This is a genomic window from Limnothrix sp. PR1529 (assembly GCF_002742025.1).
GTDB lineage: Bacteria > Cyanobacteriota > Cyanobacteriia > CACIAM-69d > CACIAM-69d > CACIAM-69d.
This window is the reverse complement of sequence record NZ_LIRO01000009.1, coordinates 173,407-223,001: the sequence shown is the minus strand read 5'-3', so window position 1 is coordinate 223,001 and position 49,595 is coordinate 173,407. Positions and strand designations below refer to the sequence as shown.

Here is a 49,595-nt window from a genome sequence, read left to right as displayed (position 1 = left end):
CGTTTTCACCCCCGTTGTGAGAGCCCCGGTGATCTCCGTGGACACATTAATCGCCACAAACTCAAAACTCAGCTTCTCCAGCGTCAGGCTATCGCTCGTGTTCAGCCGAATCTTGTCTGTTCCCAGCACAAAATCCGCCACAATATCGGCGCTGTTGGCACTGGTCGCCGTGTTGGACAAGCCCGCCGTGGTGTCGCGATCGGCCCGCAGCACAAAGGAATCAGCCCCCGCGCCCCCGGTCAAAATATCCTGGCCAAAATCGCCCGACAGTTGATCGTCCCCATTGTCCCCAAACAGCAAATCGGAGTTGCGGCCACCATTCACCGTGTCATTGCCTTCGCCGCCCCGCACCAAATCGTTGCCATCGTTGCCATTGAGAATAATTTCGTTGCCGATTCCGCCATCAATGCTGTCGGAGTCTTTGCCGCCCCGAATTTGATCAATGCCATCCCCACCCAGCAACACATCATTACCCCGGTTGCCGTTGAAGAAATCATTCTCCGAGGAGCCAGTGATGGTGTCGTTGCCATTCAGACCCACCACGAAAAAGCCCTTAGTTTCGACCCGCACACCCAAGTTGGTGTTGTCCGCATCGTCAGACAGGTAAAACAGGGGCAACCCCGACAGGTCATCGCGTCCTGTGGAAGGGCCGCTAGGAACGCCATTGGGCGAGGCCAGTTCCGCCGTTGTAGGGAAGGTGGGGAACGTTAAGGATTGACTCGTGATGTCACCCACCGACAGATCGGCCGTCCCGGCGGCCGTGGGCCCCGCAATCACGGCACTGGCATCATTGGTCACTTGTAGGTTGAACCCTCCAGCATCGGCGCTGCTGCGGGCAATGCGCACCACGTACTGAGTTCCCGCTTCGGCGGCAAATTGCACCAAGGAATTTTTGTTGGTGGGCGAAGAGTCGTAGTTATCGGCCACCAGGGTCAAGGTTGTGCCGCTCTTCTTAAAAACTTGCAGGTAGGGATCGAGGGTGCTGGCATTGGCTGAGGCGACAATTTGGGTGCTGCCTGCCGTCAATCCCGTGATCGTGTATTCCCCAAAGGGCACAGTGCGTAACGGATAGAGACCGCTGTTATTGGCATCAACGGCATTGATCGTCCCGGCAACAGTGACGGTAGGCATGATTCAACTCCTGGTGATAGGGAAAACTAAACGAAGGACGGCAACAGGCGGGGGCAAACACCCGATCGGGAATTCGATCGAGGACTGATCGCACCTGACATCTACAGATCGTCACCCAAAGATCGTCACCCGCTGGCTGTCGTCCAAGGGCCAAGCGACCCCAGGACAGCCTGCGGAAGCGCGGAAGCAAGGCATCAAAGCAAGTGATGAGCGAGTGATGAAAGCTAATGATGATTGTCGCGAGTTGAGTTGGGCATGATGCGGACAATTAGCCGCTTCCATGAACGCCACAGCCTGACCCAACGTTTAGCGGGCAAAAACCGGCTTTTTGAGCGGTTTTGCTCGGTAACTGCTGAAGCCAATGACGCAACTGTCCTAGGGTTTGTTTCAGTCGTCGATCTGGGGCTGCTTTTGAGCCTGCGGTCTGGGGCGGAGAACCTGTTCTCGGATCCTCCAAACTCTGGTTTTACCGTTGCAAAATCTTGCGGGCAAGGGGGGGCAGCCTCTTGTTTGGGGTGCTCCTGCGTCTAGGAATAAGTGTTGTGACGATTTTTGAGGTGATGAACGGGAATTTTTTGCCGATCGCCCGGATCGATCGCCCCCTTGCCCCTTCGGCAGAGTCGATCGCCCTCCGCCCAGCAATCCCCCCAAAGACTGATGGCATAAGTTTCTTTCTTTTGGAATGTCTTAAAAAGAGCTGAGAATTTTGGCTCCGAAATGGGTCTCAAATCTTAAAGAATTATGAATTTATTAATTAACAATTGGAGTCAATCGGCATCAAGCATTAGCGGAATTTATACACAAAACAGCTTTTTTGAATCGCCAAAGCCTTCTGTTTTGATCAGAAATTTAGCGACAATGAAATGCGGGTTGAAGCGCTCAACTTGACCCCGCTTGACCCGACTTTTGGGCATCGGTTCCCTGACAACAGAACCGAACATAGCCAATTCGTTTTCAATACAAATCTCAATACAAAGCCAGGAGGGGTTGCTATGGATAGCGGAGTGACGATTGCTACGCTGTGCGGCATTGGTAGCGGCGCGCTGTGCTTGGTTTTGCCGGGGTTGATTGCCTGGAGCGCTCGCCAGCAGCGGGCTGAGGTGGAAGAGATGCCCTCGGGATCCCTGCGGTTAGAAGCGGAGTTAGTGGAAGTGGTGGCCCCGATCGACCTGTAATCCCGATCGACCTGTAATATTGCGCAACCCTTTTGCAGGGTGCTGGTCGTTGGTTTTGCCTGTCCCTTTTTTTCAAGTTTCCAGCCTATTGCTTCCCCGCCCGATCGGTCGATCGGGCGGGGAATTGTTTTCAGCAGCAAACCCCATCAAACTCACAGGAAAAATGGCACAAACACGATTTAGAACCGGTAGGTGACGCTGAAATAGACTCCGGAATCTTGAGCATTGGAGCCGCGATCGTCCAAATCCACCAACGGCAGACCGTAATCTAAACGCACCAGAAAATCCGTGAAGGGTTCCCACAACAGTCCCGCTCCCGCACCGATCAGAAACCGCTGATCTGGGATGGAGTTGGGGTTGTTGTCATGGTTCCAAACATATCCCGCATCAATGAAGGGAGCCAGGGTGAGGGTGGGTGCGCCAGAGGAGTCGCGCAGCAGGGTAATGCGATCTTCCACGGACAGTCGAAAGCCGCTATCGCCCGATCGCACGTTTTGGCGGAACCCGCGCACGGACTGCCCCCCACCGATCACAAACTGCTGCGAGGCTAATAGTTCATCAAAGGCCAATTGCACATCCGCTTGCAGAATCAAGAGATGGGTGGGATTCAGACGCTGAATTCGCTGAACCGTGCCATTCCAGCTAAAAAACTGCCCGTCGGGGTCGTCGCCGTCGTTGGTGGTGGCATCAAACAGGCCGGTTCCTAGGTTGAACTGCGATCGCAACAACCAGGCCCCATTGGGGTCGCGGCGCAGGTAATCTTGCCCAAACCGCAACACGCTGGTGATGCTGCGGCCGTCTTCGTCGGGGCCAATGCCAAAGGGAAAGCCCACGTCATCAAACAGGAAGGTTTGACCGCGCTGGTGACTGAATCCTAGGGAAAGGGCAAATTCTTCGCGGGGCGATCGCATGAGGGGCTGGCGGTAAGTCACTTCATAAAGCTGGGATTTGCCGCGAATTCCCAATTCCGCAAACTGGGGCTGCACAATTTCGTTCCAGTTGGGCGAGAACCGAAACTGGATCGTGCCTTCCATGGGGTTCACGGGCAGACGATAGCCAAAATCCAACACATCGGCTCCGTCTTGCCAGGTGTGGCTGTAGCTGAAGCTGGCTTCATCGCCAATGCCCGTCAAGTTGCGATATTGCAGGGCAAGGATGCCGCGTTCGGAGCCAATGCTGGGGGGTGAGTAGTTGTCGGTGCTGATGCTGCCGCGCAAGGCTTTGGCTTCGGTGACTCGGACGGTGAGGACGCTTTCGCCAGGATCGTTGCCGGCTCGCAAGCTGGCCTCGATCGTCTCTAGCAGTGGATTCGCTTTCAGCAGCCGCAGTTGGTCTTCCAGGTGGGCGGCGTTGAGGGGGCGGCCGGCTCCCAGTTGAATGCGCGATCGCAGGTAGTTTTGGCTCAGGCGCTGGGTTCCTTCGATCCGAATATCCGAGAGGTAGCCCTCAATGACGGCGATTTTGGCAATCCCATCGGGGCCGATCGTCTGTTCGGGCACGTAGGCACGGGAGGTGAGATAGCCTGCATCCAAATAGCGCTGGGTGATGCGGTCGGCCAGGGATTGCAGTTCACTGAGGGTGAGTTCGCGGCCCTCGCTGGGTTGGGTCAGGGCGGCCAGTTCGGCGGCCGAGAGCCAGGTGCTGCCTTCCACCACAATTTGCTTCACCAAAAAGCGGGGCGCATTGGGATCCAAGGGCTGGGGTGGCGTAATCGGGTTGGGCGAGTCGATCGCGGGGCGATCGCCTGGCAGGGGTTGCAGCGGGTCTGGGCCCGTTTGGGGAAACCGATCGCGGTTGAGGTCGGGAACCGGGCGGGTGTCGGGGGGGAGTTGGGCCAGCCGTTGGGGCGTTTGGGCGGCTTCCGGCTCGATCGCCCAACCCGACGAGATCGGCCCCCACAGCCCCCCCGACCAGAGCAGAGATCCCAGTCCCTGGGCGATCGCAATTCGCCCTAACGCCGTCTTCACGTTCGTCCGTTTTGTTGCCATAGCCCGTGTCACCGTCTGCGCTAAGTACTGTGCCGCCGTCAACCATCATCGCGATTTTGACATGCGGCTTAGTAATTGCCTAGCGATGGATCCTCACGGATCCTGCGTGATTCTAACGATTGACGGTGATGGGCATTTTTGTCGATTTTTGGGCGTTTTTCGACAATAGGAGGGGTGATTTTCTCCAAATTTCTGGATCGGCTCTAAAAATTCACCTGATCCATCAAATTGGCGAATTTAATTCAAAAACCCAATCATCTTGCCCTGGCTTTTGATATTCCTTGGGGACTGGTTTATGGCGCTGGGAATGGTTCGACTTCGGCTCCAACTTCGGCTTCTTCCAGCACTTGCAAGCGCACGACCCGATCGCCCCCACCGGCCAAGGGAACACTGACTTGCTCGCTGGAAAGAGTTCCCAGACAACTAATCAGGTTGCGGAGGTGGGGGGTGCTGGCTCCGCTATCCACCCAGAGCCGATCGGCCAGGTCGCGCACCCGTTTCCAACTGCTGTAGGTTTTGGCGATCGCCTGTTCCAGTTGGGCCGCTTGGTTCACCAAGTCCGCCGCCAAATTCAAGCTGCCGAGCCGCAGGGCTTCTTCCAGAGCCTGTTCTAGATCCAGTTCCGGGCGATCGAGTGCCGCAACTCGCGTGGCCGCATCCAAATATCGCGCCAAAAATTTCGCTTGGGCCGTGGCCTGTTTCACCGTTTCCTTATCCGGTTGGTCTTCAATTTCCTCGCGCAGGGCCACCTGATGCACCTCGGGTAGCTTTTCCATTTCCCGCACCAGGGGCGCAAGGTAGCGGGCCGGCAGGGAATGCTCGGCGGCTTTGATGCGAATGTTTTCGGGCAGCAGCTCGGAGGTGGCGGCCTGCCACTCATCGGTGAGGCGACGAACGGTGTTGGTGGCGATTCGATCGCCCTGATGAGCTGCGGCCACCACCATGTGTTGCACTTCGGCGGGGGCTTTGGCCGTGGCCACAAAGGCACGCTTGCTGAAGTGGCGAAGGGTTTCCGGTTCCAGCGCGTCTTGATCCATCAGTCGATCGGCGCTGTCGGCCAGCTCAATCAGGCTATAGGCTTGACTTTTGCTGATTTCACGATCCTTCAGCCAGTTCAGGAAGCCCGTGCCCCGGCCATCACCGCTGCGTTTTTCCCGATCGCGCACAATCCGCAAAATCCGTCCCCGCCAAATATCCGTTTGCAGGTCGAAGCGATCGCAAACGCGCCAGGCATTGTCAATTTGGATTTGGAAATCACTGAAGCTGATTTTGTCGTCTTCCGGATCTGGCAACTGCAAACTCAGATCCGTGGGTGGCTCCAAATCCTCGGTGGTTAGGGGCGGGCGGGCCACCGGCTCGATCGCGTCGGGGGCCAAGTCGGCGGGCATTGCATCGGGATAGTCCATGGGGGTGCGGGCGATCGCAACAGCCGGATCATTATGCGGCCGATCGGGAAGGATCGATCACCCTGTCGATGGCTGGATCAGTTACCCCATTGATTGGGCCGTCGATCGCCTCATAAAGGGTGTCCCGTTGGCGAGCCGGTCGGCCCAAGGCAGCGATCGCCCCACGCAAATCCTCCGGGCTTTGGCAAGTCCCGCCCGTGGCTCCGGCCATGGTGGTGATGTGCTCTTCCATCAGGGTTCCGCCCAAATCATTGCAACCCCAACGCAAGGCTTCGGTGGCCCCCGCCAGCCCCAACTTCACCCAACTGGGCTGGTGGTTGGCAATCACCGGGCCGAGGTACAACCGGGCAACGGCCATCAAAATTAGCGCATCAATCAGAATTGGCTGATCGCGGCCCACCCGTCGCCGCAAGGTCGGTGGCGCATCCTGGCCCACAAAGGGCAGCAGAATAAACTCCGTGATGCCCCGATCGCCCCGATCACGCGATCGTTGCTGGAGCAATCGCAGGTGTTCCAAATGGGCGATTTGTTCAGCGGGGGTTTCAATGTGACCCGAGAGCAGGGTGCTGGTGGTGGGCAATCCCAGGCGATGGGCCGTTTCCACAATCTCCAACCAAGTGGCACTGTTGATTTTTTCTGGGCACAAAATCCGCCGCACCGAATCCACCAACACCTCCGCCGCCGTGCCGGGCATTGACCCCACTCCCGCATCGCGCAGGGCCCCAATCACAGCCGCAAAGGTCAGGCCATCTTCTCGGGCAATGAACTGTACTTCTTGGGGCGAAAAGGCGTGCAGATGCAGTTGGGGAAAGGTGTCTTTAATCGATCGCACCAGTTGCAAGTAGTAATCCAGCGATCGCCCCTGATATTTCGCCTCGGGGTTCAGTCCCCCTTGCATACAAATTTCTGTGGCTCCCCGGGCCACTGCGTCGGCGGCTTTTTCCAAAATTTGCGCCCGATCGAGCCAATAGGCCCCCGCCTGATCCGCATCCCGCCGAAACGCACAGAAATTGCAATGCTGCTCGCAGATATTGGTGAAATTAATATTTCGGTTAATCACGTAGGTGACCGTTTCGCCCGCTTGCCGTTGCCGAAGCTGATCCGCCACCGATCGCAGTCGATCGCGCGGGGCCGAATCCTTGGATTGATAGGCCGTTTCCAGCAACACCAACCCTTCAGAGGGCGACAGCAACGCACCGGACAAAGCCCGTTCCAAGGCCTGGTCAAATGCTGCCAACTGGGCGGGGGATGGGGCGATCGAAGCCATCATAGGGGAAGCCAAACGCAATGATCGCCAGTTTAAGGGCTAATCAACGGATGGCTAAGGGCTAATCAACGGATGGCTAAAGATGGCTAATTTCAAGGCGATCGCCCAGGGCCAGAGCAGCGCAACCGCTCCACCATGTCGAACTCGCCCAAGATTGCACCCAAAATTTCGCCCCATCAAGCAGCCTTGAACCTAGCGCGTGTTGTCAAATCGCCCGAAACCTTGATTCCGCCGTTAGCTGATCGTGGGGGACAAGGGGCTTAAGCCCCTTGTTACAACAATTGGGACATGGAAAATCAATCGTTTCCGCCTGATCCGAGGAAATGACGACAGGCCCTAGCGCGTAGCTTCCGGCGGAGCAATGAAAGAATCCAGGGTTTCGGCCTCGGTGGCGGGAGCCGATTGGGGCTGGTCGGCCTTGGTGGGCGGAGACACCACCGCTTCACGATCGAGAATCACCGGCTTGAGCGGTTGCGAGCTGGCACCAGGAGCCGCATGGGAAACCCAAGCCAACCCACTAGCCACCATCACCCCATAGCCCGCGTAGAGATGCCAAGGCTTCAGTTCCAAAGCAGGGTTGGTGCTGCGATCGCGCTGCGACCAATCGGGAACCACCGCCACTGACTCTGTGCGGGGCAACGCGGCCGCCAATGCCTTGCCATCCAGGCCCAACGCTTCCGCCATCCGCTGCACAAAACCACGCACATAAATCTGCTCCGGTAAGCGGCTCAGGTCGCCGGACTCGATCGCCTGTAAATGGCGCAAAGGAATGTGGGTGCGCACATGGATTTGTTCCAAGTTGAAGCCCAACTGTTGCCGAACCTCGGCCAAGGTGCGACCCATGGCCCGCAAACTCTCATCCCAATCCATTGGATCCATCTCCGGTAGGGTAATGGCGACAACCGATCGGGGATTGCTCAGGGGACTGCTCAAGGGTTTGGGCGCTGCATCGTTGAGCGGTGAATGATTCAGCCCCGAATGATTCGGCCCTGAATGATTCGGCCCTGAATCGCTCAAATCTGCATCATTTAGCCTTGACCCGTTTAACCCTGCCTTCCGGGGCGCTTTGCCCTGGGGTGTGGCATCAATGATCGGCTGCTGGGTAGCGGTGTTCTGGTAATCCGGCGTGGCCCAAGTTCCTTCAAACACGTTCATCAACAACTCAGGCAAATCAAAAGGGTTGTCAGTGGGAGCCGGAACCATAGCGGGATCCGGCCAAAGACCAATCGCCCCGGCCTGTTGGCGGGCGATCGCTAAACCGGCGGCCGGGGCCATTGGTTCTTGCAGGGCGATCGGCACAGCCATCGACTGGCCACGGCGCAATGCAAGCCGCGCCGCCTCTCGACCCACCGTCACCAACGCTCGCCGCGCCGCCTCCGCCGATTCACCCAACAAATCCTGCAAGGAGGCGATCGCCTGCTGATAAACCAAACTGCGCGTTAGTTCCGCTTCAATTTGCCCCAACAAAACATCCGTTGGTTGGGTATCTGGTAACCCTGGCGGTGTGGCTTGAGCAAGCATGAAATCCCCTCCTGGCTGGCTGATCTACTGCTTCCAGTCAGTGGGGCCAGTTTCAGGAGAATTTCCAGGTGAGCAGGTTAAATAACGGCAATTGCGAACGGAATTCGTCAAGGTTGATGTAGCAACCGCTACTGTTTTTCCGCATCCCTGCGCCGCTGTGATGCTTCAAACCGCCGAAACGGCCGTCAGCGGGTGGGGGGTTGATCAACCGGATCGGGGTTATTCAACGGTTGCCGATATATCGCAAGCTGGCCGATCAATTCGCAATAGTGGCCCGTGGATCTTGTGTTTCAAGTTTGTTGTTTCGAGTTTGTTGATTTCTCAGGCTGCCACTTTTAAGTTGTGCCCCGAAACAGACCTTGCGGCCGCACCAGCAGCACCAAAACCATCATCACCAAGGCCACAGCCATCTTGTATTCCGTGGGCAGCCAATAGGTGCTGACTTCCTGGGCAATCCCGATCGCCAGGCCGCCCACGATCGCCCCGTAGGGATTGCCAATGCCGCCCAAAATTACCGAGGCAAACATCGGCACAATCAAAAACCAGCCCATGTTGGGGCGCACGGCCGTTAGCAGTCCATACATGCCGCCGCCCAAAGCCGTCAGACCAGCGGCAATGATCCAAGTCCACAGCACCACCCAATCCACGTTGATGCCGGTCACCCGTGCCAAGTCCACGTCATCGGCCACAGCCCGCATGGCTTTGCCGACCTTGGTGTTTTGCAGGAGGTAATGCAAACCGGCGATCGCCAGGGCCGCCAAACCTACCACCACAATGTTGTAAAACTTGACCTTCAGCCCCCACAGGTCAAAGGCAGCAACCACGGGCAGGTCATAGTTTTGGTTGTTGCCGCCCCAAATCAGGACGATCGCGTTGCGAAGGAACAAGGCCACCCCGATCGAGATGATGATCAAGGTGGTGGAGTTGGCCCGGCGTTGGCGCATGGGTTGCCAAATTGCCACTTCGCTCAGCAGGGACACGCCAATGGTTCCCACGGCTCCGAGGGCGATCGCCAGCCAAATATTTACCCCCGCGCTGTTGGCGACCCAAGCCAGATAGGCTCCGAGGGTCATCAAGTCCCCATGGGCGAAGTTTGACAAGCGCAAAATGCCGTAGGTGAGGGTTAAACCCACGGAGGCAAGGGCAATGATGCAGCCGACGGCGACCCCGTTAATTAGAAACTGAACCAGTTGCAGATCCATGAGCGATCGAGGGCGATAATGCTAGGCTGGGCGACGGTTGCCAGTGTACCGCTTGGCCAAGCGTCTGGAAATTAGCTTGCGCCCCGGCCGCGCTCTTGGAGCGTGATTATTCAATGTGGTTTCAAGGCCATTTCAACGTCATTTTCAAGATTTTCAAGAGTCTATGACACTGCAATTTACGGTTCCTAGCATGGCCTGTGCTTCCTGTGCGGCGGCCATTACCCGCGCGGTGCAAGAAGTGGATCCCCAAGCGACGGTGCAGGGCGATCCGGCCACCAAGCAGGTGATTGTGGAAACCCAGTCGGCGGAAGGCACGATCCGCGAGGCGATCGAGGCGGCGGGCTTTCCAGTGGGCTAATCAATGGCTTATTGCTGACGGATGCGGCGATCAGTGCGGGGCGATCAGGCGATCGGGATCGATCGATTAGCAATCATTGGCAATCAGTGGACTGGCGATCGGTAATTTGCAGTCATGGCAAGAATTGGGGTGACAACGGTGCAGAGCAAGCAAGCACACAGTCGATCGAGCCGACGTGGCTATGGGCGATCGGGTCAGCAATTCGACTCAACAGGCTCGGGCCGCTGGTGGCTGGGCGTGGGTGGGGCGATCGTCCTGGGGTGGGGGGCAATGCCTGGCCTGGCCCAAACGGCTCCCCAACCCCGAATGCAAGCCGCTAGCCTGAAGTCCGTTGCACCGATCGCGTTACCCAGTGCAGCATCCGGGCCCATGGGTTCTGAGTCCGCCAATTCTGACAATTCTGAATTAGCCGCTGAATTAGCAAAAGCATCTGAAAAACCCGCAAATTTTGGATCGATGGGTTCTGTGTCAAACGGTTCTGTGTCAAACGGTTCTGAATTCACCGGTTCCGAGTCCTTGAGCGAAGCCGATTCCCTGTTGCCGCTGTCGGTGATTGCCCAAGTGGCGGCCGGGGCGGAAACCAGCACCCAAATCACGGTAAATGGCCGATCGATTCCCAACAGTTGGGCCAGTTGGGCCCGCTGGAGCGAGAACGGCCAAACCCGCATTGGCCTATCCGACGGGGCGATCGCCCAGTTGGTGGGGGCTGATTTGCTGGATACCAATGCGCCTGATCGCCAGCCAATTCAGTGGTTTTCGCCCATGCCCGTGACCTTGGCAGCTCGGCAAATTGGTGCTTTTCGCTATTTGGACATTACCGATTGGGCCCGCGATCGGGGGTGGCAGTTGCGGCCCAACGGCAGCACCCTGGACATCACCGCCGCCGTTTCCACCCTCAGGGCCTTGCGCCAAGGCAATCAGGCTTGGGGCCCGCGCTATGTGCTGGACTTCGATCGGCCCACGGCAGTGCAACTGGAAGAAGACGGCAGCACCCTGATCGTGGCCCTCGATGCCCGATCGGCCCTGCCACCCAACAGCAGCACCCTCGACATCACCGCCGCCGGAAACCGCACCATCATCCGGATTCCCATTCCCAGCGGATCGCGGCCCAGGGCGTTCACCCTGGTGCAGCCCGATCGACTGGTGATTGATCTGCGGCCCGATTGGCTTCCCAGCCGCTCGATCGCCTGGGCCAACGGTCTCACCTGGCGGCAACAATACCTCAGCCTTGGGTCTGCCCGGTTTCCGGTGCAATGGCTGGAGCTGAACCCGCGCCAACCGGGTCTGCGGCTGCGGCCCCTGCCGCCCAATGCGGCCGGCCAAACGGGCATTGCCCCCCTTGTGCAAACCATCCGCCAGTGGGAAGCGCCCGCTGGTATCAATGGCGGTTACTTCAACCGCAACACCCAACTGCCCTTGGGGGCCCTGCGGCGCGATGGCCGGTGGCTGTCGGGGCCGATCCTGGGTCGTGGGGCCGTGGGTTGGAATGATGCGGGGCAATTTTTGTTCGATCGCCTGCAACTGCGGGAGCAAATCAGCGCTGGCAGCCAAAATTGGACACTCACCACCCTCAATAGTGGCTACATCCAAGGGGGCATCGCTCGCTACACCAGCGATTGGGGCAGCAGCTACAAAACCCTCAGCGATGGGGAATTAGGCATTTTGGTGCAGGGCGATCGGGTGGCGCAACAGCTCACGGGGGGCACAGCCGGCAGCAGCAATTTTCCGATTCCGGCCAATGGCTATCTGCTCGTGGCGCGATCGCTCTCCAGCGTGGCGGCGGCCTTGCCTGTGGGAACCACTGTGCGGTTGCAAAGCAGCAGCAACCCTAGCGGCTTTGACGGCTTACCCCAGATTGTTGCCGCTGGCCCGCTGATGCTGCAAAACGGGCAAATTGTCTTGGATGCCAAACGCGAAGGCTTCAGCGATGCCTTCATTGTGGAGTTGGCGGCACGCAGTGGCTTTGGACAAATGGCCGATGGTCGGTTGTTGGTGGTGGCTGTGCAAAATCGCGTGGGCGGTCGCGGCCCGTCGCTCTCGGAAATGGCGCAATTAATGCGGCAAATGGGGATTGTGAACGGGGTGAACCTCGATGGCGGCAGTTCCACCACGTTGGTTGTGGGTGGGCGGATTGTCGATCGCCCGTCCCGCAGCGCGGCCCGAGTGCATGGTGCGCTGGGCATTTTCCTCAACAGCCCCTAGGCGATCGGCGTTTTTCCCCTAGGGATCGGTTTCCCCGATCGCCTCCAAAACCGCCTTGGGAGCCAACCGATCCTTGAACCAAATCACCTTGGCGGGTAGTTGGCGTGCATCGAGGCCCGCCTTTTCTAGGTTTAAGCGCTCGGAAATGGCCAAAACCCAATCGGGGCGATCGGCCTTGATCACCTGGGCGAACTTTTTGCGCAGATAGTCCGGTCGCCAATAGCCCACAATTTCTAAGATCCACGATCGCCCATCGGGATGCACCAACCGAAAATCCGGAATGGCCACGCTGCCAGGAATGGGAATCAGGTTCACTTCGCGTTCCAGCTTCCAATCGGTTTTGGTGCTTTCCCAGCGCTTGGCAAAAGATTCTTCAATTAAGCTGTCAAAGGGTTTACCGGCTGGATAGTGACTGACTAAGCCGCAATCTGCCGTCAGTTCATAGAACCGTTCTTGGGGCGATCGGGTGAGGGGATCGGGATCCTGCAAGGTGGCCGTTGCCCGCCATTTCGTCACATGCAACAGGGCTGGGATCGCCTTTGCCAGCGATAAACCATAGCGCGTGCTGGCTTTGAACAAACTAGCGGGCCCATCCACACTAATCGTAAATCCTGTGTCTTCATCACCTTCAATATAGGTCATTAATTGAAAGAGTTTTAAATAGCGAAAGAGCAATTTATACTCACCGGGATCATTGCGATAGGCATCAATTTTTAGGTGACTTGCGCGATAGAAAATTCCCTGAACTTGGGACAGATTGTAGCGATGAATCAGGGCTTCGGGGGTGGGAGGATCAAACTGCGTCAAAATTCGGTTTTGGGGCAAATCAGCATATAAAGATTGCTGCAATTCCGAGGGCAAAACTTCCCGATCGCCCTCCATAGACAACTCCCGGGCCAACTGTTCCCAAACGGCCCCAGCGCGATCGCGGCTGGGAGGCTGAGCATTGGCCAAGGCAAAGACCCGCTGACGGAGGGCCAACGGCTCGATCGGGCTGACCACTTCAAAGGTCGAAAATCCCGATTCCAACAAATGCGCAAATCCTCGCTGCACTTTGAAATCTGGGCTAGTGCCTTCTAGTTCAGCCAAGGTGCGATCGAGTTGCAATTTAGGCTGACCCACGGCCGCTTGAAATTGGGCGATTGTGGCCTGGGCTTGGCTGAGGTGCTCTGGGCCCAAAGGCAAGCGCTTCGGGATAATTTGTTCGCCGCGTCGTCGATGAATTAATAGCTCCGATGGCAGCATCCGTCTCGATTCACCCCGATCGACTGTAATTTACTGTAATTTTTCGTCAATTTGTGCGATTTGATGCAATTTTGTGTGCCTTTGAACCGGCCACCCTTTAGACCGCCAGCGGCCCAAATTTTAACCAGCGATCGACCGGCATTTGACCACCAATCGCTCAAGTTTTGATCAGATTAAGCAAATTGATCAGCTTGATCACCTTTTGATCACCTTTTGATCACTTTGATTAGAATCTGATCAGCTTTGAATCGGCCGCTGATCAGTGGATCCCGTCAATTTGGGTTCATCCATGTCAATTGAAACGGAAAATTGCGGACTTTAACGATTTTCGTAACGAGGTGCAACCGGTCGTGAACTCTTTTGTCAGTTCCTGGCCGCCTTTCCGAAAGCGCGTTTCAATCGAAATACGGTTATTGGCTCCTAATCCCCAGCCACCAAAGGTGATGCCCATGGGAATCGCCACCGACCATCATTAGTGTGATGAGGGCGATCGCCCGTTTCGATCGCGGGAGGATAGACTATGAATTTCAACCTCGACTTTGGGCGCGTCATTTTGGATTTTTACCGCGAAGATCCTGACCTGAACCGCCGCTTACAAATTTTGCGCCAATGTCGAATTCGGCGGCGGTGGCGCACCTTGGAAATTCACTGTCCCAATCGATCGGTTGCTGAAAAATTGTTGGGTCTTTATGGGGCTTTGGTGGAGCCAATCACAGCTTTGAATGTGGCCCGCCATCTTTCAGTTTTTGCCAATGGCATTCCCTTCATGACGTTGCCTTTGGGTGATGGCAACGGTAGTGGTTTTCCCTGGCAAGAAGCTATTTAGGCGGGCACAAGATTCAGGGGCAATTGCCTTAGCAGTTTAGATCACCCATCTCAATCGCTGATCTAGGTCATCAAGTTGAATTGCCAAATTGAATTGCCAAGTTGAATCAGCAATTGGCCTAGATCATCTACATTGGCAACCGCTCGATTCCTTCATTGGAACCAATCACAATGAGCACCATTCCCTTATGCAGTCGATCGTAGGGATTGGGGTTAACTTGGATATTCTCCACGCCGCCCTTTGTGCATTGTTGAGCCACAGCCAAAACATTCACGCCATAGCGCGATCGCAGTTGCAGTTCTTGCAGCGTTTTTCCTTCAAATTCCTCAGGAATCACCAGCTCAACCACGCTATTGTTGGCATCCAAATCTAGCCGTTCCAGCACGTTGGGCCGAGTGAGCATTCGTGCCACTTGGCAGCCCATCTCGCGCTCGGGAAAAATGACCAAATTTGCTCCCACCTTATCCAGCAATTGCCCATGAATTTCGGTGGATGCCTTAGCAACCACGTAATTCACGCCGCCATCTTTGAGGTTCAGAGTGGTGATGGTGCTGGCTTCAATGTAATTCCCGATCGCCACAATGGCTGTTTCAAATTCAAAGACTCCAGCTTCTGCCAGGGCCTGGCGATCGGTCGTATCTAATTGCAATGCATGGGACACAATATTATCGTTCAGGGCTTGGGTGACCTGCTTTTCACCCGAGTCAATTCCCATCACCTCATAGCCCATTTGGTGCAGCGTGGAGCAAACAGCACGCCCAAAACGACCCAAGCCCAGCACCACATATTGTTTGTTCGTGCTGCGAAAATTGCGCCAAAAACTAAGGGAACCAAACTGCATTTGAAATCTCCATCAATCACAGGGTCAAGATGATTTAAAGCAAACCTATGAGGCGAATTAAGCAAACTGATTTGATCCAGTCGATCGAGCTGACCGATCAATTTCATCCATTCGGTGAGTTAGTCAGAGCGATCACGTCAAGCCAGTTGATCGAAAAAATGGGCTAATCGAGAAAAAGAATTGCACCAGAGCCAAATTATCCCACCAGCAATTCCTCTTCGGGATAGCGAATCACACTGCGAGCATTTTCACTAATTAAAGTGCTCATGAGCAACAGAATGCCCACCCGGCCAATGTACATTGTGCCAATGAGAACTAATTTGCCGCCAACGGAGAGCTGCGCTGTAATTCCTGTGGATAGACCAACGGTTGCAAAGGCAGAAACCACTTCAAAAAACAACTGAACAAACGGAATCGCCGGGTCAAATAGCGTTAACAGAATGGTGGACACCACAACCACACTGAGGGAACCCAAGAAAACCGCGATCGCCTTCATAATTAACGCCATGGGAATTTGGCGATTAAACAAAATGACGGAGCTTTGACCTTGCAAAACCGCTCGGGTCACACCGGTTAAAATTCGAATGGTGGTGGTTTTGATGCCGCCGCCGGTACTGCCAGGGCTAGCCCCCACAAACATCAGGGCGATGGTCACAAACAGCGCAGCCGATCCCAATTTTCCATTATCAATTGTGTTGAAACCAGCCGTGCGGGTGGTTACCGATTGGAACCAAGCGGCTAAGAGTTTGCCATTCCAACTGAGGTTGCCGAGTGTGGCTGGGTTGTTAAATTCAGTCACCAAAATGGCAACCGTTCCAATTAGCAGGAGGGCCAGGGTTGTGGTGGTGACAATTTTGAAGTTAAGCGAAAACATGAAGCGATCGGGACGCAGGCTAGCGGCGTGATTACGACCTAAGCGCGATCGCCCCCAAAAAAACACCTCCATAATCGCTTGGTAGCCAATTCCTCCAAAGATGATCAAACCTGTGATGGTGAAATTCAGCACAGGCGATTCCACAAACTGCATGAAGTTATCGGTATATAACCCAAAGCCAGCATTATTAAAGGCGCTGACGCTATGGAATACCGAGAACCAAATTGCCTGCAAATTCCAACCTAATTGAGGAACAAAAGCCCCCAGCAATAAAAATGCACCGGTTAGCTCAAACAGGAGGGTTGCGCCAATAATGGATTTCACCAGTTGCAAAACGCCTGAAATGCCGGGCATATCTAGCGATTGTTGCAGGGCGAGTTTATCCTTTAAGCCAAAACGACGACCCAAAATCAGCAACAGGAAAGTCGTGGCGGTCATATAGCCCAATCCACCAATTTGGGCTAGGAGAGCAACTACAAACTCACCAAAGAATGAGTAATATTTCCCCACATCAACCACTGAAAGTCCGGTCACACAAACAGCCGAAGTGGAGATAAAAAGCGCGGTAATCGGATCGCTCCACTGATGATTAGTCAGAGAAATAGGCAGCATGAGGAGAATTGCGCCTACCGTAATCACCATTAAAAAGCCCAGGCAAATGGTTCTGGCTGGGGTCATAAATTAGGCATTGCCATCAGCGAGTTTTTAGTTTTTGCAGAATACCTGAGGTTTGGGATTGTTGGATCAGTTGCGAAAAAATCAGTTGCGAAAGAACCGGCTGAGTCTGAATGCGATCGCATCAAAACCCAGCCCCGCAAGGATCAGGAATCCAAGGGCCAATCCAGGGGTCAATTCAGGTGTTAATCCAAGTGTTCACCGCAAAAAATCCGCAGTGCTCAGGATCGATCGCGATTTTTCCAAGTCAGTCACGCCAAGTCAGTCACGCCCAAATCAGTCGCGATTTTCTCCGAGTAAGTCATCCATCGCAAAGGCCCGCTTGTCGAACAAGGTCATGGCAGCAGGCATATGCACGGAAACGCGATCGGTGAGTCGCAGTTTGGTGGCGGCATCCATGAAGGTTTCGCTGTTCATCATCCGCCGGGCGATCGCCTCCACATCTGACCAGGTGAGACTGCTTTCAATGAAGGCCTGGGTGAGGGTAATCAACAGGGAGGCGTAGCGGTTGCCTTCCTCTTGGGTCATCATCGTGTGTGGAATATCGAGCACACGGTTAAACACCAGTTGCCAGGTAATGGGTTGGCGTTTGCGGGTGTCTTCCCAAAGGGCACGGTGATCCCAAATGCCGACGGCTTGGTCGCTTTGGCTGGAGATCACAAATAGGGGGGCGCTGGGCTGACGACGGGCCCGATCGAGCACCTGTTGCCCCATTTTCAGCATGGTGGCCAGGGCAGGCACGGCAAAACCCGGATAGCCGGGGCGATCGAAACTGTTGCTTTCGGCCCCTTTGCCCCAAGAAAAGTAGCCTTGGGTTTTGGAAACGAACAAGTCAACCACTTTGCTGCTGCTGCTGAGGTAGGGCGCAAACAGAAGGGCGCGGTAGATCTCCTGGGGGCGTTCTTGCGCTAACCAAGCAGCCAATGTGCCGCCGCCGGACAGCCCCCCGATCGACACCTGTTGGCCAAAGGTGCGTGCTTTGGCTACCCACTCCAACCCAAAGTCCTGATAAACCTTGGGGTCGATCGGGAGAGGAGGCGGGGTTTGGCTGTTCCATTTGCCCGCTTGCCCATGGCCTGGCATCAGGGGAGCCAAAACGTTGTAACCGGCCCGATAGAGCGCTTCCCCGATCGGGACAAATTGATAGGGCGCAGCAGTAAACCCGTGAAATAGCAGACAGACGCGCTGAACTGGGCGATCGTGTAACCAAAAGCGCGATCGACAGTCCGGATGCTTCAGGGGTAGCTTGGCCTCCAGGGTTTGTACCTGTTGGGTCACGCTGCCGATCGCTTGCCGATAGTTGCTGCTTGGAAGATTCGTACTCAAGATTTCCCCCCTCCTGGGCCCACACGGGGCCACCTGATGCCCCCGATTCTAGCTAGGCGATCGGGAATGCTCTATGGGTCATGCTCTATGGGGGCTGAGTCCGTCTTTTGGGAACCCCATTCAACGGCATTTCGGCGGCATTTCGGCCATGACCAACAGCGCCGGGGAAGCTTGTCCGGCCAATCCGTGCAACCAAGCCACCGGAACCAACCCATCGTGCTAGTATATTAAGTCGGTCAACCCTGGTTGCTGGAGTTCGCCCCACGCCGTCTCTGTAGGCGAATCTAGACCAGTGACTAGCATTCGCAGCTTGCCATAGCCCATCGTCGTGTTCGCTAGTAGACGGCCTAGCATTCGAGTAACCGGCGAACCTGTGAGCGGACTGCACTCAAACCATCACGTTAGCATGCCCACCCAAGAAATCTCAGCCATCAACAGCATTGACGTTGGCTTCGGCCACGACGATTTTGCCGCCCTGCTTGATAAGTACGACTATCACTTTAGCCCTGGTGACATCGTGGCAGGGACGGTGTTCAGCATCGAACCGCGCGGCGCATTGATTGACATCGGTGCCAAGACCTCTGCTTATATCCCCATCCAGGAGATGTCCATCAACCGGATCGAAAATCCGGATGAGGTATTGCAGCCCAACGAAACGCGCGAATTCTTCATCTTGGCTGATGAGAATGAGGATGGGCAATTAACCCTTTCAATCCGTCGCATTGAGTACATGCGGGCTTGGGAACGGGTGCGCCAACTGCAAGCGGAAGATGCCACCGTGCGATCGGCCGTGTTTGCCACCAACCGGGGTGGTGCGCTGGTACGGATCGAAGGCCTGCGCGGCTTCATTCCCGGTTCCCACATCAGCACCCGCAAGCCCAAGGAAGAACTGGTGGGCGAAGAGCTGCCCCTCAAGTTCTTGGAAGTGGACGAAGATCGCAACCGCCTGGTCTTGAGCCACCGCCGTGCGTTGGTGGAGCGCAAGATGAACCGCCTGGAAGTGGGCGAAGTGGTGATCGGTACCGTTCGTGGCATCAAGCCCTACGGTGCGTTCATCGACATCGGCGGCGTGAGCGGTCTGCTGCACATTTCCGAAATTTCGCACGAGCACATCGATACGCCCCACAGCATCTTCAACGTCAACGACGAAGTGAAGGTGATGATTATCGATTTGGATGCCGAGCGCGGCCGGATCTCGCTTTCGACCAAACAGCTTGAGCCGGAACCCGGTGACATGCTCAAGAACCGCCAATTGGTCTATGACAAGGCGGAAGAAATGGCAGCGAAGTACCGCGAGCAAATGAAACTGCAACAGCAAGGGGGCAGTGCTAGTGCTGCCGCTGAGCCGGTTGCAGAAGCAGCTCCGGAAGAGGTGGAAGAAAGCGCAGACGAAGCCGCTTACGCCACCGCAGCAGACGAGTAAGATTGATGAGACCCGACAGGCAAGGAGCGAAAAACCCTTGCCTGTTGTGTTTTTGGGTTAGGTTTTTTGGATTAGGGTTTCTGGATTAGAGATCAGGGACTTAAACGGCGTTTTTCGATCGCGTCTTTGGGTTGCATTTTCGCTGCATTTTCGAGTTCTGGTTTTTGAAGTCTGGTTTTTGAATTCTGTTTGAAATCTTGCTTGCCCTTGGTGTGGGAATTGGGTGGCTGAATCCAAAATTCAGGCCAGATCAACATTTGGGGGGGTAGTCTTTATGGGCGATCGCCCTTGGGAAAACCACTCGTGTTAACAGTTTGGGTAGATGGTCACCCCCTAGAGGGAATTGAGGCAGTTCTGTTCGACAAGGACGGAACGCTGGCCGACACAAGCAGTTTTTTGCGGCTGTTGGCCCAAGCGAGGGTCAAAGCTATTCAGTCCCGCATTCCTGAGGTGGACGATCGCCTGCTGTTGGCCATGGGGGCCGGTGCCGATCGCTGGAATCTGGCCGGGCTGATGGCGGTGGGAACTCGTGAGCAAAACTGTGTGGCGGCAGCGGCCTACGTGGCGGAAACCGGCTGTAGCTGGTCCACGGCGATCGCCCTGGTGCAACAGGCCTTTGCCGAAGCCGATCGAATCTGTGGGGACAAGGCGTTGCAAACTTGGCCCTACGAGGATACGGAATTTTGCCTGGAGCGCTTGGCGCGATCGGGCTTGGAATTAGGGATTTTGACGGGCGATACGCTGGAACATACCCAAGCGTTTCTGGTGCGGTATGACCTGGCCCAATGGATTCAGGTGATTGGCGCGGCGAACACGGGGCCCGCCAAGCCAGACCCAGCTAGTGTTTGGCGCTTGTGTGAGCAATTGGGAGTTGCGCCCGATCGGGTCTTGCTCGTGGGTGACTCTGCAATTGACATGCAGGCAGCGAGGGCTGCGGGGCTGGCCGCCGCGATCGGGATCGACCGCACCTACGCAATCCCCAACACGATCGTTTCGCGCACCATTCCCCCCAAGGCGATTGATGTTCAAGAGATGCGCAACCAGGCTCGATCGGAACTACAGGCTGATTTTCTGATTCAGAGTTTGGATGCACTTCAGGTTTCGATCACCTAGGTTTCGATCGCATAAATTAACAAATCAGTTCTCAAACCGATTTCAAATTTATTAATAAACTAATTTTTCAGATTCATTTCTCAATTAACTGCCAAGCCAAGCAATACATCGCCCCATTGATTCAACCGTTAATTAACCCGTTCAAGAATAGGTTTCATCAATTAAGCCCACATGAGTTCCATGAATTAACCCAAACAATTGATTGAACTCATTCGTGAATCATAGCTCTCAGAGTTTTCATAGAAAAGCGCAAGTACTAATGGTTACCTAAGGCAAATAGAGACCAGTGATATAATCGCTTCGCTTATCAGCAATCAGTCTGTCTCGCTGTTGGAGGGCCAGTGTCCTTGTCTCGTCGCTCCCTATTTACGTCTGAGTCGGTCACGGAAGGTCACCCCGACAAAATTTGTGACCAAATTTCCGATGCCATTTTGGATGCGCTGCTCACCGTTGACCCGAAGGCGCGGGTGGCGGCTGAAGTGGTGGTTAACACGGGCTTAGTGTTGATTACAGGGGAAATTTCCTCCAAGGCCCATGTGAACTTTGTTGAGATTGCTCGGCGCAAAATTGCCGAAATTGGCTACACCGATTCCAGCAATGGGTTCGCGGCCGAGAGCTGCTCTGTGATTGTGGCGTTGGATGAACAGTCGCCGGACATTGCCCAAGGGGTGAATGCGGCCCAGGAAACTCGGGAGGCGATGAGTGATGAGGCCCTGGATGCGATCGGGGCAGGCGACCAGGGCTTGATGTTTGGCTATGCCTGTAACGAAACGCCGGAATTGATGCCCCTGCCGATTAGCATTGCTCACCGATTGGCGCGACGGTTGGCGGCGGTTCGCAAAACGGGTCAATTGGCTTACCTGCGGCCCGACGGCAAAACTCAAGTATCGGTGGTCTATGAAGACGGCCGGCCGGTGGCGATCGATACGATTCTGATTTCGACGCAACACACCGCTTCGATCGGGGATATTTCCGAAGAAGCGGCCGTGCAAGCCAAAATCCGGGAGGATCTTTGGTCGGCGGTGGTGGAGCCGGTGTTCACGGACTTGAGCGTGAAGCCTTCGAGCGAAACCCGTTTTCTGGTGAACCCAACGGGTAAGTTTGTGATCGGTGGGCCCCAAGGAGACTCGGGCTTAACGGGCCGCAAGATCATTGTGGACACTTACGGTGGTTATGCTCGCCACGGGGGCGGCGCTTTCTCGGGTAAGGATCCCACCAAGGTCGATCGCAGCGCGGCCTATGCCTGTCGCCATGTGGCCAAAAACGTGGTGGCCGCTGGCTTGGCAGAAAAATGCGAAGTGCAGGTCAGCTACGCGATCGGGGTGGCCCGCCCGGTCAGTATCTCGATCGAAACCTTTGGCACTGCCAAGGTAGACGAAGACCAACTGCTCACAGCCATTCGCAATTGCTTTGAGCTGCGGCCCGCTGGCATCATCCAAACCTACGATCTGCAACGGTTACCGGGCGATCGGGGTGGCCGGTTCTATCAAGAGGTGGCGGCCTACGGGCACTTGGGTCGATCGGACTTGGATTTGCCCTGGGAAGCCCTGGACAAGGTGGAGGCCCTCAAAGCCAACTTGGCGCAGTTGTCGAGCGTGTCCTAGACCCGCACTAGGCGATCGTTACCAAGCAACGATTTTTGACAACAAATGGGGGGTGCTCTTGCGGCTTCACCCCCCAACACAGTTTCCAGTAGGGGCATACAACCGTATGCCCCTACCCCTTTATGCTTCCTACGGCGTAACCGTTTGGCCCCTAACGACCCAGAGCATGGAGAGCATGGATCGCATCCGTACAGCGCTGGGTGACGGCTTCCAGTTCAGCACGATTGCTCGATCGGGGTGGGTCAATCAGCTCACCAATGCGCACCGTCACCGACACCGGGCAGGGAACGTTCCCCTTCGCAAAAATCTGCTCCGTCCCCCACAAGCTCATGGGTAACAAAGGCGTTTGAGTTTTAGCCGCAATCAGCGCTGCCCCCAGCTTGGGGTTGTGAATGCGGCCATCGGGCCGGCGCGTGCCGTCAATGAATACACCCGCAGCCCAGCCCGCATCTAAATAATCCATGGCGGCTCGGATGGCTCCCCGATCGCCCGTACCACGCTTGACCGGATAGGCCCCATAGAGCCGAATCGCGGGAGCCAACAGCGGCACATTAAACAGCTCTTCCTTGGCCATAAAAGCCACCGGCCGGCCCGTGCAATTAGCCACGATCGGGGGGTCAAAATCGCTTGCGTGGTTGCTGGCCACAATCAGCGGCCCAGTCTTCGGCACCCGCTCGGCTCCGTAGATGCGCACCCGAAAATAGGAATGCAACACCGGGCTAATCACCGACCACTTCAGGAGATGGTAAAGCGCCCAACTACTGACAGGCTCCCGATCGCGCTTTACGAGTTGTAGGTTCTCAGAAACCAACGCCAATCATCCTTCCACAACAGTTGCTTTCTGGACATTGTTTCATGGACATCCCCTCCCGGCCCACCAGTCAGCAGATTCCCGAGAGTTCTCGCCAAGCTTTTGCACGATTCTGCCGCTCGTTACATTACTTAACGTCGCGATACACTGAAGAGCGCCTCATGGCCTGAGAAGAACACACCTGAAGAACCGTCCCTAATTGTCCTATGGCTCATTCAATTGTGACCCACACCTGTGAAGGCGTGGGCGACTGCGTGGAAGCTTGTCCCGTCGCTTGCATTCACCCCGGCCCCGGCAAAAACAACAAGGGAACCGATTGGTTCTGGATTGATTTTGCTACCTGTATTGATTGCGGCATTTGCCTCCAAGTTTGTCCGGTGGAAGGGGCGATCGTCCCCGAAGAGCGATCGGACTTGCAGCGCACTCCCCAGTAGCACCGTACCGGGCAGCAGAGCATTAGACTCAACTCCTCAGAGGGTGTCTGAACAGCCCAAATTGCTAGCTTGCGGGTCTCACCAACTGCCAAAGACAAGGGGCTTAAGCCCCTTGCCCCCATAATCTTGCCCTCGCAATCTTGCCCCCACGACGATTGGTGCTTTGCTAGTGTCCCAATTGGCCAGTGCCCCCCAATCCTTGCCAAACATCTCCTAAGCACAGGGCAGCAATTCCACCGACAGATCCGCCCGAATTCGGAGAGGCAAACCAGGGCGATCGCCCAAATCTTGAAAGGACAACACACAAGTGGAAGGGCCGTCGCTCAACCAGCCCCAAGACCCGCCCGCCAGTTCATCCGCCGAGGTTTGGAGCAACCGGCGAGTTTCTTGCCAAGCCTGAGCCAAAGCCTCCTTGCCCCCCGTGGTTGGCGTGCCCAAATAGGGATTGTGGTGAATAAAGCGACCAAAGAGCCACTGGCAATCGGCCGCATATTTTTGCGTGTCCAGCAAATGGCAGTGCCACACTTCATCCACGTCCTCGCTGGGTACAAGGGCCATGTGAGGATAGCGATCGATGGCTCGTAAAAATTGTAAATAGCCTTGTAAAGCTGGGATTGCACGCTCCATCGACCAACCCAACCCATGGGTTGCATCCGTGAGTTTGAACAAAATCGGTCGCCAGTCAATTTGTCGCAAGCGTCCGTGAATCGAGCTGGCCCCGTGGGAATTGTTAGCCAGAGGCTGGGTGCTCATGGTTTGATCAGATGGAGCGGTGGCTGGATCTGAGGTGAACTGCGGCTGGGCAACAGAATAATCACTAGCAATCCCCTGCATTGTCATGGGTTAGCCTCCCGTAATAATGAGCCAATGGGCCAGGAAAAATAAGCTGAAGAAAATGAACCGGAAGTTGCTCACCGGCAGTAATCAGCCCAGGCAGAATGCACCGGGAGTTATTCACCGGGGGGCATTCACCGAAAGTCGTTTACCGAAAGTAATCAGCCAGGAAACATGCAACTGTGGCTTCTATTAATCGGCTAAGTCCCAGAAACTTATGCAGACCCGTTAGGGGGGATCACCAAAGCGGCTGCAATCTTGATTCCATCGTCAATTGTTAATTAGCCCTCTTATTCCACCGATTCCCTCTCGTTCCTAGGAGCGGCAAACGTGGCTCGATCGATCAACTCAAACTCAATAGATTCCCCAGACTCCCCAAATTCCCCCGACCCAGCGGAGCCGGCGGATCCTGACCTGGCGCTGATCCGGCTGCTGCGCCAACTTCAGCCCCCCAAGTCCCGGAACCGCAAACGGGCCCTTGAGCAGTTATTGGCCCTAATTCCCAAGCTGCCGGGTCTGCGGAAAGATTCACACCCAGACTATTTGGAAGCGCTGAACCTGGCGTTGGAATATGTCCAAAAAAACATCGCTGCCTTTCGGTGCGACTTAGACCACAGCAGCCCGGAGTTGGTGCGCCGACGATTTGTGACCTGGGTGAATGGTCAGTTGAAGTATCGAATTATTGATCTCTATCGCCGCGCCAAAATGCCGCTCAATGCCCTCAGCTTGGATGCTCCGGTGGGAACCGATCGGGGCGATCGCGCTAGTTCCACATTGGGAGACTGCGTGCCGGCCGGGTTGCGCTTAGATGGCATTGAAACCCTGATTGAACAGCAGCAACGTCAAACTGTGCAGCGCCAAGGGTTGCTGGTGGAGCTTTATATTGAGCGAGATCCAGAAGGCCGCCTCAGTGGTTGTTGTGGCATGAAGGATCCACAGCTTAATTGTCAGTTCTTGGCTCAGTCGATTTTGTTGCAGACTCGGGGCGATCGGGTGGAGCGACAACCGCCCGAGAAAAAGGTGACTTGGCGTTCTTTAGCTCAGCAGTTGCAAATGAATGAACAAACAATTCATAGTCACTGGAAGCGACGGTGCTATCCCATGTTGCAGGCGATCGCCCAGGAGATTTGCACCCAGCCAACCCAATTTATGGAATTACTAGGCTTGATCACCCCCAAAACAGGAGCGCCGTAATGGACTGGGATCCACTTATCCTGTCTTTGGATCAGGCCGATCGGCAAAGGGCCTTGGCCCAAGCGGGTCAGGCGGCCAACCCCCATCAAGGACGAGCGGTATTTTTGGAAAGTTTGGCGATGGATGCATTGGGCCATCTTTGGCAGTGGTTGGCCCTTGAACCGTCGGGTGAGTTACGGCCGGTTTCCAGGCTGCCTGGCGAGGTGGCTTGTTTGGCCGTGCCGCAAGTGGGTTCGATCGCCCTGTTGCCCTTTGTGATGGAGTCCCAGACCGAGGCATCAGGGGCGGCACAAATCCCGAAGGTGCAAGACTCCAGCATCCTTGAGCCGTTGGCCATGCCGCTAGATTGGCCCGATCATGTGGTGGCCTTTGTGCCCGTGGGAATTAATGCGCAACTGACGGAGGCTTGGCTGTGGGGCTGGTTGGCCGTGGGTGATTTGCCCTTGCCACCCCATGCGCCAGAACGATTACCAGTGACATCGCTTCAGGATTGGGAGGCCTTGGAAACCTATTTGGCGCGGGTTCGATCGGGCTTGGCTTGGATTACGGAAGCGACGGATCCGATCGCCCGTCAAACTCGCCAGGCGATCGCTCCAAAGCAACGGGCTGCTGTTGTGATGTACCTGGAGCGGCTTTACCAATCCACACGCAACCCATCACCTTCAGAGTCGCAAATTCCCGGGAATTTCAACGATCGGGCAGTCGATCGATTAACTGAATGGTTTTCAACGAACTTACCCCCTAACCTGAAGCCCGATCGCACGGAAGGGCCGGGAGCCGATGCCGATGCCGCCAGAGAGTTGCCGGGAGGCCCATCACGCCCTCCAATGACCTATGGGCAAAAGTCATCATCCTTAACGCCCCAAGTGCGCGATCGCCGGAGTTCCTATGGATCGCAGCCAACGGCTGGGGAGTCGGAAACGGCGGCAGACTGGGAAACCTTGCCCCTGCGCTTGCTCGATCGGCTGCGACAGTTGTGGGATGAGCAGACTTTTGAAGATTGATGTTGATCTGGACAGGCCGGGCAATGGCTTAGGGCCCGTCGCCATTTCCTGGAGTCAAGCGAAAGTGATTGATTTTTCATGCCCCAGTCGTCGTAACAAGGGGCTTAAGCCCCTTGTCCCCCACGATCTACCAACGGTGGAATCAGGGTTTCAGGCGATCTAACGACCAGCCCTAGGGCTATCAAACAAAAATCAAGAGGAAGCGGAATCGCCATAGCGCAATCGTTCAAGCTGCTGACGCACCGCATCATCCAGGCGACTGCTCAGGAAGCGGCCGCTGCTGGTTTGGGTCGATCGCTGCCGACGACGCACCTGTTGTTCCGCTAATTCAATGTCGTGGAGCAATTGCTGGACAGACATCCACTCAGCGCCATAGCCGATCGTGGTCATCTGTTGGGCGCGATCGGACGTGGCCACAATCACGCGCCGACTGGCTCGATTCACTTCGCGGCTGTAGAGCGCACAGGCCCGTTCAATGTAAGTATCAGCCGTTTGCCCAAATTCCGTGTAATGCACCGTTAGGTGATCTGTGATGGTCTCCGCAGAAGCTCGTTCTGCGCGGTATTGGGCATCAAAGACCAGGTAGGTTGCAAACGCCCGATAGGCACTATAGTTGCAAAGTTGCTGAATCAACTCCCAACGGGCTGCCTCCAAATCGTCCCGTTCGAGGTGTCGGTGCATGGAGCGTTTTCGCATTTGCGACCACTGACCAATGGCGTTGTAGCCATCGACGAAGAGAGTCGCTTCATGCGATCGGGCAGTCACAAGCGTTGCCTACACTTTGCTTACAAGGGTGGTTCGCAAACTATCTTAATACGCAGATTCCCCTTCAACCGTATCGGCCAATGCTTGTCAGATGTCGATGATGGGTGGATCATTGCCCGCTTGCCTTTTGTTTTCCACCCATGGCCGCTTCCAACCACTACGAAACCCTTCAGGTCGATCGCACCGCCACCGCCGCTCAAATTAAGCAGGCCTATCGGCGTTTGGTGAAGCAATTTCACCCGGACTGCAATCCTGATTTGCCCAACAATGACCTCATTGCCGCCATTAACGTCGCCTACGAAGTGCTCAGCGATGACCAACGGCGTGCTGACTATGACGTGGCATTGCGCTATGGGCAATTCGATCGCCCCGACAATTGGAACCACCAGCCCTATGCGGCCGATCGGCAACGGGAACAACGCAGCACCACCGCCACGGAACAGCATCGTCAACAGCGGCGATCGCGCCAAACGGGCCGAGCTGCTGATGAAGACTTGGAACAATGGTTACGGCGGGTTCATACACCGGTTGATCGCGCCATTCGCGAAATTGCCCGATCGCTCAAGGGAGCTGTGAACGCCCTCGCCGCTGATCCCTACGATGACGAATTGATGGCGAACTTTGAAGCCTATTTGGAACGGATGACCACGGCGCTCGATCGGGCCAAGGCCACTTTGCAATCCATGCCCAATCCCCGCAGCACCGCTGGCATTGCCGCCAATTTGTACTACAGCTTGAACCACCTGGGCGATGGGTTGGAAGAGTTAGCCTACTTCCCGCTGAATTATGACGAAACCCGGCTCCACGACGGCCAGGAGTTTTTCCGCAATGCCGAAGGGTTACGCCGAGAAGCGAAGGCCGCTGTTAATCAGTTGGGGCGTTAGGGTTGGGACGTTAGGGTTTGAGCGTTTGGTATGCGCATTGCGTGTGTGCATTTCGTGTAGGTGTTTTGCATACACCTTATTTATTTAAAAACACTTTAAAACACTCATCTATTCAAAAATCACTATTCAAAAATACTACTCAAAAAAGCCACGAATGACCTTGTTTAAATGGGCCAATTCCACAGGTTTAGAAAGATATTCATTAGCCCCAGCAGCCAAACAACGGGCCCGATCGCCAGCCATGGCAAAAGCCGTCAAAGCAATCATTGGAATATGAGCCGTTTGGGGATTTTCGCGAATGAGTTCCATAGCCTCCAACCCGTTCATTTCCGGCATTTGGATATCCATCAAAATCAAATCGGGCTGATAGTCAATTGCCATTTCAACAGCTTCTCGGCCATTGCCAGCTCGCAAAAATCGATAACCTCGATTAGTCAAATATCGAGCAATGGTTTGGGCATTTTCAAAATTATCATCGGCCAGCAAAATGAGCGGCGGAACAATTGGCAAGTGGGGAGAAATTTTCAGCGTTGGGGCCCACAAATTCACCAAATCTTCTCCCCTGAGTGGATCAAGATGATCTGCTCGATCGCAATCCGATCTTGATTCCGGTATTGATCCTGAACCTGGCTCAGTTTCATCATCCAACTCAACAGGACTCTCAAGATCATCCGACACGGAAATCAACAATGCGCTGGGAAGGTCGATCGTGAAACAACTGCCGAAGCCCACCCGACTTGTAACGCCAACTCGTCCACCATGCAATTCAACCAAGCGCTTCACTAAGGACAAGCCCAAGCCTGTTCCTTCGTATTGACGATTCAGCGCTTCATCTAGTTGCGTGAAGGGGTGAAACAACCGGTGAAAATCTGCTTCTGCAATTCCAATTCCCGTGTCAATGACAGCAAAGCGGATGAATGGATGATCAGGGTCTGGTAGCGACACTTGCAGCGTAATTGAGCCACCTTCAGAGGTGAATTTCACCGCATTGCTCAGCAAGTTCACGATCGATTGTTGCAGCCGTCGTTCATCCGCCATCAATTGCAAATTTCCATGGGTTGGTATCACCAACGGCAGATCAAGATTGACCATAATGCTTTTCGCGATCGCCTGTTGTTTGACTAACGTTAGGCAAAACCGACAAAGCAGCTCAATATCCACTGGAGCCAGCTCAATTTCAAACTTGCCTTCTTCGATTTTCGATAGATCCAAAATATCTGTGATCAGAGCCAGCAAATGGCGACCATTCCGCTCAACGGTCTCCAGAGCATTGCGTTGCTCCTCCGTCACAGGGCCAAACATATCCTCCTTCAAACATTCCGTAAAACCCAGAACGGAGTTGAGGGGCGTGCGCAATTCATGGCTCATGATCGCCAGAAAATTACTCTTCGCTCGATTCGCCTTTTCCGCATTGCTGGCCGCTTGCAGAGCCGCTTCTTGGCTTCTTGCCAATTCATAGGTTCGCTTTTCTACCAACAGGTTCACCAAAATGGAGTTGCGAATTTGGGCGATCGAAAAAGCCCCCGTTAACCCCGTAATGAAAAACCCAGAAAGCAACACCACCATGGGTTCATTGGTGCTTAATTCGCGAATATAAGCTTCCGTCGCCCAAAACCGAATTTCCCAAGCTCGTCCCCCAAAGCGAATCATTTGCTCTCGGGCCATATAGGCATTTTTATTCTGTTGAGTTTCCTGAAGGTTGGACTGGTACAGCATTTCCGAAAGCGGCTGATCATACAGGGTAAATTCAATTCCCTTGGAAACTAAATTCCGAAAAGAAGTTTCCAGCAAATCCCCCACTCGGAAAACAACAGATAAATAGCCAGACAGAGATTTTTGCCGATCGGCTGTGGTGGTTGGCAGCGGCAATTCATAAACCGGTAAATAGAGAATTACGCCCTGCTGCTGACCCGTTTCTTGGGCGAGTTTAATTGGCGGTGTGGCCGTTAAGCCGCCAGAGTCCCGAGCCAGCTCTAGAGTCCGAAGACGGCGACTTTCTGACCCTAAGTTGAACCCAAAAGCACGCTGATTTCCATTCAGCGGTTCGATATACAACACGGGGTAATAGGTTTCTCGATCGCGATCGGGAATCAGCCGATTATTTTCATCTCGTTGTTGAAATTGAAAGTTCACAAAGCCTTCTTCGCGAATGTAGGCTTCATATTTCGCCCGATCGCCCCGTTTCACCACCGGATTCCAACCAACGGCTTGGATGCCTCGAACTCGCTCAAAATAGGGATCCGTAAAGATCTTGAACTGTTGCCGACTCACCGGAATCAAACCCCGATCGCGGTCAGCCGTATCAAACAGCCCTTGCAAACTAAAGAGAATTTGCGTGGCCTTGTCCAAATTCTCGTGTAGCCGTTGAGTAATAATTTCCGTATCATTTTCAAACACAGCATAGAGGCGCTGTCGTTCCGCATTTTTTGTGATTTGAAAAGCCAAAATGGTGGAGATTAAAACCAACAAAGCTGGCAAAATATAGGACGCAAATTGTCGATCACGGTTAGACTCACGGTGTAGCTTCAAGACAATGCGTTGGCGCTTGAGCATATACACGATGCCAACGGGCAAAACCGCCAAAACTCCCAACGAATCACCAATCCACCAATTCCACCAAGACTCCAAAAACTGAGACCCAGTGATGGAATGGCTGGCGAGCAACACACCATTGCCCACCGTTGCTCCCACCATGCAACTGATGGGCCCCGCTAACACCAGTAGCGCCAGAATTCCTAAAAATTCTTCTCGCCAAATGGGATGCTTAAACAGTTTTTGTAATAAAACATTGCCAACATAGGCTTGCAAAATTGCGCCCAGAGCAATGCCAGCTCCCACCAAAACAATGCTGAGATTAATCGTGCCGATCGCCCTTGTGCCGATCAACACATTCAGGACAAAAGACCCTAGCCAAATGCCTAAATAGGAATATTTTTTCCAATACAAGGCAGCCAGCAAGGCAATCCCCGCTGCGGGCCAAACCGGCGAAGCATAGCCCGGTGGAATGGCAAAATAGCCCGACAATAAGCCGGTTCCACAATAGGCAACCGCAACTACGGCTGTCTTTTTCCAGAAGTCTCTAACACATCGTCTAATAACATCAGAAAGTTTCATGGGAGATGAACAGTTCAGTGTTGATCGATATCCCCTCTTCCTGATGGCTAAAAACTCTAATGCTTTCGATAACTATTGATAGCGTTGGTAGTGTTGATAGCCGCAGGCTGAATCTCGACGTTTAGAATTTTGACGTTTAGACGTTCAGACGTTTATAAGATGCTACTTCCCCCTCAGCATTCACCCGATCGGTTCGCTAACTAGGCACTAGTGCTATCTGATCGAACGGGGAGCGAGATTGAATGACGATGGCTCCAACTGCCACGATCTTATCAGACTGACTCAGAAGCTGTTGGCGCACTCAGGATCCATATTTGCGGTTAATGTGCGCAATTCAGGCTCCTATCTTCGATTTGAGGCACTTTTTAGCTCAATTGTCGGGGCCATCCCAACTTTTTCCAAGGGGCTTCTAAGGGGCGATCGCCCAGTTGAACCATCTGCCAACGGTTTTCAGTCCTCGATTAAGGCACTCGGATTCGCCGATGCATCCACACAGACTCAGGGCTGCAATCCACAATCATCCAACCAAACCCAACATTCCCAAAACACCCCCCAAACCAATCAAAAGGGGAGCAGCAAAACCACTCCCCTTTCCAGCAAGATTCAGTTGTGTTGTTGGCTCGATCAAGCGATCGAGCCAAGGCAGGTTTAGCCGTTGATCGCCGGGGCTTGCAGGGCAACCGGAGCTTCAGCGCCAGCAGCCAGATCCAGCGGGAAGTTGTGAGCATTACGCTCGTGCATCACTTCCATACCCAGGTTGGCGCGGTTGATCACGTCAGCCCAGGTGTTGATCACGTGACCTTGCGAATCAACAACCGATTGGTTGAAGTTGAAGCCGTTCAGGTTGAACGCCATCGTCGAGATACCCAGTGCAGTGAACCAGATACCCACAACCGGCCAAGCACCCAAGAAGAAGTGCAGCGAGCGGCTGTTGTTGAACGAAGCGTATTGGAAGATCAAACGACCGAAGTAGCCGTGAGCTGCAACGATGTTGTAGGTTTCTTCCTCTTGACCGAACTTGTAGCCGTAGTTTTGGCTTTCCACTTCCGAGGTTTCACGCACCAGCGAGCTGGTCACCAAGGAGCCGTGCATTGCCGAGAACAGCGAGCCACCAAACACACCAGCAACGCCCAACATGTGGAAGGGGTGCATCAGAATGTTGTGCTCAGCTTGGAACACCAACATGAAGTTGAAGGTGCCCGAGATGCCCAAAGGCATACCGTCGGAGAACGAACCTTGACCGATCGGGTAGATCAGGAACACGGAGGTTGCAGCAGCCACAGGAGCGCTGTAAGCCACGCAGATCCAAGGACGCATACCGAGGCGGTAGCTCAGTTCCCACTGACGACCCATGTAGCAGAAGATGCCAATCAGGAAGTGGAAAACCACCAACTGATAGGGGCCGCCGTTGTACAGCCACTCATCCAAGGAAGCAGCTTCCCAGATGGGGTAGAAGTGCAGACCGATGGCGTTCGACGAGGGGATCACAGCACCAGAGATGATGTTGTTCCCGTACAGCAGCGAACCAGCCACGGGTTCGCGGATGCCGTCGATGTCAACCGGGGGAGCGCCGATGAAGGCGATGATGTAGCAGATGGTTGCGGTCAGCAGGTTGGGGATCATCAACACACCAAACCAACCGACATAGATCCGGTTGTTGGTGCTGGTGATCCAATCGCAGAAGCGATCCCAACTGCTACCACCTTGACGGGTGATCGTTGCAGTCATTTGTAAATGAATCCGTGTTGAAGAATGGAAATGAGGCAATTGGAAATTGATGAATTATGTCAATCCAAATTGCTTTTTAGATCCTAGAGACTTACCTTCCGTAACGTCCACGAAGTTGAATATATTTTTGTGAAAAAGCTTGATTGAATTTAAAGTAAAACAAACAAAGATTGAGTTTTGCAAAATCAACAATAAGCAATGTAAATGAATCTAAAGAGATCGTTACAAAGCAATGCCGCACAACGGAGAGAGTCGATCGAACGCAGCTCGTGATACTAAGCCGATCGCGCGTGATCGACGGCGATCGAGCGCGTTTGAACAAGTTTTTTAATTAAGTACGTTTGATTAGACGTGTTTGATTAGGCGCATTTGATCAAACACGATTGAACAAGATTGAAATTGAACAAAACCGAACGATCCGGCAGGTCAATCCCTTGCCGTCACCGAGCAGTGATCAGCTCAGGCAGGTTGCAAAAACCAAAGCCCCGTATAGGTCATGCCGGAATTATCCGGTTGAATGAGCAAGAAGTGCAGGTGGCGCACGGTGGACTTTCGAGACTCAAACGCAAGGCCAGCTTGGCGCAATTCCGAATCTTGGCTGGTGGCTAAAATCCATCGATCGCACAGGCCGGCTTCCAAGATTACCCCATCCGGCTCACCGGGCACGAAGCTGAGGGCAACGGGCTGCACACCATTGAGCCATTGGGCCAACGCACGCGATCGCCGCCCACCGTTCACCACAACCCCGGGAATAGGAGCCTTAGCAGACAGACCCAGGCGATCGGGAAATAATTCCGAAGGGCGATCGCCGTAGGGGATTGGCCGCTGGGCTAACTGCCGAGCCAACACCTCCGCCGACAAACTGGCAAACCCCCAAGAATCCCCCCATAGCGAGTCCGCCAGGGGCAAAGGTGGCGGCGAATTGATCGCCAAGGGATCGTAAGGCTGACCGGTGGCCGGGTCGAGCAGGGGGGACTCGATCGCCCGTTTTTGCAACCAATCCTTCAGCGCCTGGGTGCGGCGTGTGGCGGTCACGGGCCAACCCAACCGCGCAGCCGCCGCTTCCACCAAACTCAGGGATTGGGGCCGAAACACACAGAGCCGATCGGGCGGGGTAGCATTGTCACCCATAGCCGCCATCAGCCGCTCCGCTAACCAATTGGTGTCGATCGAGCTTTGGGGGCAAACATCTCGAAACACAAACGTTTGGGCCCGATCGCACAGGACTAATTCCCAAAGGGGTTGCCCTGCGGTGTCGGTCATGGGCCGACGATAAAAATCGACTTCCCAAATTTGTTGATTGATGGGTTGATTGGTCACCGGTTGATTGGTCACTGGTTAATCTGTAATTGGTTGATTAATCGCTGAAACCGTCGGAAGCACAACAAGTTTGAACTCCCAAGTCTGAAACACACAGAGCAGGCAACTTCCATGGCTCGATCGTTGGTGCTGGTGAATTCTCCCCAAGTGACCCGTAACAGTCGATCGCCCCTGTGGGCCCTCCTGTTGGGTGTTGCGTTAACCGGCTGTGGCGGGGGCAGCATGGCCAACAAAGCCGCAGCACCCATGCCCGAGGCCATGGCTCCCGCAGCGGGCGGCCAAGAGCGCCAGGCATTAGCCCCCAACGATAGCGATTTGGCGGCCAATGCGCAGTCGCCCCCCAGCCCGATCGCCCAACCGCAACTGATCAAAACCGTCACCCTGGCCCTGAAGGCAGATTCGGTCACCAAAGCCCTGGAAGCCACCCAAGCGATCGTCAAGGAAAATCAGGGCGATGTGATTAGTCTCAACGATCGCCGCACCGACACCAGCCGGATCGCAGAATTACAGTTTCGGGTTCCCGCCAACCAACTCGATCGCGCCGTGGCCGCCGTCACCCAATTGGGTTACCTGCAAAACCGAGCCATGCAAGCGGAAGACGTGACTGATCAACTGGTGGATGCCGATGCCCGGTTACGCAACCTGCGCCGCACCGAAGACAGCTTGCTCGCCTTGCTGCAAAAATCTGGCTCCGTGCGCGACATTTTGGCGGTGAATCAACAGGTCAGCCAAACTCGCCAACAGATTGAGCAAATTGAAGCCCAACTGAAAAATCTGCGCACCCGCGTGGCCTATTCCACCGTGAACTTAACGATCGAACAGAGCGTGGCTGGTTTGGCCGATGCCAACCCCATTACGGCCCAGTTGGCGGAAACCTGGGGTAAGGCGACGCAATCGGTGGGTCAAGTCACGATCGGCCTCTTGCAAATCACCCTGTGGCTGTTGGCCTACACCCCCTATTGGTTACTGTTCGGGCTGGGCATTTGGGCAATGCGCCGCTGGGCCCTTCGGCGGGCCCAAAATCAATCCGCCAACCATTAATTCACGACCAATTCACGACTCATTCACAGTCCTTGATTCATCAATTCATCGATTATTCACTCACCCATTCATGGATTTATTGGCCAATCAATGGGTTTGTCAATCAATGCGCTTGTCAATCAATGCATTTGTCAATCAATGCATTTGTCAATCAATGCATTGGTTAATCGGTTTCCCTAAACCCCGACACAGTTCGTCGGCAAAGGAACCGCAGTCAACACCTCTCGCAGGTCGTTGATGACGCGATCCTGTTGCTCTGGGGTCAGCTCTGGGAACATGGGCAAGGACAAGACACAATGGCCCAATTGCTCGGAAACGGGCAAAGATCCCGGCTGATAGCCCAAGTTGGCGTAGACCGCTTGTAGGTGCAGCGGCAGAGGATAGTAAACCGCTGTCCCCACACCGCGATCTTGCAGGGCTTGCCGCAACCGATCGCGCAGTTCTGGGCCGGCGCTGCCCTCACCCACTTGGATTGTGTATTGATTCCAAACGCTAGTTCCGCCAGCGATCGCCTGGGGCAAACGCAGGCCCGGCAAACCGGCGAGACCCTGTTGATAGCGCTGGGCGATCGCGGTGCGCTGTTGGTTCCACTGATCGAGCGATCGCAACTTAATTTGCAGAATCACCGCCTGAATGGCATCAAGGCGACTATTCACCCCGATCGCCTCGTGGTAGTAGCGTTGGCGCTGGCCATGCTCCCGCAACATCCGCAAATCCGCCGCCAGTTGAGGATCGTTCACGGTCATGGCCCCGCCATCGCCGCAAGCGCCCAAATTTTTGGTGGGATAGAAACTAAAGCAACCCACGTGGCCAATGCTGCCCACCCGTCGATCGCCCCACTTTGCTCCCGTGGCTTGGGCACAATCTTCAATCACCCACAGGTTGCTGGCCCGGGCGATCGTCATCAGCCGCTCCATATTCACCGGCTGGCCAAACAGGTGTACGGGAATAATCGCTTTGGTGCGCGGCCCGATCGCCCGTTCCACCGCGTCCAGATCCAGGTTAAAGGTCTCCGCATCCACATCCACAAACACCGGAACCGCACCCACTGCGCTCACGGTTTCCGTGGTGGCAATGAAGGTGAAAGGCGGCACAATCACCTCATCCCCCGGGCCAACACCCAGGGCCCGCAACGCTAAATACAGAGCATCGGTTCCGGAATTACAGGCCACACAGAATTCCGTACCCACATAGCGGGCAAAATCCTGCTCAAAGGACTCGATCGCCGCGCCGCCAATGTATTTACCGGAAGCCAAAACCTCCAAGACCGCCGCATTCACTTCGTCGCGAATTTGCGGAAATTGCTCCGTTAGATTAAACGCAGGAACGTTACTCACCACGCACACCACACCATCACATTGATTTTAGGGTGACATCCTTCCTGCCTTGAAGCAACGGGGCAAGGGTTAATCAATACCTGAACGAATGCCTGCACTGCTGAATCAATTGCTGGGATGGCAACGGAATTCTGACTATGCTATTTTATTCATAGTCGGTATGAGTTTAGATAAAGCATCCATGACCAGCGCCGCTTCTGCACCCAACACCGTTGAAAATGTCGTGATCATCGGTTCCGGCCCCGCCGGTTACACGGCTGCCATCTATGCCGCTCGTGCCAACTTGAAACCTTTTATGTTTGCGGGCTTCCAGGCGGGCGGTCTGCCCGGTGGCCAACTGATGACCACCACGGAAGTGGAAAATTTCCCCGGCTTCCCGGAGGGCATCACGGGCCCGCAATTGATGGATCGGATGCGCGCCCAGGCGGAACGGTGGGGCACGGAGGTGGTGACGGAAGATGTCACCTTTGTGGACTTGAGCCAGCGGCCCTTTGTGGTGCGATCGACCGATCGGGAATTGCGAGCCCACAGCGTCATCATTGCCACCGGAGCCACGGCCAAGCGGCTGGGGCTGCCCAGCGAAACGGAATTTTGGAACCGGGGCATTTCCGCCTGCGCCATTTGTGATGGAGCCATGCCCATGTTCCAAAACGCCGAGCTAGTGGTGATTGGTGGAGGCGACTCGGCCGCCGAAGAAGCGATGTACCTGACGAAATATGGCTCACGGGTGCATTTGTTGGTGCGATCGGACAAAATGCGGGCCAGCAAGGCCATGCAAGACCGGGTGTTGGCCAATGCGAAGATCACGGTTCATTGGCACACCACCGCGATCGATGTGGTGGGGGACGAAACGGGCATGACCGGCCTACGGGTCCAGCACCAGCAAACCGGCGAAGAATCAACGATCGCCGCCCGTGGTTTGTTCTACGCGATCGGGCACAAACCCAACACCGATTTGTTTGTGGGGCAGCTTGACCTAGACGAGGTGGGCTACATCAAAACCCGTCCCCACAGCGTGGAAACCAGCGTGGAGGGGGTGTTTGCGGCCGGTGATGTGCAAGATCATGAATATCGGCAAGCGATCACGGCGGCCGGAACCGGTTGCGCAGCGGCCCTGTTGGCGGAACGGTGGCTTTCGGCTCAGGGCTTGGCCCAGGAGGTGAAGCGCGACAGCACCGAGCCAACGGCGGCCTCCGTGACTGAAGACAAGCCGATCGTGGCGGATACGGAAGAAACTTTCAATCCACAAGCCACGCGCCACTTTGGCGGCTACGCGGTTCGCAAGCTTTACCACGAGACCGATCGCCCCTTGGTGGTGAAGTTCGTTGCCCCCGATTGCGGCCCTTGCCACATCCTGAAACCCATGCTGGATAAGGTGGTGGATGAATTTGAGGGGCAAATTCACTTTGTGGAGGTGGATGTGAAGGATGAGCCGCAAATTGCCGAAGGGGCGGGGGTAACCGGAACGCCAACGGTGATGATTTTCCACAACAAGGCCAAGGCAGCGGAGTTTCGCGGCGTGAAGCAAAAGAGTGAGTATCGCCAGGCGATCGCCCAACTCCTGAGCTAAGTTGCCATAAGGCGATCGAACGATCAGACCCAAGGGAGACTGGTGCGATCGCCCAAACCCGATTGGGAAATCCAGCGCTTGTTCCCCTGCAACAGGGTGTGACAGGCCCAAGCTGGATCCGTATTGGGGTGATCTACTCGATAGTGACCGCCGCGACTTTCCGTTCGGAACAGGGCACTCTCCAGCAGCGAGGTGGCCACATCCAGCAAGTTGCGTGTTTCCACCCACTGATGTACCGCCGAGATTGCGCGATCGTCCAAAATTTGGCAGGTTTCACCCGGCTGCAATTGGGTCAACAATTGTTGAATCGGCAAGTTGCGCAGGGTGGATTGGGCCGCTTGCAACTGGGCGATCGCGTCGATCAGGGTCGATGATTTGCGACAAATGCCCGCCGCACTCCAAACCAGCTTGGGCAAATAATTTCGCCAGTGCGCCAAGTCCGGCGATGGCTCAAAGGCGATGGTCGGCAGCGACAAGCACCGCTCGATCGGCAGCACCGACCCTTGGGCCACGGTCAAGTTTCGGAACTGGGCCCCAAACACAATGCATTCCAGCAAGGAATTACTGGCCAAGCGATTGGCCCCATGCACCCCGGTGCTGGCGGTTTCACCCACGGCATATAGCCCCCCTAAGGAGGTGCAATTGGCTCGATCGGTCGCAATGCCCCCCATCCAATAGTGGGCCGCAGGCGACACGGGAATTGGTTCCCGCAGCGGATCGATGCCCCAATCACGACAAGCCTTCAAGATATTGGGAAACCGGTGCAAAATTTGCGCTTCGGGAATGGGTTGTAAGTCCAACCACACCCGATCGCCCCCATGCCGTTGCAAGTGGGAATAGACGGCCCGACTGACCGCATCACGCGGGGCCAACTCTCCCGCCTCATGAAAATCAAAGGCAAACCGCCGCCCTTGGTCATCCACCAAGTGGGCCCCCTCACCCCGCACCGCCTCGCTGATTAGAAAGTGCGGTGCACCGGGAATATCCAAGGCCGTGGGGTGAAACTGCACAAATTCCAAATCGCGCAGCACGGCCCCAGCGCGATAGGCCATGGCCACGCCGTCGCCCGTGCTAACGCTGGGATTAGTGGTGTGGGCAAAAACCTGGCCGCCGCCGCCCGTGGCCAAGATCGTGGCTCCGGCCGCCAGCCACCGCAGTTGCCCTTCCTGCAAACAGGCAATTCCTTGGCAGCTTTGCCGATCGGGGGTCAGCCACAGGTCAATCGCCAGGGTTTCCGCCAGCACCGTAATGTTCGATCGCTCCAACACCCGCGCCACCAAGGCACTCACCACCGCTCGCCCCGTTGCATCCGCCGCATGGAGCACCCGCCGTCGGGAGTGAGCCGCCTCCAGGGTGACGGCCAACTGTCCCTGATCGCGATCGAACGCCACCCCCAGTTCCACCAACTGCGCCACGCAGGCCGGCGCTTCCGCCACCAAAAATTCCACCGCCACCCGATCGCACAGGCCCGCCCCCGCCGCCAGTGTGTCGGCCACATGCAACGCCACCGAATCATCGGGAGCCGTCACCGCCGCCAGCCCCCCTTGGGCCCAATCACTCGCCGATCGCGACACCGTGGCCTTGGTCACCACCGCCACCGACAGCTCAGCCGGTAAACAGAGGGCTGAATATAACCCCGCCGCCCCACAACCCACCACGATCACATCAAAGCGATCGACCGTTGGGCGCTCAATTTCCACAGCCGGCAAAGGATCACTCATCATTGGGCACAGAAAGCTAAAAAAAGCTAAAAATCGTGGGATTGCCAAGCAAAAGCGCCACAGCCAGCGATCACCGCCGCCAAACCGCAACAGACGCTGAATTTCTCGGATCACTGCCCGAGACCTAACGAGATTCAACCAGATTTAAGCAAAAGGCGATCGCGCCGGGAGCTAAACTACCGCTGCGCAATCGCCTTTAATAATCTAGTTCACGGATTCCGGATACGGGAATTCCGAGTGCGGGGCCCCAAACCCGATGGAGCAATCAAACCGGCCAAGCCGATCATCGGGCGGGGTGAATCACTATCTTCGGTTCCAATGGCAATATTGCGATGACCGGAACCCTTGATTAGCCCTTTGATTAGTCCTGGAAACCAATCAGGGGTAACCTAACGTTATTTGTAAACGCCATCGTTAATGCGGTGATCCCCTTCATTGAAGATCGGATCCTGTTCCGTCACCGTGAAGGTGCCCGCATCCAAGTAATCCTTTAAAAGGCTCTGTTGCCGATCGCTCAGGCCGCCAATCTTCAGCACTTCTTCCGGCGCACTGTAGGGCGCATTCGCAATAATCTTTTGCGCCAACGTCGGGTACAGACCCCGGTAAGCCTTGAAGTTGCTGATATTGGTATTGTTCAAATCAATTTTTTTGCCAAATTCCGTCGCCAACTTGGCATCGGCATTGTTTAAAGATGCTTCAGCCCATGCAGCCTGAGGATAGCCCGCGCCAATCCACGTGAGCGCGACCAGGGCGATCGCAAATACCAGGCGAACAAACCGTTTCATGAGAACCGGTACCTCCTTACAAGACACAGCAAATCATGGCGGAACCACCAACGCGATCGCGCTTCGCTCTCAGTTACCCATGGGCACCGAGACTGAGCAACGGCCTTCGCTGGTGAAAAAATCGAATAATATCACCAGTATCTCAAGTTTCGAGCCACCTGCGACCGGGCTGATGGAAGCCCCACCAACCTTTTTCGCTATTGCTCGCAAACAGACAAACGGGCGAGAGCCAGTCGAGAGCTAATTGTTGCATAGATTTTGGGCGTGCGATCGCCCATTCTTGGCTGCCCCCCTTAGGCCCAACAGGCTCCCGATCCTTAAACCATCGCTTCCGCCCGTTGACTATTCTTCAGGCGTAATTCCTCCGCCAAGAACTGCTGCACTTGCTCTTCAATTTCCGATCGCACAATTTCGCGATATTCCATGAAATGCTCAATTTGGGCGCAAACCGATAGATAGCTGCTGATGCCGCCGGGGTTATGCCGCCACATATTCCACAGGTTGCGCCAGAACTGCCAGCGCGTTTTCCGCAACGCCCCCTGCCGCCAACAAATGGTCAGCAATGCCCGAACCGTCACCCAGTTAATGGGCTTGCGCGATCCCTTGCCCTTCTTGGGATAGGTCGCTTCCCCCAGCAAGCGGAAGTGGCGATAAACCCGATCTAAAAACCGTTCCGGATCGTAGAGTTCATAGAAAGCCGCCACATATTCCCGCGCAATGTCTTCGAGGGGGCGCGTGGGCACAAAGTTCATCAATGTGGTTTGGTTGATGTTGGCCGACTTGCTGCGCAGCCGCCCTTCCCGCTCCAGTCGATGCCAAAGGGCCGTATCCGGCAGGGCTTGCAACATGCTGAACAGGGCGGTGGGAATTGCCGTTTTTTCCACAAATTGCACAATTCTTGCGCCCGCACCGGCTTTTTCCCCATCAAAACCGATGATAAAACCGGCCATCACCCGCAGACCCGATCGGGCAATGGCGATCACCGCCTCGCTCAAGGAATCTCGGGTATTTTGATGCTTTTGGGTCAGGGTCAGGCTTTCCTCATCGGGCGTTTCAATGCCCAAAAACACAGCCCCAAAATTGCACTGCACCATCATATCCATCAGTTCTTGATCCTGAGCCAAGTCCACCGAAGCTTCCGTGGCAAAGGAGAAGGGATATTGATGCTCCACCATCCAAGGCAACAGCTCTTTTAGGAACAGCTTCACATTGCGTTTGTTGCCAATGAAGTTGTCATCCACCATGAAGATGCTGCGCCGCCATCCCAACTCATACAGGTAGTCCAATTCTCGCAAGAGTTGTTGAGGCGTTTTGGTGCGCGGCTTGCGACCATAGAGCACAATAATGTCGCAGAATTCGCACTGGAATGGGCAGCCCCGCGAAAATTGCACCGACATTTCCGCATAAGCATCAAATTCCAGCAGGTCGAAGCGCGGAATGGGCGTTTCGGTTACGTCGGGCTTCACCCCGTTGGCGCGGAAAGTGCCCGCTAGCTCGCCTCGTTCGATCGCCTCCACAAACAGGGGCAGGGTAATTTCCCCTTCATCCAAAATCAGATAATCGGCCCCCACATCGCTCACTTCCTGCGGCAGGGCCGTGGCATAGGGGCCGCCCACGGCAACCCGTTTGCCCCGTTGTTTTGCGGCTCTGATGCGATCGAGCAAATCATCTTTTTGCACAATCATCGCCGACAAAATCACCAAATCAGCCCAATCCCACTCCGCTTCGGTGATGTCACGGACATTACAATCCACCAGCTTAAAATTCCAGCTTTGGGGCAAAAGCGCCGCCACCGTCACCAATCCCAAGGGCGGGAGCATTGCCTTGCGATCGAGCAAGGCTAGGGTTTTCTCAAAGGACCAAAAGCTTTTCGGAAAAAGAGGATATAGCAGCAGGACGTTCATCAAAAACTCCAGGAATGATCATTCCTTATGGTTGTTTTTTGGATCGCTGTTTGAAAGAAATCAGTGACTCAAGCCAGTAAAATTTGCCAATAGTTGCCAATAGTCGATTCTTTGTCCCATTGCTTGGATGCAAAACCCAACAAAATTTCATTCCACTATAGCAACAGAAGCCCAAAATCATGGTTAGGGTCGTGTTGAGTAATACCGTTTGCGCCCATGGGATTGCACCGACATTACATCCCTAGGTGTTGGTGGAGATTGGCCAAAGTTTTGAATCTCGATCGAGAACAATTGACCAACGATCGGCCCTAGGATTTTCCACACGGTCCTGGTCTTCATCTCAATTCGCCAGTTAGACCAAACTTGGGTCAAGGGAGGCAATTGATTGGATTTTAATTTGGATTTTAATCAAGTTGAATTTTAAAAATCCAGTTCCAGGGATCGATGATGGGCGGTTAAAAACCGATCAAGATTGTCGTAGGTGGCGGCATAGGTGACGCTTTCGGTGTCATAGCCCTTGAGGTTTACGCGATATTCCTGAAAAATCTCGCAGGCAGAGCCATTCAAGGCACAGAGATACTGGTAGGTGGTTTTCCCGATCGCCACATCCAGTTGCAATTCCTTGGTGCAAGACTCCAACCGAAAGGCAGCGTTCACCGTGTCGCCCAGGGCGGTGTAATCAGGGCGATCGTTGCTGCCGGTGTTGCCAACCATGGCATAGCCCGTGTTGGCCCCGGTACCAATTCGCAACGGAAAGGGCAAAGGATAGTGCAAATGCAAGTCGCGGGTCATTTTTTGCAGTGCATTGACCGCCTCAAAAATTTGCAGCACTTCCCGGGGACTCACTTCCTGTTCCCCGTGAATCCACACGGCCATCACAGCATCGCCGATATATTTATCCACCCAACTGCCGGATTCACGGATGATGTTGCCCGCTTGGCGAAACCAAGTCCCGATCGCCTCCGAGAGGACTTTTTCGTCCGTTTGTCGGGTCAGCCCCGTGAAATTCCGAATATCAGCCACCAAAATCGTGATCAGCCGTCGCACATGGAGCGTTGCAGTCACAGAAAATTCAAAACTATCGCTGGTGCTGTAGTCCCGATCGTGGGCGGGCGCATAAAAATCCAGTTCCGTTTGGCCAAAGGTCAGGCGATCGCCGCTTTGCAGGGTGACGGGAATGCTCACCCGGCGGCCATTCACGAAGGAACCATTGCGACTTCCCAGATCAATCAAATAGAACGCGCCATCCTCCATGCACTGGAGCATGGCATGGTTGCGCGAGATCCAAGGATCGCCCAGCACAAAATCATTGTCTGGGCTACGACCGATCGTCCAGCAAGCGCTACCGACAAGGGGTAAGTACCGGCTGCCGGATTCGGTTCTCAGAATTAAATGCGGACAGGGCTGGAGCGTAACCACGCGCGCACAAGTGAAAGTCCTGGAGACTAGGTGTTGTTTTAGTCCGGCACAATATACACCGCCATTGACAGCTCCTCCGTACAGCCTGTGCAGATTTTGGGCTACGCCACGGTTGGGGCCAACGGGGCCGATTAGGCAAATTAGGCAAACAGGGCACTCAGCCAGAATAGGCCATCGACAAAGAGAGTGCCCAACAGGGCCGCACTAAACACCATCCAGCCAGCATCCTGGGATCGCTTAGCCCACCAACCCGCGCCCAGGCCAGCAAACAGCAACGTACCCGCCAGCAACGCGGCCCAGCCCAGGCCAAAGGGGGTGTGCATTTTGGCTAAGGCTCCGTGCAGGATCGGGGCAACGGTGTGAAGATCGGCACTTTCGGCGGCGATCGCCTCGCGCCAGGCGGGCATCAAATCCACGCAATAGAAATAGCTATCGGTGATGGCGGTTCCCAACAAGGAGCCGAGATAGAACAGGCTGCCAATGCGTCCCCAGCTTGATCGCACGGAGATTAGCGCCAGGGGCAGGGCGATCGCCTCCATGGGCAGGTGAACTGTGGGTTCCCAACGCAACCAGCCCCAATAGAGCGAACCCGCCAGCCAGCTCCAGCTAAACCCCACCAACAGGTCGCCCCAAACCCGCCACTTGGGCGACTCCAGCCACCGGGCCCCCAACAGGCTCCAAAGCAGGGTGAGGGCGGTGCAAAGGATGGGGAACGATCGCACCAAGGGGGCTTCCACAAACACGGGGCCCGACACCAGGAACAACCCCGCCACAAACATCCAGCCCAAGGCCACGGGCGATGGGCTGGCGATCGGCGGGGCAGGGGGAATCAGGGTTGTCTCATCAGGGCAATCACTAGCCGAGGCATCCGCCGCCAAATTCGCGGACATCAAACGACCGGGGCCAGCCGATCGACGAAACGGCGTAATGGCGCTGGCAGAGGAGGGATAGGCAACCAAAATGAGAAAACCTGCGACTTTGGTTAGGTTTATTAATTTTTATCTTTAGTTTTCTTAACATACCATAGCCCCCACGGTGCATCACCGATAGCAGTTGGTTTTCGGGATGCGGCAAAATCAGCCACAATATCAGCCGCGATTGGAATGATGGCGGAGGAACGCCGTTGGGTAGCATGGCAAGGAAGGCGGATTGCGAATCAAGGACATCGTATTCAGTCCTTAGCATCAGTCCTTAGAAATCCAGCAGAAATTCAGAACAGTGGTTGAGGGTGCTGAGCATTTTCAGGCATGGTTGGGGCCAATCAGGTTTAACGATGGGTAATTCACAGCAAGGGCGATCGAGCAGCAAAGGACAGAGTCAAATCAAGCGGGTTTACCGCTGGTGGGCCGGAATGGGGCTGGGGGTTTGGCTGGTGGGCTTGGGGGCTGCGGCCCAAGCGGCTGACCCAACGGTTCCGGTGAGTGATGGTGTGAGCTGGCTGGAGGCGATCGGCCTGGGGCTGGTGCAAGGGCTAACGGAATTTTTACCGATCAGCAGCACGGCCCACCTGAAGGTTGTGCCCGTGGTGCTCGGTTGGGGCGATCCGGGCGTGGCCTATACGGCGGTGATCCAACTGGGGAGCATCGCGGCGGTGCTGACTTATTTTTGGGCAGATTTAACGGCCCTGGCGATCGGGTCAGCCCAAGCCATTTCCCGCAAGGATTGGGGCGATCGGCAGTTTCGGATTGCCCTTGGCATTGGTCTGGGAACGTTGCCCATTGTGGCTGGCGGCTTAGCAATTAAGAAATTCATCCCCGATTTTGACAATTCCCCGCTCCGGAGCTTGGGAGCGATCGCGATCGCCTCGATCGTCATGGCCCTGCTGCTGGGTTTAGCGGAAGTGACCGGCAGCCGCCACCGCCACTACAACTCCCTGGGGTTGAACGATGGATTAATTTTAGGGGCGGCCCAAGCCCTGGCCCTGATTCCCGGGGTCTCGCGATCGGGATCAACCCTGACGGCGGGCCTGTTGTCCGGCATCGATCGGGCAGCGGCGGCGCGTTTCTCCTTTCTGCTGGGCATTCCCGCCATTACCCTGGCGGGGTTGGTGGAACTGGTGGGTGTTTTGAAAGAAGGGTTGCCGGCCGGTGCGGGGTTGTCGCTAACGGTGGGCGTTGTGGTGGCGGCGGTGTCGTCCTATGCGGCGATCGCTTGGTTGCTGAAGTTTTTGCAGACCCAAAACACTTGGATTTTCGTGATCTATCGATTGATCTTTGGGGTGGCGATTTTGGGGTCGATCGGGTTTGGGTGGCTGCCCAATCAATAATTGGTTTCTATTGCCAAGGTGGCCTTGACCTGTTTTAGGCGATCGAGCAAGGCCAGGGGCAATTGAAATTGATTTAAGCTGTCGCGGCGTTCAGCCCTGGTACTCGGGGCGGGGCCATGGTAGTCACTGCCGCCCGTGGCCAACAATCCATAGCGATCGCACAGTTCCAAAAGGCGCTTTTGCTCCGTCAGGCTGTGGTTGGGATGATAAACCTCCAAGCCCAACAGCCCCGCCGCCACCAGTTCCGGCAAGGTGTCTTCCACATTGCCCCCACGAAACAGGTAAGGATGGGCCCAAACGGGCACGGCCCCAGCAGATCGGAGCAGGTTCATGCCCTCCACGATCGAAAATTTGTCGTATTGCACATGGGCCGGGCGATCATCCCCCAAAAATCGGGTAAACGCTTCCTGAGCCGACGTGACATGGCCCGCCGCCACCAGCGCTTGGGCGATGTGCGGTCGGCCGGGAGCCATGTTGCCGGGTAATTCCGGCAGCTTGATCGGGTAGCCCAACTCCGCCAGCTTTTCCGCCATGCGTTGGGCCCGCTGGCGACGGCCGGCCAAGCGCACGGCCAGCGGTTCATGAATTCGATCGCGATCGGGATAAAACCCCAAAATATGGAGCGATCGCCCGTTGTGAACTACGCTCAGTTCCAACCCCGGCACAATTTCGAGCCGATCGCCCGCCGCCTCGATCGCCTCATCCAAACCAGCGCAGGTATCGTGATCCGTAATGGCCAGGGCCCGCACCCCCGCTGCGATCGCCGCCGCCACCAACTCCGTCGGAGTCAGCGTGCCATCGGAAAACGTCGTATGACAATGCAATTCCAGCAAAATTTCCTCCTGCCCCTTTTGCCCATTCCTGTCTAGATTCTGATCCAGATCTGATCCAGGTCAGAATCCGAATCTTTCTGACTCTTAGCTACTCCCGGCCCAGTCCCCGGCAGTCGTCGCCAAACCTGAGACAGGCTTCGGGGTATCTGTTACAAATCTTCACCAAAGCTGCCACCGATCGACACCCCCGACCAAGGCCTTTTGTGGAGGATCTGGGATCAGCAACAGCCCTCTGAATCGATCGCCCCTAAGTAAACCCAAGCCAACGATTTCCCGATTGACGAAAACCGACTGGGCAATGGTTTGGCCCCATTTTTGCTAAGGGGTCTCGGCCCATTCCAGCCCCGGGCGATCGCCCCAATCAGGGGTCAATTCGCCCGAAGGTTTTGCCGCGAAAAAACTTTGGTAGAGTGGAAACGATATTCCGATACTCTCGATATTATGAGCGTAGTTAGCCAAGTCATTCTGAAAGCCGACGATGAGCTTCGCTACCCTAGCAGTGGCGAGCTTAAGAGCATCTCGGAATTTTTAAAAACCGGCGAGCAGCGTATTCGGATTGCCCAAACGCTGGCCGACAGTGAGAAAAAGATTGTGCAAGAAGCCAGCCGCAAGCTGTGGCAACGTCGTCCGGACTTTATTGCTCCCGGCGGCAATGCCTATGGCCAACGGGAGCGGAACCAGTGCCTTCGGGACTATGGCTGGTATCTGCGACTGGTGACCTACGGCGTGTTGGCGGGCGACAAAGAACCGATCGAAACCATTGGTCTGGTGGGCGCACGCGAAATGTACAACTCCTTGGGTGTCCCGCTGCCGGGGATGGTGGAAGCCGTGCGTTGTCTCAAGGAAGCCACTTTGGGCCTTCTGAGCACCGAAGATGCCGCTGCCACCGAGCCTTACTTCGACTACATCATTCAGGGAATGGCGGCCTAGGGCCGTCCCTTCAGAGACCAAAAACCCATGAAATTTGGTTTGCGTTCAAGGTCGTTTTCGGGCGATCGCGGTGGGCGCAGGCTGCAATCACAGGGGGTGGAGATGTGGGCTGCATCTCTACCCCTTTGCGTGTCTGAGGCTGGCTGAAACGGCTGCTCTCGGCCCACATCTGACCAAACAGAACGCTAGCAGCAATCCGGCTTGAGCAAGAATTAGAACCAAGAATTCAGAAATTAGAAATCAAAAATTGGAAATCAAAAATCAGGTGTTTGTCCCCTGTAGGTGCAATTAGGCGATGGTTTGTGGATTTTTGAACTTGTGCAAACCGGCGGGCTTCACGTCCCACGATTGCGTGGCCAAAGTACGGCGGCTGACGCGGTGCAAACGGACGGGCCATGGGGGCACGTTGGATCCGGCCGCGATCGGGGTGTTGCCGATCGCCCTGGGGCCCGCCACCCGTCTGTTGCAATTTTTGCCGGGGGCCAAATCCTACGCAGCCACGGTTCGCCTTGGCATCACCACCACCACCGACGACCTGGAAGGGGAAGTGCTGACGGCGCGATCGCCCGAGGCCTTAACCAGCCTCACCTTAGAAGCCATTTCCAGCCAAATATCGCAATTCATTGGCCCCATTCGACAGATTCCCCCCCAATACAGCGCTATTCAGGTGGATGGGCAGCGGCTCTACGATTTAGCGCGACAAGGTAAGACCGTGGAAGTGCCGGAGCGACAAGTGCAGATCGATCGAATCACGATCGAGGCTTGGCGACCAGGAGCCGAGCCGGAGTTGGACTTAACCATCGACTGTGGCCCCGGAACCTATATCCGCTCGATCGCCCGAGATCTGGGCGCGGCCTTGGGCGTGGGGGGCACGTTGGCCCATTTGAAACGAACGGCCAGCGGCGGCTTCACCTTGGAAAACAGCCTGACACTGGAGCAATTGGAAGCGGCGATCGGGCAAGGGTGGCAACCGATCGACCCAGCCTTGGGCTTGACCCATCTGCCCACGGTAACCTTGGCGGAAGAGGCCGTGAAGCGCTGGTTTTTTGGCCAAGCGATCGCCCTCGCGGAATGGCCCCCAATACCGCAATGCGGCGCATCCCTCAAGCAGGAGCAAACCGACCCGATCGCCCGTGTTTTGGATCAGTCCGGTCGGTTGTTGGGAGTTGGGGCCCTAACAACGGGGGAGGCGGGGCCGCTATTGGCTCCGCGTGTCGTCTTGCCAGCCGATTGAAATGCCACGGGCCCGATGGCGACACAGGCCATGCAGGGCCACTGGCAGAACATAGCCAAACCACTTCAAAACCAATCAGCTTCGGGATCGGAATCTGTGCCAGAATTCATGCCGGAATCAAGGCCGGCCTGATTAACCGAGGGGAATTGTTTTTCCAGGGCAGCCCAGTCCATTTCGGAAGCCGGCCGATCGGTCGTCAGTTGCCCTTGCGTTAACACCCAACAGCGGGTGGCGATCGGGGCAGCCCTCAGGCCAGTGATCGTGGTGGCGGTGCAAACAACTGCGGCGGT

General features: G+C 55.4%; 42 protein-coding genes (1 of these 42 running past the window's edge). 17 read left to right on the top strand and 25 right to left on the bottom strand.

Features of this window, described 5'->3' with window-relative positions; translation table 11 throughout:
• Together AMR42_RS19715 and AMR42_RS20140 are read right to left on the bottom strand one after the other, a co-directional pair.
• The coding region (locus tag AMR42_RS19715; RefSeq protein WP_143472898.1) for a calcium-binding protein at positions 1-1,131 on the bottom strand (1,131 nt) is incomplete at its 3' end.
• A complete protein-coding gene (locus tag AMR42_RS20140; protein WP_158234324.1) occupies positions 1,091-1,246 on the bottom strand; it encodes a hypothetical protein in 156 nt (51 codons plus the stop codon). The genes AMR42_RS19715 and AMR42_RS20140, both read right to left, overlap by 41 nt.
• Positions 1,247-2,123: 877 nt before the next feature.
• On the opposite strand from AMR42_RS20140, the gene AMR42_RS02285 reads away from it, so the two are divergent.
• Positions 2,124-2,306: a hypothetical protein gene (locus AMR42_RS02285; protein WP_099531833.1), complete on the top strand. Its 183-nt coding sequence runs from the start codon at positions 2,124-2,126 to the stop codon at positions 2,304-2,306.
• A 179-nt stretch (positions 2,307-2,485) separates the two neighbouring features.
• Here AMR42_RS02285 and AMR42_RS02280 read toward each other — a convergent pair whose 3' ends face one another.
• The 5 genes from AMR42_RS02280 to AMR42_RS02260 form a co-directional block, all read right to left on the bottom strand.
• On the bottom strand, positions 2,486-4,294 hold the full coding sequence (locus AMR42_RS02280; protein WP_099531861.1) for a ShlB/FhaC/HecB family hemolysin secretion/activation protein: 1,809 nt from the start codon (positions 4,292-4,294) through the stop codon (positions 2,486-2,488).
• Positions 4,295-4,587: 293 nt separating this feature from the next.
• Positions 4,588-5,700 (bottom strand): hypothetical protein, encoded by a 1,113-nt coding sequence (locus AMR42_RS02275; RefSeq protein ID WP_234406505.1) that lies wholly within the window; start codon positions 5,698-5,700, stop codon positions 4,588-4,590.
• Positions 5,701-5,731: 31 nt separating this feature from the next.
• Positions 5,732-6,967, bottom strand: coding sequence for a 7,8-didemethyl-8-hydroxy-5-deazariboflavin synthase subunit CofH (gene cofH, locus AMR42_RS02270; RefSeq protein WP_099531859.1), 1,236 nt, complete (start codon positions 6,965-6,967; stop codon positions 5,732-5,734).
• Between the two features lie 336 nt (positions 6,968-7,303).
• Positions 7,304-8,488 (bottom strand): helix-turn-helix transcriptional regulator, encoded by a 1,185-nt coding sequence (locus AMR42_RS02265; RefSeq protein WP_099531832.1) that lies wholly within the window; start codon positions 8,486-8,488, stop codon positions 7,304-7,306.
• A gap of 335 nt (positions 8,489-8,823) precedes the next feature.
• Positions 8,824-9,690: a branched-chain amino acid ABC transporter permease gene (locus AMR42_RS02260; protein WP_099531831.1), complete on the bottom strand. Its 867-nt coding sequence runs from the start codon at positions 9,688-9,690 to the stop codon at positions 8,824-8,826.
• Between the two features lie 163 nt (positions 9,691-9,853).
• Here AMR42_RS02260 and AMR42_RS02255 point away from each other — a divergent pair, with 163 nt between their 5' ends.
• Complete coding sequence (locus tag AMR42_RS02255) at positions 9,854-10,048, top strand: heavy-metal-associated domain-containing protein (protein WP_099531830.1); 195 nt, start codon at positions 9,854-9,856, stop codon at positions 10,046-10,048.
• Between the two features lie 114 nt (positions 10,049-10,162).
• The gene (locus tag AMR42_RS02250) at positions 10,163-12,250 is read left to right on the top strand and encodes a phosphodiester glycosidase family protein (RefSeq protein ID WP_099531829.1); all 2,088 of its coding nucleotides are present in this window, start codon (positions 10,163-10,165) and stop codon (positions 12,248-12,250) included.
• A gap of 18 nt (positions 12,251-12,268) precedes the next feature.
• Here the strand turns inward: AMR42_RS02250 and AMR42_RS02245 are convergent, their stop codons facing one another.
• On the bottom strand, positions 12,269-13,495 hold the full coding sequence (locus AMR42_RS02245) for a DUF790 family protein (protein ID WP_099531828.1): 1,227 nt from the start codon (positions 13,493-13,495) through the stop codon (positions 12,269-12,271).
• A gap of 520 nt (positions 13,496-14,015) precedes the next feature.
• On the opposite strand from AMR42_RS02245, the gene AMR42_RS02240 reads away from it, so the two are divergent.
• Positions 14,016-14,321, top strand: a complete 306-nt coding sequence (locus tag AMR42_RS02240) for a hypothetical protein (RefSeq protein ID WP_099531827.1) — start codon at positions 14,016-14,018, stop codon at positions 14,319-14,321.
• Positions 14,322-14,448: 127 nt separating this feature from the next.
• Here the strand turns inward: AMR42_RS02240 and AMR42_RS02235 are convergent, their stop codons facing one another.
• From AMR42_RS02235 to AMR42_RS02225, 3 genes are all read right to left on the bottom strand, one after another.
• On the bottom strand, positions 14,449-15,162 hold the full coding sequence (locus tag AMR42_RS02235) for a TrkA family potassium uptake protein (RefSeq protein ID WP_099531826.1): 714 nt from the start codon (positions 15,160-15,162) through the stop codon (positions 14,449-14,451).
• Positions 15,163-15,358: 196 nt separating this feature from the next.
• Positions 15,359-16,714 (bottom strand): TrkH family potassium uptake protein, encoded by a 1,356-nt coding sequence (locus AMR42_RS02230; RefSeq protein WP_099531825.1) that lies wholly within the window; start codon positions 16,712-16,714, stop codon positions 15,359-15,361.
• A 273-nt stretch (positions 16,715-16,987) separates the two neighbouring features.
• Complete coding sequence (locus tag AMR42_RS02225; protein WP_099531824.1) at positions 16,988-18,037, bottom strand: carboxylesterase; 1,050 nt, start codon at positions 18,035-18,037, stop codon at positions 16,988-16,990.
• Between the two features lie 73 nt (positions 18,038-18,110).
• Here AMR42_RS02225 and AMR42_RS20135 point away from each other — a divergent pair, with 73 nt between their 5' ends.
• From AMR42_RS20135 to metK, 4 genes are all read left to right on the top strand, one after another.
• Positions 18,111-18,260 (top strand): hypothetical protein, encoded by a 150-nt coding sequence (locus AMR42_RS20135; RefSeq protein ID WP_158234323.1) that lies wholly within the window; start codon positions 18,111-18,113, stop codon positions 18,258-18,260.
• Between the two features lie 183 nt (positions 18,261-18,443).
• Positions 18,444-19,460, top strand: a complete 1,017-nt coding sequence (locus tag AMR42_RS02220; protein ID WP_099531823.1) for a 30S ribosomal protein S1 — start codon at positions 18,444-18,446, stop codon at positions 19,458-19,460.
• A gap of 303 nt (positions 19,461-19,763) precedes the next feature.
• On the top strand, positions 19,764-20,573 hold the full coding sequence (locus tag AMR42_RS02215; RefSeq protein WP_158234322.1) for an HAD family hydrolase: 810 nt from the start codon (positions 19,764-19,766) through the stop codon (positions 20,571-20,573).
• 347 nt (positions 20,574-20,920) lie between these two features.
• Positions 20,921-22,177 carry a methionine adenosyltransferase gene (gene metK, locus AMR42_RS02210; protein ID WP_099531858.1) on the top strand — a complete coding sequence of 419 codons (1,257 nt, stop codon included), beginning with the start codon at positions 20,921-20,923 and terminating at the stop codon, positions 22,175-22,177.
• Positions 22,178-22,328: 151 nt separating this feature from the next.
• Here the strand turns inward: metK and AMR42_RS02205 are convergent, their stop codons facing one another.
• On the bottom strand, positions 22,329-22,988 hold the full coding sequence (locus tag AMR42_RS02205) for a 1-acyl-sn-glycerol-3-phosphate acyltransferase (RefSeq protein WP_099531857.1): 660 nt from the start codon (positions 22,986-22,988) through the stop codon (positions 22,329-22,331).
• A gap of 206 nt (positions 22,989-23,194) precedes the next feature.
• Between AMR42_RS02205 and AMR42_RS02200 the strand changes: the two genes are divergently transcribed.
• Entirely contained in the window at positions 23,195-23,422 is a 228-nt protein-coding gene (locus AMR42_RS02200; protein ID WP_099531821.1) for a ferredoxin family protein, read from the top strand.
• Between the two features lie 213 nt (positions 23,423-23,635).
• On the opposite strand, the gene AMR42_RS02195 is transcribed toward AMR42_RS02200, so the two are convergent.
• Positions 23,636-24,175 (bottom strand): glycine-rich domain-containing protein-like, encoded by a 540-nt coding sequence (locus tag AMR42_RS02195; protein ID WP_158234321.1) that lies wholly within the window; start codon positions 24,173-24,175, stop codon positions 23,636-23,638.
• A gap of 411 nt (positions 24,176-24,586) precedes the next feature.
• Between AMR42_RS02195 and AMR42_RS02190 the strand changes: the two genes are divergently transcribed.
• Together AMR42_RS02190 and AMR42_RS02185 are read left to right on the top strand one after the other, a co-directional pair.
• Positions 24,587-25,450, top strand: coding sequence for a hypothetical protein (locus AMR42_RS02190; RefSeq protein ID WP_099531819.1), 864 nt, complete (start codon positions 24,587-24,589; stop codon positions 25,448-25,450).
• The gene (locus AMR42_RS02185) at positions 25,450-26,454 is read left to right on the top strand and encodes a DUF1822 family protein (RefSeq protein WP_099531818.1); all 1,005 of its coding nucleotides are present in this window, start codon (positions 25,450-25,452) and stop codon (positions 26,452-26,454) included. The genes AMR42_RS02190 and AMR42_RS02185 overlap by 1 nt, the downstream gene beginning before the upstream one ends.
• Before the next feature lie 192 nt (positions 26,455-26,646).
• Here AMR42_RS02185 and AMR42_RS02180 read toward each other — a convergent pair whose 3' ends face one another.
• On the bottom strand, positions 26,647-27,219 hold the full coding sequence (locus tag AMR42_RS02180) for an NYN domain-containing protein (protein WP_234406503.1): 573 nt from the start codon (positions 27,217-27,219) through the stop codon (positions 26,647-26,649).
• Positions 27,220-27,359: 140 nt separating this feature from the next.
• On the opposite strand from AMR42_RS02180, the gene AMR42_RS02175 reads away from it, so the two are divergent.
• Positions 27,360-28,103 (top strand): J domain-containing protein, encoded by a 744-nt coding sequence (locus tag AMR42_RS02175; protein WP_099531817.1) that lies wholly within the window; start codon positions 27,360-27,362, stop codon positions 28,101-28,103.
• 135 nt (positions 28,104-28,238) lie between these two features.
• Here AMR42_RS02175 and AMR42_RS02170 read toward each other — a convergent pair whose 3' ends face one another.
• From AMR42_RS02170 to AMR42_RS02155, 3 genes are all read right to left on the bottom strand, one after another.
• Positions 28,239-31,217: a CHASE domain-containing protein gene (locus AMR42_RS02170; protein WP_099531816.1), complete on the bottom strand. Its 2,979-nt coding sequence runs from the start codon at positions 31,215-31,217 to the stop codon at positions 28,239-28,241.
• A 648-nt stretch (positions 31,218-31,865) separates the two neighbouring features.
• On the bottom strand, positions 31,866-32,945 hold the full coding sequence (gene psbA / locus AMR42_RS02160; RefSeq protein ID WP_099531814.1) for a photosystem II q(b) protein: 1,080 nt from the start codon (positions 32,943-32,945) through the stop codon (positions 31,866-31,868).
• A gap of 459 nt (positions 32,946-33,404) precedes the next feature.
• Entirely contained in the window at positions 33,405-34,280 is an 876-nt protein-coding gene (locus tag AMR42_RS02155; protein ID WP_234406501.1) for a Tab2/Atab2 family RNA-binding protein, read from the bottom strand.
• Between the two features lie 96 nt (positions 34,281-34,376).
• Between AMR42_RS02155 and AMR42_RS02150 the strand changes: the two genes are divergently transcribed.
• Positions 34,377-35,306 carry a DUF4349 domain-containing protein gene (locus AMR42_RS02150; RefSeq protein ID WP_099531813.1) on the top strand — a complete coding sequence of 310 codons (930 nt, stop codon included), beginning with the start codon at positions 34,377-34,379 and terminating at the stop codon, positions 35,304-35,306.
• 176 nt (positions 35,307-35,482) lie between these two features.
• On the opposite strand, the gene AMR42_RS02145 is transcribed toward AMR42_RS02150, so the two are convergent.
• Entirely contained in the window at positions 35,483-36,655 is a 1,173-nt protein-coding gene (locus AMR42_RS02145) for a DegT/DnrJ/EryC1/StrS aminotransferase family protein (protein ID WP_099531812.1), read from the bottom strand.
• Between the two features lie 148 nt (positions 36,656-36,803).
• Between AMR42_RS02145 and trxB the strand changes: the two genes are divergently transcribed.
• Positions 36,804-38,213: a thioredoxin-disulfide reductase gene (trxB, locus tag AMR42_RS02140; RefSeq protein WP_099531811.1), complete on the top strand. Its 1,410-nt coding sequence runs from the start codon at positions 36,804-36,806 to the stop codon at positions 38,211-38,213.
• A gap of 23 nt (positions 38,214-38,236) precedes the next feature.
• Here trxB and nadB read toward each other — a convergent pair whose 3' ends face one another.
• The 5 genes from nadB to AMR42_RS02110 all read right to left on the bottom strand — a co-directional run bounded on the left by nadB (position 38,237) and on the right by AMR42_RS02110 (position 45,001).
• Entirely contained in the window at positions 38,237-39,937 is a 1,701-nt protein-coding gene (gene nadB / locus AMR42_RS02135) for an L-aspartate oxidase (protein WP_099531854.1), read from the bottom strand.
• Between the two features lie 392 nt (positions 39,938-40,329).
• Entirely contained in the window at positions 40,330-40,719 is a 390-nt protein-coding gene (psbU, locus tag AMR42_RS02130) for a photosystem II complex extrinsic protein PsbU (RefSeq protein ID WP_099531810.1), read from the bottom strand.
• A gap of 317 nt (positions 40,720-41,036) precedes the next feature.
• Entirely contained in the window at positions 41,037-42,623 is a 1,587-nt protein-coding gene (locus tag AMR42_RS02120; protein ID WP_099531808.1) for a B12-binding domain-containing radical SAM protein, read from the bottom strand.
• A 420-nt stretch (positions 42,624-43,043) separates the two neighbouring features.
• Positions 43,044-44,042 (bottom strand): adenylate/guanylate cyclase domain-containing protein, encoded by a 999-nt coding sequence (locus AMR42_RS02115; RefSeq protein ID WP_099531807.1) that lies wholly within the window; start codon positions 44,040-44,042, stop codon positions 43,044-43,046.
• Positions 44,043-44,182: 140 nt separating this feature from the next.
• On the bottom strand, positions 44,183-45,001 hold the full coding sequence (locus tag AMR42_RS02110; protein ID WP_199858053.1) for a DUF3120 domain-containing protein: 819 nt from the start codon (positions 44,999-45,001) through the stop codon (positions 44,183-44,185).
• A 314-nt stretch (positions 45,002-45,315) separates the two neighbouring features.
• On the opposite strand from AMR42_RS02110, the gene AMR42_RS02105 reads away from it, so the two are divergent.
• Positions 45,316-46,308, top strand: coding sequence for an undecaprenyl-diphosphate phosphatase (locus AMR42_RS02105; protein ID WP_099531805.1), 993 nt, complete (start codon positions 45,316-45,318; stop codon positions 46,306-46,308).
• Here the strand turns inward: AMR42_RS02105 and AMR42_RS02100 are convergent.
• A complete protein-coding gene (locus AMR42_RS02100) occupies positions 46,302-47,141 on the bottom strand; it encodes a PHP domain-containing protein (protein ID WP_099531804.1) in 840 nt (279 codons plus the stop codon). The two genes, AMR42_RS02105 and AMR42_RS02100, sit on opposite strands and share 7 nt — an antisense overlap.
• Positions 47,142-47,582: 441 nt before the next feature.
• Between AMR42_RS02100 and AMR42_RS02095 the strand changes: the two genes are divergently transcribed.
• A complete protein-coding gene (locus AMR42_RS02095; RefSeq protein WP_099531803.1) occupies positions 47,583-48,071 on the top strand; it encodes an allophycocyanin subunit alpha-B in 489 nt (162 codons plus the stop codon).
• Positions 48,072-48,366: 295 nt separating this feature from the next.
• Positions 48,367-49,305, top strand: a complete 939-nt coding sequence (gene truB / locus AMR42_RS02090) for a tRNA pseudouridine(55) synthase TruB (protein ID WP_099531802.1) — start codon at positions 48,367-48,369, stop codon at positions 49,303-49,305.
• Between the two features lie 65 nt (positions 49,306-49,370).
• Here truB and AMR42_RS02085 read toward each other — a convergent pair whose 3' ends face one another.
• Positions 49,371-49,595, bottom strand: partial view of an ATP-binding cassette domain-containing protein gene (locus AMR42_RS02085; RefSeq protein ID WP_099531801.1) — the 3' portion only. It continues 564 nt past the right edge of the window; the window shows 225 of its 789 coding nt (coding positions 565-789); its start codon lies beyond the right edge, outside the window — the gene reads right to left on this strand; the stop codon is at positions 49,371-49,373.

Bases quoted from the DNA above. Each gene is read 5' to 3' on its own strand.
- AMR42_RS02220 (WP_099531823.1), top strand. From the start codon at position 18,444: ATGCCCACCCAAGAAATCTCAGCCATCAACAGCATTGACGTTGGCTTC.
- AMR42_RS02185 (WP_099531818.1), top strand. From the start codon at position 25,450: ATGGACTGGGATCCACTTATCCTGTCTTTGGATCAGGCCGATCGGCAA.
- AMR42_RS02170 (WP_099531816.1), bottom strand. From the start codon at position 31,217: ATGAAACTTTCTGATGTTATTAGACGATGTGTTAGAGACTTCTGGAAA.
- nadB (WP_099531854.1), bottom strand. From the start codon at position 39,937: ATGATGAGTGATCCTTTGCCGGCTGTGGAAATTGAGCGCCCAACGGTC.
- AMR42_RS02285 (WP_099531833.1), top strand. From the start codon at position 2,124: ATGGATAGCGGAGTGACGATTGCTACGCTGTGCGGCATTGGTAGCGGC.
- psbA (WP_099531814.1), bottom strand. From the start codon at position 32,945: ATGACTGCAACGATCACCCGTCAAGGTGGTAGCAGTTGGGATCGCTTC.
- AMR42_RS02120 (WP_099531808.1), bottom strand. From the start codon at position 42,623: ATGAACGTCCTGCTGCTATATCCTCTTTTTCCGAAAAGCTTTTGGTCC.
- AMR42_RS02105 (WP_099531805.1), top strand. From the start codon at position 45,316: ATGGGTAATTCACAGCAAGGGCGATCGAGCAGCAAAGGACAGAGTCAA.
- AMR42_RS02250 (WP_099531829.1), top strand. From the start codon at position 10,163: ATGGCAAGAATTGGGGTGACAACGGTGCAGAGCAAGCAAGCACACAGT.
- AMR42_RS02260 (WP_099531831.1), bottom strand. From the start codon at position 9,690: ATGGATCTGCAACTGGTTCAGTTTCTAATTAACGGGGTCGCCGTCGGC.
- AMR42_RS02255 (WP_099531830.1), top strand. From the start codon at position 9,854: ATGACACTGCAATTTACGGTTCCTAGCATGGCCTGTGCTTCCTGTGCG.
- truB (WP_099531802.1), top strand. From the start codon at position 48,367: ATGGTTTGTGGATTTTTGAACTTGTGCAAACCGGCGGGCTTCACGTCC.
- AMR42_RS02275 (WP_234406505.1), bottom strand. From the start codon at position 5,700: ATGGACTATCCCGATGCAATGCCCGCCGACTTGGCCCCCGACGCGATC.
- AMR42_RS02280 (WP_099531861.1), bottom strand. From the start codon at position 4,294: ATGGCAACAAAACGGACGAACGTGAAGACGGCGTTAGGGCGAATTGCG.
- AMR42_RS02195 (WP_158234321.1), bottom strand. From the start codon at position 24,175: ATGAGCACCCAGCCTCTGGCTAACAATTCCCACGGGGCCAGCTCGATT.
- AMR42_RS02095 (WP_099531803.1), top strand. From the start codon at position 47,583: ATGAGCGTAGTTAGCCAAGTCATTCTGAAAGCCGACGATGAGCTTCGC.
- AMR42_RS02230 (WP_099531825.1), bottom strand. From the start codon at position 16,714: ATGACCCCAGCCAGAACCATTTGCCTGGGCTTTTTAATGGTGATTACG.
- AMR42_RS20135 (WP_158234323.1), top strand. From the start codon at position 18,111: ATGGGTCATGCTCTATGGGGGCTGAGTCCGTCTTTTGGGAACCCCATT.
- AMR42_RS02175 (WP_099531817.1), top strand. From the start codon at position 27,360: ATGGCCGCTTCCAACCACTACGAAACCCTTCAGGTCGATCGCACCGCC.
- cofH (WP_099531859.1), bottom strand. From the start codon at position 6,967: ATGGCTTCGATCGCCCCATCCCCCGCCCAGTTGGCAGCATTTGACCAG.
- AMR42_RS02235 (WP_099531826.1), bottom strand. From the start codon at position 15,162: ATGCAGTTTGGTTCCCTTAGTTTTTGGCGCAATTTTCGCAGCACGAAC.
- AMR42_RS02200 (WP_099531821.1), top strand. From the start codon at position 23,195: ATGGCTCATTCAATTGTGACCCACACCTGTGAAGGCGTGGGCGACTGC.
- AMR42_RS02245 (WP_099531828.1), bottom strand. From the start codon at position 13,495: ATGCTGCCATCGGAGCTATTAATTCATCGACGACGCGGCGAACAAATT.
- AMR42_RS02150 (WP_099531813.1), top strand. From the start codon at position 34,377: ATGGCTCGATCGTTGGTGCTGGTGAATTCTCCCCAAGTGACCCGTAAC.
- psbU (WP_099531810.1), bottom strand. From the start codon at position 40,719: ATGAAACGGTTTGTTCGCCTGGTATTTGCGATCGCCCTGGTCGCGCTC.
- trxB (WP_099531811.1), top strand. From the start codon at position 36,804: ATGAGTTTAGATAAAGCATCCATGACCAGCGCCGCTTCTGCACCCAAC.
- AMR42_RS02240 (WP_099531827.1), top strand. From the start codon at position 14,016: ATGAATTTCAACCTCGACTTTGGGCGCGTCATTTTGGATTTTTACCGC.
- AMR42_RS02265 (WP_099531832.1), bottom strand. From the start codon at position 8,488: ATGCTTGCTCAAGCCACACCGCCAGGGTTACCAGATACCCAACCAACG.